Source organism: candidate division WOR-3 bacterium, from assembly GCA_039801085.1.
GTDB lineage: Bacteria > Hydrothermota > Tepidihabitantia > Tepidihabitantales > Tepidihabitantaceae > JAOABP01.
In genome coordinates, this window is record JBDRTY010000006.1 from 1 (window position 1) to 57,384 (window position 57,384).

A 57,384-nucleotide genomic window follows, 5' to 3' on the forward strand; every position below is an offset into this window, starting at 1 on the left:
ACTCCGCCTCGCTGTCGCTCGGCTCCGGTCGAAATGACCGAAAAAAGGTGCCTCGGCGTCGTCCGGTCGAAATGACCTTCCTCTTTTCCGTCATTCCGAGCGGAGTGAAACGGAGTCGAGGAATCCCCCCTTCTGTCATTCCGAGTTTGTCGAGGAATCGCTTTTGCGGGATTTCTCCATTCCGCTTCGCTTCAGTCGAAATGACTGTTCCTTTAGTCATTCCGAGCTTATCGAGGAATCGCTTTTCAGAGATTTCTCGGCTTCGCTCCTGCGGGGCTGCGCTCGAAATGACCCTGCGCCCCTTCTGTCATTCCGAGCGGAGTGAAACGGAGTCGAGGAATCTTTTCTCCAATGCAAAATCCGGGGAAATGAGAACCGGGGCGTCCTTCAGGACGCCCCGGCGTTTGTGTCCGGAGTTTTTCAGCGCACGAGCAGTTTGGCAGTGGTCTTCTTCCCTGCCTGCTGTGCCTGCACAAAGTAGATTCCCGGCGGCAGGCGGTGGAGGTCAAGGGTCAGACTGGAGGAGCTGGTAACCATTTTCTGCCGGATTCTGCCCGTCAGGTCGGAGATGGTGAATACGGCGGTTCCGGGAAGCGGAGTGTTCAGGCGGATATTGACCCTGCCCGCTGCCGGATTGGGGTAAAGTTCGAGCCGGAATGGAGCGGTGACCGGCAGGGGAGCTGGCGGTTCAGCAACACCCGGACCCGCTTCCGGGCTCTTGTAGCACCAGAATTCGACCGTCTTGTTGCCCTTGAGCGCAAAGAAGATGCCGTTACCCATGCCGGTGATGCCGCCACCGCTCTTGACCCGCTTTTTCCTGCCGGTGGTGCCGAGCTGAGGGATGGTGTCCAGTTCGGTCCAAGGTTCGGGCAGGCTGGGGTTGAAGCGCCAGAATTCGCAGGTATTGCCGCCCTTGAGACAGTACATCGCCCCGTTCCACCAGGCGCCGCCCGCACCATCCTTGACCTTTTTCTTCTTGCCGAGCATGCCCGCCTCGGGGAAGTTGCGGAAGCTGGTGGCAAGCCACTGTCCGGAGCCAACATCAAATCCGAACACCTCACCGTATTTTGCCTTGACCGCATAGATGGTGCCGGTGCCGTCATAGACAATGAATGAGCCTTCCTTGTAGCTGTTCTTGCCTGATGGTCCGAGCGGTGCTTCGGGCTGTGCCTCCCAGGAGTCGGCAATCACATTGTAGCGCCAGAATTCGTTTTTGTAGCCCTTGAGCAGGTAGACGAAATCGCCCTGCGGGGTGCGGACATAGGTCATCTTGGTGCCGCCCTTGAGCGGTTTGCCGGTCGGACCGGGCGGAACATCCTTTTTTGACTCCCAGGTGTCAAGCCAGGCATCATAGCGGAAAAAGCCGAAGGTGGAGTAGCCCTTGGTCGCATAGAGGTAGCGGATGCCGTCACTGCAGAGGGCACCACCCTTGTAAACCGCCTTGTTGGCGGTGCCGGGCGGGATGTTGTCCAGAACAGACCAGGAGTCCTGCTCAATGTCATAGGCGAGGAAGTCGTTGGTCTTGTTGCCGCGCAGGATATAGACGCGGTTGCCAAGCAGGGCAATGGCACCACCATCCTTGACCGGTTTGCCGGATGTTCCGGTCGGAAGCGGGGTGAGTTCCTGCCAGCCGGGATGAAGCAGGGTGCGGACCCAGACCGTCTTGCTGAAGCGGTCATTATAGGGTTCATTGTCGCCGGTGAGCCGGGTGGAGCAGGCAACGGTGTAGGTGCCGCGGCCGGCATTCCAGGTGCGGAAGGTGAGCAGTGCGGTGTCACCCGGGGCAATGGTGGTAATGACCGCGGAGTCGGTAAAGACCGGTGTCGTGCCCTGCAGCACGGAAAAGAACGCCTTGAAGTTCGCCTCAGTGAAGGTGCCGAAGTTGACAATCTGAACCTGCGGAGTTAGCGGTCCTGGGGGAACAGTGTCGGCGGGTGACAGGATGGCGGTTACGCCGACATCGTGACTCGGGGTGCGGACAGTGACCGTGGAGTTGATGCGGTCATTTTCCGGATTGAGGTCGCGCGGTGCGCTGACCCAGAGGGTGGTGGTGAAGGTGCCGGCAGGGGTGGCGAGCCAGGAGGAGAAGCTGATGGTGTCGGTCTGACCGGGGTTCAGGCGATGAGTGACTGAGTCGGTGTAGAGCGGGGAGCCGAAAAATGAGATTTCAAACCAGGCTTTGAGGTTGACCGCCTGAGGAGCAAGGTTGGCGATTACTCCCTGAGGGATGACAGTGGTCGTTTCCATCACTACGCCCGCCGGTGCCAGAATGGCAATGGCGGCGACATCGTTGTAAAAGGGCGGGCGGACAAATACCCGGCGGCTGGCGGTGTCGTTTTCCGGATTCAGGTCATCGGGCAGGCGGGTCTGAAACCGGACAGTGACGATCCCGGCGGTGTCCGCACGCCAGGAGCGGAAGTTCACTGTTGCCGAATCGCCGGCGTTGAGGTTCGTGACATAGAAGCTGTCACGGTAGGCGGTGCCGATCTCGCAGACGGTCCAGAAGGAGGCGGTGCCGACCGACGGGTTGTAAACCCGGCAGGCAGGGGTGATGCTGGAGGCGGAGTCAACGGTGTCGGCCGGCGTCAGGATCCGGAGGATGCCGACATCGGTTGCCCGGCGCTCGGCGGTGATGGTGAAGTTGTCAATGACAAACCACTGGATTGCGGTTGATTCACCGAGGCAGGCAAAGGCAATCCGGACCCCGCGGCGGTTGGTTGCCCAGCTGAGGTCATAGGTCACCAGACCGGGTTCAATCGTTCTGCCGGTAAGGTCGGCGATTTCAATTGTGAATGGACCGGAGTCGACGGCGCCGTAAATCCGGACATCGGAGATGCCGGTTCCGGGCTGAATGCCGAGGGAACAGCGGAGGGTGATGTTGTAGCAGCCGGTGAAGTCAAGATAGGGTGTGATCAGCCAGTCGTCAATCTCCTCTTCACTGCCGGTGCCGAGTGCGGCATACGGGGTCGGGTTTGCAGACCAGGGGTTGAAGCCCAGATCCGGGGCACGGTGCCAGTCGTTTCGGGAGGTGTCACCGCGGAATTCAATCGTCCAGCCGGCAGGCGGGTTGACCGTTGACCAGGTGCCGTTGAAGTTTTCGGTGATGATGGTCTGCTGGGCAGCGACCGGCAGGGAGATTGCGAACAATATCAGCAACGGGATAAATGGGGGTAATTGCACTACCTTTCTTTTCATTTAAAGCCTCCTTTGGTGCCCAGCAACCGGAGCGTCAAATATTAATGCCGGGAGCGCCGCTCCGGGCTGATGAGCAGTTAACTTTTCAGCGCCGCCATAATATGATAAGCCGGTTTTTTAATTTGTCAATAAAATGGAATAAAAGGAATAGGTCTGATTTGATTTTCTCACAATTATCGGGTATGATTAGCAGCTTGTGAAAGAAGGAAAATTTCCGCCGGTGAAAATTAAGCCGTATTATTGTAAGGTTGCAGGTTTCAACCGTGGTTAATGATTTCAACTCTAAGCAGGAGGAACAATAATGAAGATTTTCATTGACTCAGCCGATATTCGTGAGATTCAGGAGGTGGCGGGCTGGGGAATCCTTGACGGCGTGACCACCAATCCGACACTGGTCAGGAAGACCGGCCGACCGTTCCGGGAGTGTGTGGCTGAGATTCTCAGGGTGGTGGATGGTCCGGTATCGGTGGAGGCGATCGCTCCGGATGCGGAGGGTATGGTCCGGGAAGCGGAGGAGTGGGCAAGACTGGACCCGGCAAAGGTAACAATCAAGATTCCGATGGGGATCGAGGGGCTGAAGGCGGTGCGCGAGCTGGCACGCCGGCAGATCATGACCAATGTGACACTCGTTTTTTCCCCGAATCAGGCACTTTTAGCCTGCCGTGCCGGTGCGACCTTCATCTCGCCGTTCATCGGCAGACTGGATGACATTTCCCATGACGGAATGGAACTGGTGCGGGATATTGCCGCAATGATTGAATACTATGATTTTGCCACGCAGGTGATCGCCGCCAGTATCCGCCATCCGCTCCATGTGATTGAGGCGATGCGGGCAGGCGCTCATATCGCCACCATTCCCTATGATGTGTTGAAGAAGATGGTGCAGCATCCATTGACCGATGCCGGGATCAAAAAGTTCTATGAGGATTATCAGCAGATTCCGAAGGGTAAGGAGGGTTAATGCCGATTGTTGATTCCAGGACCGGTCAGGTAAGAAAAACCTATACCGCGGCCGAGCTGATTCAGGCGGCAAATCTGATGCGTGGTTACAATCTGATTGCGCTGTGTGCCGCCGGTTCCGGCCATGCGGGCGGGACGCTGTCAATCATGGATATCACCGCCGCCCTCTATCTTCAGGTTGCCCGGCATGACCCGCAGAATCCGTTCTGGGAGGACCGGGACCGGATTATCTGGTCAACCGGCCATAAGGCGCCCGCGCTTTACCTCGGGCTGGGGATGGCGGGTTATTTTCCGGTTGAGGATGTGGTGCGACTGCGCAAGCTTTATGCTCCGTATCAGGGACATCCCCACTGGCTGAAGCTGCCCGGGGTGGAAATTTCCTCCGGTTCGCTCGGGCAGGGGCTTTCGGTGGCGGTCGGGATTGCCCTTGCCGCCCGGCTCGACCGCAAGAGTTACCGGGTCTACTGTATCACCGGTGACGGCGAGCATCAGGAGGGGCAGATCTGGGAGGCGGTGATGGAGGCGGGTGCCTTTCACCTGGACAATCTCTGCTGTATCCTCGACAAGAACCGGCTGCAGATTGACGGCTGGGTCAAGGATGTGATGAATATTGACCCGATTGCGGACAAGTACCGTTCCTTCGGCTGGCATGTGATTGAGATTGACGGCCATAACATGCATCAGATTCTCTCCGCATTTGACAAGGCGGCTCAGCACCGGGGTCAGCCGACGGTGATCATCGCCCATACGACCAAGGGTAAGGGTGTCTCCTTCATGGAGAATGTCGCCGGCTGGCACGGCAAGGCACCGAATAAGGCAGAGATGGTCAAGGGACTCCAGGAGCTCGGACTGCACTACCGGATTGATTATGAGAAACTGCTGAAGAAGGCGGAGGAGTATCAGGCAGAGGCAAGCGCCCAGCTGATGGCAAAGGTGCCGAAGTTCTCCCGGGACTATTTCTGGAACCGGCAGGAGAAAATGAAGGTGGAGATGAAGGCAACCCGGTTCGGATTCGGTGAGGCGCTGGAGGAGCAGGGCGATGATCCGCGGGTCTGCTGTATCGGGGCGGACATCTCGAGCTCCATTACCATCTCCCGGTTCTATGAGAAGCATCCGGAGCGGATGGAGCGCTGGATTTCAGTCGGCATTGCGGAACAGTCGGGAACCAATGTTGCCGCCGGGCTGGCAAAGGAGGGGAAACTGCCGGTATTCGGCACCTATGGCGTCTTTGCCGCGGGCAGAAATCTGGATCAGCTGCGGACCACGGTCTGCTACGGCAACTTCAATGTCCTGATCGCCGGTGCCCATGGCGGGGTTTCGGTCGGGCCGGACGGCGCCACCCATCAGGCGCTCGAGGATCTGTTCCAGATCTGCGGACTGCCGAATATGCATGTCTGCGTGCCGGCGGATGCCCTGGAGACCAAGCGGGCGACAACCCATCTCCTGTTTGAAATCAAAGGTCCGAAGTACATCCGGTTTGCCCGGGAAGCGACACCGGTCGTTACAAACGAGCGGACACCGTTTGTGTGGGGGATGCCCAATGTCTACCGTTACCGGGGTGAAAAGGAGCTGTTCATTGATGCCTTTGAGGTGACAACCGCGGACCGTTATGAGAATGAGAAGGAGCAGCTGACGATTGTCGCCTGCGGACCGATGGTGCCGGAGGCGCTGCGTGCCGCCTGGATCCTGAAGGAGGATTTCGGGATTGAGACCCGGGTAATCAATCTCCATACACTCAAGTCACCGTCAACCCATCCGCATGAGACGATTCCCAACCAGAGGTATCTTGTCCAGGCAGCCCTGGAGACCGGAGTGATTCTGACCGCTGAGGAGCATCAGATTGGCGGGCTGGCAAACCGGGTTTCCTATGTCCTGCACACGGCACCGGAACTGTATGGCAAGCCGGTGGCATTCGGAGCCATCGGTGTCAAAGACCGGTTTGGCGAGTCAGGTCAGCCGTGGGAGCTGATGTGGGAATTTGAGGTTTCCGCCGAGCATATTGCCGCCAGGGCACGGGAACTGCTGGCGCTGGTGCAGCAACCAGTGGTTGCGGCGCGGGAGGCTAAAACCGGAGGGGCAAGAAAGCGGACTCCAACCCGGAAGTCCCGGGTGAAAAAGGAAAAGAGCGAATAGAGAGGAGGCGGTATGCGACTGGCAAACCGGATGGAACGGCTGGGCACTGAAACCGCCTTTGATGTGCTCTGCCGGGCAAAGGAGCTGGAGTGCAGCCGGACTGTGATCCATCTGGAGATTGGCGAGCCCGATTTTGCCACTCCCAGGCACATCGTGGAGGCAGCAAAGCAGGCGCTGGATGAGGGCTGGACCCATTACGGTCCTTCTGCCGGACTGCCTGAGCTCCGGGAGGCGATTGCGGACTATGCCGGCAGGATGCGGGGGGTGAAGTTCTTTCCCGAGCAGGTGGTGGTGACGCCGGGTGCCAAGCCGGTGATGGCGTTTGCAATCATGGCGCTGGTGGACACGGGTGATGAGGTGATTTATCCCAATCCCGGCTTTCCGATCTATGAATCAATGATTGAATACATGGGTGGCAGGCCGGTGCCGGTACGGTTGCGGGAGGAGCGTAATTTCCGGCTGGATGCCGAGGAGCTGGCGCAGATGGTCAACAGCCGGACCAAGCTGATTGTGATCAATTCGCCGGCAAACCCGACGGGCGGTGTGCTGACCCGTGAGGACCTGCGGCTGATTGCCGATACCGCACTGAAGCACAATGTCTGGATTCTGGCGGATGAGATTTATTCCGAGATCGTTTATGATCACCCGTTTGAGTCCATTGCCCAGTTCACCGATGTCCATCCCCGGTTGATCATCCTGGACGGTTTTTCCAAGACCTTTGCCATGACCGGCTGGCGCATCGGCTATGGAATCATGCCCAGGGATATGGCGGAGAAGATGGCGCGGATTGAGACCAATATCAACTCCTGTACCGCTACTTTTATTCAGCGTGCCTGTCTGGCAGCACTTCAGGGGCCGAAGGAACCGGTTGAGCAGATGGTGGCGGAGTTCAAGCGGCGCCGGGATTTTATCGTTGACGGACTCAACCGCCTGCCCGGATTCCGCTGTCTCAAGCCGCAGGGTGCCTTCTATGTATTTCCCAATATCGAGGGCACCGGCATGGACTGCAAGGTGCTGGCGGACCGGCTGCTGGAGGAGGAGGGCGTTGCCTGTCTTGCCGGGACCTGTTTCGGCAAATTTGGTGACGGCTTTCTCCGGTTCAGCTATGCCAACTCGATTGAAAATATCGGCGCCGCTCTGGAGCGGATCGCACAGTTTCTGAAGCGGAACCGTTAGTCAGTCGGCGCCAGCAGGGTTCGGCGGCAGGCCGAAAGAAAGTTCAAGCAGGTCTCGGTTTTATAATCCGGATAGGTCCAGGGCAGAGGCTGATAACTACCCTGATGAAAGATCAGCGTAACTTCCGCATATACCTTCGGGGTCAGGGCGATCCGGTGGGAATAGCCCTTGGTGGTGGCAAGCACCAGGTTGTGAAGGGTCAGAATACCCGGATCAAGATTGAGCCGGCGCTTACCATTTTCATCCCGGAACCGGTCCTCAATTTCCATTGTTTTGTCCTTAAGCTGGCTTAACTGGTAAGGCAGAACCGGTGGTTCAAAAAGAAGCCACTGGCGGACCAGGCCCGGACCCATTTCCGGTTCATAATAGCGGGAGAAGTTCCAGCTGATGACCGGGCTGCGGAGCAGGATCGGACCGAAGATATGATTCAGTTCCGGTTCGACGGTATTGATCAGTCCCGGCTGGCGGGCAAGGACCGCCAGAACCAGCCGGGCAGGTTTGGTCATCAGCCCGCGAGTTATTCAGATTCCGGTTCCCGGGCGGCGAGAAATCCGCCCAGCTCCTCAAGCCGGGGCAGCTCATCAAGCGATTCCAGACCGAAGTAGCGCAGAAACTCCCGGGTGGTGCGATAGAGAAACGGGTTGCCAGGACGATGTGCCCGGCCCGCAGTGACAATCAGTCCCCGCTCGAGCAGGGTCAGCAGGGGTGCGGAGCAGTCCACCCCGCGCAGCTGTTCAATCTCGGGCCGGGTGATCGGCTGTTTGTAGGCGATGATTGCCAGTACCTCCAGCGCGGCAGCGGACAGACGCTGGATCCGGGTGTGGGCATAAAGTCTGCGGATCCAGTCGGCATATTCCGGCAGGGTATAGAGCTGATAACCCTGGGCGACGCGGGAGATGCGGAAGGCTCTGCCGGTTTCGGCATAAGTCTGATTGAGCCGGTCAATCGCTTCCCGAACGGCGGTATCATCGGCACCGGTGATTTCTGTCAGCCGGGCAAGGGTAACCGGTGCATCAGCAGCAAAAAGCAGCGCCTCAATTACCGGTTCCAGCGGCTGAGCCACCGGTTCAGTCTTTTCTGCCGGTTCCGGATACTCCATGATTATGACTCCCGGGTAAGGCGGAAGCGGGCGAGCAGGGCGGTAATCGCCAGCCGGAGCTGGGAGCGACGCAGAAAACAGGTAAGCCGGGTGGCGTTGAGGGCAAACGCCTCAAGGTGAATCTGTGCCTGATGAAGAGTGTCAAGAGTGCCCGAGATGATTTCCGGATCGTTGCCGACCCCGGGTCCGACGAGCGAGACCGAAGCCAGGTCATCAGCGATATCCAGTTTCGCCGCCCGGACCTCATTCAGCAGTCCGGTCAGGATTTCCTCGGTCCGTTTCCGGTCCGGTTCCGGAATGATGAAGGAAAGGTCAAAGCGGTTGTTGTGGGCGATGCCGTGGCTGAAGAACAGAACCGGAATCCGGGCGGCAGCGAGCCGGGTGATGACCTGATGGAGACAGCGCTGTTTTTTCGTCACATCAATCAGAGTGATCCGGGCAAGTTTGTGCTGATGGGCAATTGCCCGGACAAACGCCTTTTCCATCTTTACCATTCTTTTTTCCACGACCATGGTACCTCGCTTATGGTTAAATGATGAGCTGATTTTTAAGGGCACGCGGTATTTTTCCGCCAGGGCGCAGGCGCGGGGGTGAATTACCTCCGAGCCGGCCTGAGCAAGTTCTGCCAGTTCGGTAAAGGTGATTTCCTTAAGATGCCGGACCGCAGGAAACTCAAACGGGTTTTCAGTGAAGATGCCGTCAACATCCTTGTAAAATTCACACATATCAGCCCGGAGCGCAGCCGCCAGCGCCACAGCGGTCACATCCGAACCGCCCCGGCCCAGGGTAGTAATTTCCCGCTCCTCGCTCATACCCTGAAAGCCGGCGACGATCGGAATTCTGCCTTCCCGGAGCGCATCGGTGATCCGGAACAGACGGATTTCCTGAATCCGGGCGTCGGTGTGAAACCGGTCGGTGATGATGCCCACCTGCGAGCCGGTAAAAGACTGGGCTTCAATCCCGTAGCCCATGATTGCCAGTGCCAGCAGCGCCATCGTCTGGCGTTCGCCGGCGGTCAGAAGCATGTCCAGCTCCCGCGGGTTGGGTTTGGGGTTGACCGCACAGGCAAGCTCCAGCAGCCGGTCAGTGGTTTCGCCCATGGCAGAGACAACCACGACAATCCGGTCGCCGCGCCGGCGCCGGGCAACGATCCGCCGGGCAACATTTCTGATCCGCTCAATGTCCGCAACTGAGGAGCCACCGTATTTCTGGACGATCAGTGCCATCTTCAGATGGTTTTCAGCCAGCGCCCGATCCGGCGGGCAGCGGTCCTGAGCCTTTTTTCATCAGCAATCAGGGCAAAGCGGACATACCCTTCGCCATGTCTGCCAAAACCGGCACCGGGTGCTGCCACCACCCGGCAGTTCTCAAGCAGGGCAAGGACAAAGGCAAAGGAGCGGGAGCCGTTTGCCTGGTGCTGCCAGCGCTCAGGCAGCCGTGCCCAGAGATAGAAGGTGGCGCGGGGTGGTGTCAGCTGCCAGCCGGCGGACTGAAGCGCCTGGACAAAGACCTTCATCCGCCGGGCATAGGTGTGCCGTACCGGTTCGGCGAGTTTGCGGCAATTCTGCAGCGCCCAGGCGGCAGCATCCTGAACCGCACCAAACGGTCCGGAGTCAACATTCTGCTTGATTTTCAGCACTGCCTTCAGGATATCCGGATTACCGACCGCCATCCCGATGCGCCAGCCGGGAATGGAGAAGGTCTTGGCAAGGGAGTGGAGTTCAACTGCACAGCTTCGGGCATCAGGAACCTGGAGGATGCTGGGCGGTGGTGTCTCAAACCAGAGTTCGGAGTAGACATTGTCATTGATGACATAGAAGCCGTGCCGGAGTGCGAGCCGGATCAGCTCGTGATAAAATTCCAGTGGTGCGACCGCGGCGGTGGGATTACTGGGAAAGTTCAGACACAGCAGTTTGAGCCGGGGTCCGAGCCGGTCAATGAGATTGAGATCAGGCAGGAAACCGTTTTTTTCCTCCAGCGGAATTGAGACCGGGGTGGCACCGGCAAGCAGGGTGTTGTTAAAGTAAACCGGATAGCCGGGATCGGCAACCCCCACCCGGTCACCATCACCACAGAGCGCCCAGATGAGATGAGCAGCACCCTCCTTGGAGCCGATAAGCATGAGCACCTCATTTTCCGGATTGAGCCGGACCCCGAAGCGCTGCTGATACCACTCGGCAACCCGGGTGCGGACAGACAGCTTGCCCGCATAGGTGGGATAGCGGTGGTTGGCGGGCTGATTCAGCGCTTGGCGCAGCCGGGCAAGCAGCGCCCGGGCGGGCGGCAGGTCCGGATTACCTTCGCCCAGGTCAATGAGTCCGCGCCCCAGCTGTGCCTTGAGCCGGTCCAGTTCGGAAAAAAGATAGGGCGGAATGCGGTTCAGGCGCAGGGCAAAAATTTTTTCCATTGGTCAGGGACAGATGTTGCCGGCGGAATTCCTGCCGGTGCTGGTTTGATATCCTTTAACTGCTCCATGTCTGTCCGGTTAGATTTTTACCGTTCCGGGACGAAAAGTCAATATGATGTCCGCACCGTTGCTTTACAGCTGAAGCAGTTTCAGCCCGGAATCGGGTTCAAGCTGGCGGACGAGCTTTTCTCTGCCGGGAATGACTGCGATTTCACAGGTGGCGGCGACCCTGCCCGCAAACAGATGACCGGAATAGGTGGTCAGCCGCCGGTTACTGATGACCGCATGGAGATGGAGCACCGGGTTCTTTTCACTCCAGGCGATATTGCCCACCAGCGTGCAGATTTCATACTCTCCCGGAAAATGACGGCGGTAGTATTTTCTGGTCTTGAGGTCATAGCAGCCCAGGTCCAGTTCACTACCGGCGCCCAGTCCGATGACAAGTCCGGACTTCAGTTTCAGCTTCCGGACAAACTGCTCCAGCGCGGGTATGATCTCCTCATTCCGCTCCAGTCGGAGCTGGTAATAACTGCCATTTTTCCGATATCTCATTTTTCCTCCTGTTTCTTCGTCACCTTCCGACTTTTTTTCTTCTTAATAAAACGGCACTGGGGATAGCCGGAGCAGGCGATGAATCTGCCGAACCGGCCCTGGCGTTCGACGAGCGGTTTGCCGCACTGGGGACAGTTCTCCTCCAGCTGGCGCGGTGGCGGCTTGGGTTCGCGCTTGATGTAGCTGCAGTCGGGATAGCCGGAGCAGGCGATGAATCTGCCGAACCGGCCCTGGCGTTCGACGAGCGGTTTGCCGCACTGGGGACAGTTCTCCTCCAGCACTTTGGGTTCGGTTTTCTGGACATATTCACACTGCGGATAATCGGTACAGGCGATGAACTTGCCATATCTGCCCCAGCGTTCCACGAGCGGTTTGCCACATTTGGGACACTTTTCCTCCAGTTCGCGGGCAAGGTCCTCCCGGATTTCCGGGGTGGCGGCAAGCGCCTGATCCAGATCCGCCTTGAATGGCTGGTAAAACCGGGCGACCACCTGGCGCCAGTTTTCAACCCCTTCCTCAATCAGGTCAAGCTGTTTTTCCATTTCCCGGGTGAAGCCGATTTCAAAGATGTTGGCAAAGCGCGGGATGAGGATGTCGTGGACAATCATTCCCAGTTCTGTCGGCACCAGTCTGCCCTGCTGGCGTTCAATATATTTGCGTTCGAGCAGGGTGGGGACAATGGTGGCATAGGTTGAAGGCCGGCCGATGCCGTTGATCTCGAGCCGTTTGATCAGGGTCGCTTCGGTGTAGCGGGGTGGCGGCTGAGTCCACTTCTGCTCCGGGATGAGTTCAGTCAGCTGAACCGGTTCACCCGGTTTCAGTTCCGGCAGGCTTTTCTCCTTTTCCGGTTCACCATACACCTGTTCGAAGCCGGGAAACAGACTTTTGATGCCTTCAGCCCGGAAGGTGAATCTGCCGCCACTGACCAGCAGTTCAGTCTGCTGATAGACCGCATCTGCCATCTGGGAGGCAAGAAACCGGCGGTAGATCAGACTGTAGAGCTTGAACTGGTCCGGAGTCAGAAATTCCCGGACCGATTCCGGGGTCAGTTCCGGTCTTGTCGGCCGGATCGCCTCATGAGCACCCTGAGTGCCCTTCCGGTCCGGATAGCGGCGCGGAGTTTCGGGCAGAAACCGGCTGCCATAATTTTCGGCAATGAGCCGGCGGGTGGTCTCGATCACCTCTTCTGCGGTCCGGAATGAGTCGGTGCGGGGATAGGTGATCAGACCTACCGTCTCCTTTTTCAAATCCACCCCTTCAAACAGCTGCTGGGCAATCTGCATCGTCCGGCGCGAGCTCATGCCCAGCGTCTGGCCCGCCTCCTTGAGCAGGGTGGCGGTGACAAAGGGCGGAAGCGGTTTTTTGTGCTTTTCCCGGACATTAACCTTTTCAATCCGGAAAGTTGCATTGAGACAGCCGGCGCGCACCGCCTCGACCTCGGCGGCGCTCGCAAGCCGCACATTGGCACCGTCAATCTTCACCAGCAGGGCTTCAAAGTTTGCCCCGCTGGTGGTGGTGAAAATTGCCCGGATGAGCCAGTATTCCTGAGGGGTAAATTTCCCGATCTCCCGTTCCCGCTCCACCAGGATCCGGAGTGCCACGGTCTGGACTCTGCCGGCAGACTTGCCCGCCCGGACCGTCTGCCACAGCAGTGGTGAAACGAGATAGCCGACGAGCCGGTCCATCACCCTGCGCGCCCGGTGGGAGTCCACTTTGCGCAGGTCGATTTCGCCCGGGGCGTTAAATGCGGCGGTGATGCCCTTCGGGGTGATCTCATAAAAGAGCACGCGCCGGATTGGGGCACCGTTTTTGATCTCCTGCGCCACCGAATAGGCGATCGCCTCTCCCTCCCGGTCCGGGTCGGTGCCGAGATACACCGTCTTTGCCTGACGGGCAGCAGACTTCAGTTCATTGATCACCGGTGCCTTGCCCCGGATCCGGATGTATTCCGGTTCGAATCCGTTTTCAATGTCCACCCCGAGCCGGGATTTGGGCAGATCGGCAATGTGTCCCTTTGATGAGAGCACGCGCAGTCTGCCCCTGAGCAGACGGGTGATGGTGTGCGCCTTGGTTGGCGATTCAACAATCAGCAGGTCCTTTTTTCTTGACATCCGGGGTTTGAGGATAGCCGAAAGTGGTTAAAAGTCAATCTCGTTGCGGCGGTTCGCAGATTATCACCACCGCTGCTGCATAATCCTTAAGATGGGTCAGACTCAGGTGGACGGTGCGTCCTGCCAGGATCTCCTTTGCCCGGCCGGTAACGCGGATTGAGGGCCGGCTGCGCTCATTGTCGCAGATTTCGATTTCCTGCCAGGAGATCGCACCCCGGAGTCCGGTGCCGAGCGCCTTGGAGAACGCCTCCTTGGCGGCAAACCTGCCGGCATAGGAGGGGTATTTGTCATCAAGCTTCTCACAGAAGGCGATCTCTGCCGGGGTAAAAATCCGGCTCTGAAACCGGCTGCCGAACCGCTCGAGCGCCTGCTGGATCCGCGCCACCTCAATCAGATCAATGCCGATACCGAAGATCACGGTCAGCGGTTCAGATTCTCCACAATCGGCACCAGCTCCAGGATGTCATTGATCTCATAATCGGCACCGGAGTTGATGGTGCCGAATGAGTCGCCATACCGGGCAAACACGGTGATCATCCCCAGCTCCTTGGCGCCGACGATATCCCGCTCGGCCCAGTCACCGACCATGATCGCCTCGCGGGGCTGAACCTCCAGAAGCTCAAGCGCCTTCTCAAACGGCTCCCGTGCCGGTTTGCGTTTACCGGTATCATCAAAGGTAACAACAACATCAAAGAACCGGTCAACATTGAGCGAGACAAGCCGCATCCAGACCTGAAGCCGGGGTGCATCTGAAATTACCGCCAGTTTCAGACCCATGCGGAAGAGGCGGAGCAGGGCAAGGTGGACATGGGGGTAGGGGACGAGCGCCCCTTCCCGTGCCCGGCGATAGGCGATGATACCGCTGGCGAGAATCCGGTAGTCAATATAGCCGAGCACCTGAACGAGAAAGTCGTTGAAAACCTCCTGATATTCAATCCCCTTGGCTTCGTAGATTTCGTAGATCTTCCTCTTTGCCGCCTCCGGGGTCAGGTCCAGTCCGGCGTCAATCATCGCCATCACCGCCGCATCAACCGCCGCCTCCTTCCATTTGTTGAAGTCCACAAGCGTATTGTCAACATCAAAGACCACCGCCTTCACCATAATCTCACCGCCGGAAACGGGGTTTGAGCCGGTCATAGGTGGTGCGCAGATGCTCGCTCACCACCTTGGTCTCACCGAGCAGGGGCATGAAATTGGTATCACCCTGCCACCGCGGCACAATGTGAAAATGGAGATGTCCAGGAACACCGGCACCGGCAACCGCTCCGAGGTTGGCGCCGATGTTGAACCCCTGCGGTTTGTACTCCCGTTTCAGCGCCCGGACACACCGTTTGATCAGGGCAAGCAATTCAACTGCCTCTTTTGGTTTGAGCAGTTCAATGCTGGCGGTATGGCGCAGTGGTGCGACCATCAGATGGCCGCTGTTATAGGGGAAACGGTTCATGACGACGAAGGCGGTTCTGCCCCGGAAAAGCACGAGGTTCTCCCGGTCATTTCTGCATTTTTTGAGCTGGCAGAACAGACACCCGCCCTGTTCACAGGCAGGATTTTTCATGATGTATTCGGCACGCCAGGGTGCCCAGAGCCGTTCCATCAATCAGCCGAAAAGCCGGAGCTGCTGACCCTTTTCGCCCGGTTCGGGCTCAAAGGTGACCCTGCGGGTGCCGGGCAGGACCTGAACGGTGCCGAAGACACCGTCAAACCCGGGCTCAACCGTAACCTCACCCCGGCGCATCCGGTCAATCCCCTCCGCAATCTTCTCCCCGAAGCGGGCAATCTCTGCAACCGGCACATCCATCAGGATCTCAAACTCCGGTCCGAGACCTTTAATCATCTCCTCATACTTCTTGGCGACGCCGGCGGTGTCCCTTCCCTGCTCCAGCGCCTCGGCGATGATCTCCTCCAGCGGCACCAGGTGCTTGAACGGAATCATATCTTTGGGCACCTCCTCCGGCTTGCGGTCTGCCAGCTGTTCAACCCGGTGCAGAACACCGATTGTCAGCTTCCGGCCGCAGACCGGACAGACATCGCCCGAGAGGGTGGACTCGCCCGGTGCGAGCCGGATACCGCAGTTACGGTGGCCATCGTAGTGATACTTGCCTTCCTCGGGAAAGAACTCAATTGTAAACAGCAGCCGGCTTTTGTCCCTGTTCTTCAGCACCTCCCGGATAGTGTCGTAATTGAGGTCGCAGTCAAACACATTCGCCTCCCTTCCCAGCCGGCTCGGAGAATGGGCGTCGGAGTTGGAGATCAGGGTCTTTTTATCCAGTTCCGAAAGCCGCCAGTTCATCGGCGGGTCGGATGACAGTCCGGTCTCGACCGCAAACACCTCATCCGCCATGTCACCGAAGCAGTCGGTGAAGGAGTCGAATCCGGAGTTGGCGCCATAAAGAGAGAACCACGGCGTCCAGATGTGGGCAGGAACAATAAACGCCCGGGGTTCCAGCTCCAGAATCCGCGCCACCATGTCCCGGCAGGAGATGCTGACACTGGGCCGGCCATCGGCATCAAGCTTGCCGTAACCGGCAAGCATTTCTGCGACCCGGGCTGCACTCTCCAGACTGGGAACGAAGATCAGATTGTGCACCCGGCGGAGTCTGCCGTTCCAGGAGTAGATATTATTCACCTCGGTGTTGATGATGAAATGAACATCATCGTAAAGATAAAGGCCGTTGCCTCCATCCTTCAGGTGCTGGCTGAGCGACGCAAAATATTCCGGATGGGTGAAATCACCGGTTGCGACCAGTCTGATCCCCTTCTGCTTTGCTGCCCGGGCGATTGCGGGAATGTCCATATCGGAACTGGTTGCCCGGGAGAAACGGGAATGGATATGGAGATCGGCAATGAAGCGCACGGCTTATTTTAATTTCTTTCCGGCGGATTGCAAATCCGGCGTTGGGTGCCGGCGCGGCTTTTCCGCTACCACCATCATTCGCACCGAGAAGGGGTTTACCGGCAGAAAGGTGCCGTGATGAAAGAAACGGGAACGGCTGAAACCCGTCCGCTCCAGCGCCTGCCGGACCTCGTCAATCGTATATGCCCGCTCCTGGTGAATTTCCTCATATTTTTCACCGGTGGTGCCGTCCGGCAGTTTCTCCCAGAAGACCAGCCTGAGGGTGGAGAGCATGGTCTGGCGGTCAAACCGGCACTGCCAGATCGAGACGATCTCCTCGTTCTCCCGGGTGAGCGTCCGGCTGCCCCACTGCTTTTCCAGTCCGTAAACGGTGTTCAGGTCAAAGACAAAAAGCCCGCCCGGCACCAGCGCCTGATAAACACAGGCAAAACAGCGCTCCAGCTCCTCCTCGGTCAGCAGGTAGTTGATGCTGTCATAAAGTGATATTGCCGCATCTACCGGCTCAGGCAGAGTAAAATTCCGGATGTCGGCGTTAATCACGGTGATCGGCAGATCGCCCTTCTTTGATTCCAGCACCGCCAGCATCTCGGCCGAGCGGTCAATGCCGATCACCTGATAGCCGCGGCGGGCAAAAAGGACGGTCGGAATCCCGGTGCCGCAGGCAAGATCAAGCAGTTTCTTCGGCTGGCGCCGGAACCGTCTGAAGATCCGCTCAACATAATCCACCCATTCCGGATAGTCAACATACTTCTCCATGAACCGGTCATAATAGCGGGCAAACCGGACAAAGGGCAGGGGCATCCTCAATCATAGATAACCGCATTATTCCAAAAGTCAAAGCCAGAGGACGGTCCGGTAAGGCACGGATAAAGTGCAAAGTGCAAAATGTGCAGAGATGGATTTCTCCATTCCGCTTTGCTTCAGTCGAAATGACTCCCCCCTTTGTCATTCCGAGCGAGCCGAAGGCGAGCCGAGGAATCCCTTGACCCTTCAGGTCATTCCGAGCGGAGTCGAGGAATCTCTTTCACAATGCAAAGTGCAAGGCGGAGAGATTTCTCGACTCCGCCTCGCTATCGCTCGGCGTCGCTCGAAATGACTTTCCTTTTTTGTCATTCCGAGCGAGGCGCAAGCCGAGTCGAGGAATCCCTTTACTAATGCAAAGTGTAAAATGTAAAATGCAGGGCAGGGATTTCTCCGCTACGGTCGAAATGACTTTGCCTCCCTGATCATTCCGAGCGTAGTCGAGGAATCGCTTTGACAGTGCAGAGTGCCGGGTGTAAACCGGTCCGGTTTATCATCGCAGCGGGTTGACTTCTGTACTCCGGTCCGGCATCATAGAATATGAGCCCCAGTCTGCGGGAGAGTCTTTATACCTTCGGCTATATGCTCTGCGGTGCGGTTGCGGGCTGGCTCAACTGGCGGCTGGTGCCCTTCGGAACCAGGATGCCGGTTCTGCCTTTTCTGGCGGTCGGCATCGCCGGCGGGCTGATTTATGCGGGAATGCGGCTGCGCGGGTTCGGCTTCGGGCTGATGATGGTGGTTCTGCTCTTCTTTGTCCAGCTGGCACTGACACCGCCCCTGCGTCTGGGTTCAATTGTCCGGGCGGCAATGTGGGCGTTTCCGGTCGGCAGCTCCTTTCTTCTCTCCGCTCTGCTGTTTAAACTCCTGAACCGGTTCAAACCCCTCAGGTTTCTGCTCATGGCGCTTTTTGTCGGGCTCGGCTATGTGCTGGTAGCGGTGCTGTTCCGGCTGAGACTGCACCAGCCCGCCGATTTCGGCGGACTGAAGTGGCAGTTTCTTGCCGGTGCCCTGCTCGGCGGCGTGCTCGGTGTGCTGCTCGAGATGCTGGAGTATGTGTTTCCGCCCGAGCGCTATCACCGCTCGCAGTTTATTCTGCCCGAATAATGGAACTGCCGGTGATCTTGGACTGGCACTTCAACCGGTATCCGCTCTGGAAGGCAGAGGACATCTACAAGCTGATCTATCAGGGGGTGTTCGGGCCCGGACATCTTGCGGTGGAACGGGAGGAACTGGAGCAGGGGTTGAAGGCTGAACTCTCCCGGGTGCGGGGCTGTTTCACCGATGAGCCGGTCGAGCCGGTTGACCCGGAGGGGCTGCTGGTCAGGGTGAACCTCGCGCCGGTCGCCGGTTTGCCCGCAAAACAGCAGGCGCTGATTGCGGCGCTGATGACCACAATCCGGGAGTTTGTGCCCAGACCGGATCAGCTGCTGCCGAGACTGAGACAGGCGCGGGAGTGGTGTGCGGCGCACCTGCCGGCAGAAATGCCACGGCTGGAGGAGCTCATTCAGAAAAAGCCCGAACCGCCGGTCCACTCCGAACTCTACCGCCGGGTTTACCGGCCTGCCTACCGGCTCATCCTTGCCCGGCTGAGCCCGGTCTTCGGACAGAGCGGGTCAAGCGGACAGCGCTGACACTTTGGTTTGCGGGGCAGACAGATCGTCTGCCCCAGCGCAACCAGCAGCGGATTGAAATCAATCAAGCACTCTTCGGGCACAACCGCCATCAGTTTTCTTTCGGTCTCCGCGGGTTTCTCCGTCTTCACCAGGCCGAGCCGGTTGGCAATCCGGTGGACATGCGTGTCAACCGCAATTGCGGGGATTCCGAACCCGCGGGCAAGGACGATGTTTGCCACCTTGGGACCGACGCCGGGCAGTGCGAGCAGTTCCGGGCGGGACCGGGGCACATTCCCCTGATGCCGGGTGCTGATTACCACTGCCAGTTTTCTGAGCAGCCGCGCCTTGGTCCGGTAGAAACCGACCGGATAGATGAGCCGGCGGATGGTGAAAATGTCAAGTCTACACAGCGCCTGGGGATCGGGTGCGCTTTTCAGGAGCCGGTTGACCGCCTCGACCGTCACCTCATCCCGGGTCCGGGTGGAGAGGATTGCACCGATGAGCACCCGCCACGGGTCCTGATCCGGCATCCGGTGCACCGGTGCCCGGTGGAGGCGAACCGACCTTTTCAGCCGCTGGCAGATGGTGCGGATCAGCTGGGTCTTTTTCAGATGCCGAAAACCTTAAGCAGGGCGGTAAAGCCCATGGTCATGATCAGAGCGAGGCTGGCAACGGTAAAGAGCGGATGCCAGCGCAGGCTGGGTGGAACATCACCCGGTCTGCCCCTGCCATAGGTAACGAGTGTTGCCAAAAGTGCCAGCACCGCGGCGGCGATGGCAAGCGGCAGATGGGCAAGCAGTCTGACCGCCTTACCCTGACCGGTAAGCAGGGCGTTAAACAAAAGACCCAGACCGAGATTGGCAAGGGTGAGCAGAAAGTAGATCAGGGTGCGCTGACGCAGCCGGCGCAGGGGAAAGTCCCACTCGCCGAGCCGGGAAAGGGTAAGCTGGCCAATGGTCACCCCATAGCCGAGGGTCAGAAGGGCAAGAACCGGATGGATGTAACCATACCAGGGCATAGACCTGCCTTTAATTAAATAAAGCGGCCAACGGGAATCGAACCCGTGTAACCGGCTTGGGAAGCCGGGGCTCTACCCCTGAGCTATGGCCGCAACTTCTGTAATTTAATATAATCGCCACTCTGCCGAATGTCAAGCAGATGCACACACCGCCGGCGGAATAAGGGATTTCTCGACTCCGCCCTTCGGGCTGTGGTCGAAATGACCCTTCTCTTGTCATTCCGAGCGAGCCGAAGGCGAGCCGAGGAATCGCTTGTCCCTTCAGGTCATTCCGAGCGGAGTCGAGGAATCGCTTTCACAATGCAAAGTGCAAAGTGTAAGGCGGAGAGATTTCTCGACTCCGCCTCGCTATCGCTCGGCGTCGCTCGAAATGACGAAAAGAGGTGTCATTCCGAGCGAGGCGTCAGTCGAGTCGAGGAATCGCTTGTCCCTTCAGGTCATTCCGAGCGGAGTGGAGGAATCCAGTTCACAATGCAAAATACAAAGTGCAAAATGAAAACAGGGGAGCAGACCGCTTGACAGAAGGCGGGGGACGGGTTATTATTTTCAGGTGGCAGAGCCACCAAGAACAGCAGGCAAAGGCTGCAAAAATGAGGTAAGCATGAACTGTAAGAACACCAGCCTGCTTTTGGTCACCGCCCTGCTTTTCGCCCCCCCTGCTGGTAGCGCAGGGCACCAGCACCGTGCATTACTATCTGTATGAGTATCAGGATGAGGAAGGTAATCCGGAGGCGTCGATAATCGAAATTCACAGTGAAACGGTTGAATATCCACCCGAGCCGGAGTATGTTGATTATCGAAACATGGGTGGAGAGCGCATTGCCCGCTCCTGGATTGCGCTGAAGTGGGACTATCCAAGAATCAAATCGCAATGCGGTTCGCAGACAATATCGCCGTTTAATGAGTATATAAAGGTGACGGCAACCTGGGAAAAGTGGCTTGGCGAAACGATGAAGTCAAAGCGGGGTCCCCGTTCCGCTGCGGATGGTAATGGCGGTGAGGTGCACAAGTACTGGAACGGCGGGCACAATCCGTTTATCACCCAGCCGCCAACCTACTTTGAGCATCGTCAGTATGGCTCGCATCAGTGGCGCCGGGATGATGAAAACCCGATCAGAATCCAGACGCAGCGGATAAGAAAGGAGCCACCACCCCATGAGTAGCGGGATTTTCAACCGCGGCAGAGGCGCGCTCTGCGCCTCTGCCGTGCTGATCGCACTTTTTGCCGCCAGCGCGCTGGCTGGCGATACAATCTGGACCCGAAGGTATGACAGCGGACTGACCGACTGGTGCTCTGAGGTGGCGCTCAATTCAACCGGCAATGTTATAATCCTGGGAGAGGGAAGAACCAGTCAGGAGTCGGATACCGTGTGGATCAAACTGATATGTTACGACTCCGCTGGCGAGGAGCTCTGGGCGGTTGATTATGACAGCGATGCGATATATGACATGGGGTTCACGATCAGGATCGGTCCGGAGGATGAGATTGTGGTGGCAGGCATATATTCCTACGGACCGGTAGGTGGTGGTGAGGTGGTCAAGTTTGATGAAAGTGGTAATCTGCTCTGGGTCCGGCGACCGCAGGTCAGCGGCTATGATTATACCTATCTCTCCGGTGTTGCCATTGATGACTCCGGATATGTATATGTCAGTGGTTACTGCGGCTATAGCCGCTATCCGCCCCTGCCTGATGCCCTGATCATTAAATATAATCCGGAGGGCGAGGAGGTGTGGCGGCGGGTTTATAATCTGGATGGCGATTTTATGGAATATCCGAGTCATCTGCTCTTCGATGGCGATGGCAATTTAATCGCTGTTGGCACGGTCGGTGATGACTGGGAAACGCTGGATTATCTGATTATGAAGTTTACCCCTGACGGCGATACAGTCTGGACGCGCCGGGTTGATGTCCAGCCGGATGACGAGCCTGCTGGTGCGGTGATAACCGGGAGCAGTCTCTTTTTTGGCGGCTGGGACTGGATAGATGACCGGGCAAGACCGGCACTGGCAAACTTCAATCTTGAGACCCTGAGACCGGTATGGACAGCCATCTACTATCTGACTGATGATGCATTTTTCTATGATGTTGAAGCGGATTCGGCGGGCAATGTTATCGGTATCGGCCACTTTGATCGGGGAGTGGAGCCTACGCCGGCGCTGGTGATGAACTGCTCAGCCGCCTCGGGAGCCTTGCGCTGGACCGAATCATATGAATTTTTTAATGAATTTCATACAATTGCCATGGCAGGAGTCTTTCCGGAGGCGGAGGTTCTGTACCTTACCGGAGTGGTTCTGGACACAATTGGTGATAACCCGGACATTTTTCTTGCCAAGCTCCGGTATTCTGCGGGTATCGGAATCAGTGAACGGATGAGCCGGCACAGGATATCCCTGCTCGTTAGTCCATCGCTTGGCGGTTCGGTTAGGGTAAGGCTGTCTGTTCCAGCAAGCGGCAGTTACGACATTTCGGTTCTGGGAGCGGACGGCAGGAGTTTTGTTCAGCAAAGTCGGGTCTGGTTTGATTCCGGAAATCAGAATTTTACTCTGCCCTCGCTGCCTGCGGGTGTTTATTTTCTTGATCTTGCGGGTGCCGGGGTGCAGCGCCGGCACCGGCTGGTGGTGGTGAAGTAAGGGATTTCTCCACTCCGCTTCGCCTTTGGCTCCGCTCCGGTCGAAATGACCGAAGAATGCGCGCCTGTGGTGTCGCTCCGGTCGGGATGACAGGAAACGGTTCGCCTCAGGCGCCGGGTGAAATGACTTTGCTCTCTTGTCATTCCGAGCATGCCGAGGAATCGCTTGTCCCTTCAGGTCATTCCGAGCGGAGTCGAGGAATCGCTTTCACAATGCAAAGTGCAAAGTGTAAGGCGGAGAGATTTCTCGACTCCGCCTCGCTATCGCTCGGCGTCGCTCGAAATGACTTTCCTTTTTTGTCATTCCGAGCGAGCCAAAGGCGAGTCGAGGAATCCCTCTTTCCCAATGCAGAGTGCAAAGTGCAAGGCGGAGAGATTTCTCGACTCCGCCTCGCTATCGCTCGGCGTCGCTCGAAATGACGAAAAGAGGTGTCATTCCGAGCGAGCCAAAGGCGAGTCGAGGAATCCCTCTTTCCCAATGCAGAGTACAAAGTGCAAAATGAAAACAGGGGAGCAGACCGCTTGACAGAAGGCGGGGGACGGGTTATTATTTTCAGGTGGCAGAGCCACCAAGAACAGCAGGCAAAGGCGGTAAAAAGGAGGTAAGCATGAACTGTAAGAACACCAGCCTGCTTTTGGTCACCGCCCTGCTTTTCGCCCCCCCCTGCTGGTAGCGCAGGGCACCAGCACCGTGCGTTACTATATCAGCATTAACCCCCAACCGGAGCCGGTGAATCTGACCGCACCTTACTGGAAGGCGACGGTTCTGGCAGTCAGTGCACCGGATACCACCGCAATCGAACCGCCTCCGGAGTTTACCGAGGTTACAGTGACGCAGTTGCATTCCATGGGATATCCTACTCCTGAGGAGTCCTATAATGAGGCAGCAGCACAGGGTTATGGGGTTGAGTATGAAACTGACGGTCTGGACAAGAAATCCTGGATAAATGTGGCAAAACTGGGAGACTGGTATCAGGTTCAGTATGGTTCTGCAACCGGACGCAATCCCTGGCCCGGACAGCTGGGGCTGGGCTGTCGTTCGTATTATAACGGAATCTTGCTGGAAGACGGGCCTGCGCCAGGACAATTTTATGAAACCAATGGCTGGTATACTTCCCACTATCACAACTACCTTGCACCTGCCGGAGATGGTGTGGAGGTGGGCAGGCATCACTGGGGCAATCGGAACCAGCCCCAGTATACTGAAGTAAGAAGGCGCTGGCCCTGATGTCAGAAGGTATCCAAATCCGGGTGCACCGTTTGTGGTGCACCCGGGCAATAAAGGAGATGGAATGAAAATGACCTCGCGAAGGAAATTTTCTGCTATTACGATAACAATAGCCCTCAGCTTAATTTCGACTTTTGCCTCTGCTTATTCTCCCCGGGTTCAGTTCGGGGTGCGGTTAAGTCACTACGATATTCTGGAGGGTGGATATTTACCCGGGAATTTTAATCTTGATATCCGCTGGGAACCATACTTCGGAGTTTCCGGTGAGCTGCTGATAAATCCACTGAAAAACCTGTCACTGCGCCTGGAGCTGGCACAGCTGAGGTTCTATACCCGGCATCAGCTTGGCGGCGGACAGAGCCTGCATCTGTTTAATAACCTTGATGCTGATGTTATTTATGTGCTGCCGGTGGGTAAAAAGGTTTCGCCTCTGATTTATGGCGGTGTTAATCTGGAGAAGTATTATAACAAACCGCTTGAGGACTGGCGGGCGTTTGGTGCCGATTATGATATCCGGTTCGGTCCGGGTGTGCTCTGGCGGGCAAAGAAGAATATTGATGTTTTTGGCGAGGTTGAGCTGCTGAAGTGGGCACAGATGCACCGGCATGCAATTTATACTGACGCTCCAGAGGCGTTTGGCTACTTCCTGTTCGGATTTCCCAAGGTCAGCGTGGGTGTCCGCTACACACTTTAAAAGTGATCTCGGTTTTGCCCGGTATATAAATAATACCATTTGATGAACGGTTTGTGATCCAGTTAAATTGTTGGTGAGATAAAGGGATTTCTCCACTCCGCCCTTCGGGCTCCGGTCGAAATGACCGAAAAAGAAAGTACACACCTGCGGCTGTCGTTGAAATGATTTTGCCCCCTTTGTATTCCGTGCCTTTCGTTTTTTGTCATTCCGAGCGAGGCGAAGGCGAGTCGAGGAATCCCTTGACCCTTCAGGTCATTCCGAGCGGAGTCGAGGAATCTCTTTCACAATGCAAAGTGCAAGGCGGAGAGATTTCTCGACTCCGCCTCGCTATCGCTCGGCGTCGCTCGAAATGACGAAAAGAGGTGTCATTCCGAGCGGAGTGAAACGGAGTCGAGGAATCCAGTTCACAATGCAAAGTGCAAAATGGAAACAGGGGAGCAGAACGCTTGACAGAAGGCGGGGGACGGGTTATTATTTTCAGGTGGCAGAGCCACCAAGAACAGCAGGCAAAGGCTGCAAAAAGGAGGTAAGCATGAACTGTAAGAACACCAGCCTGCTTTTGGTTACCGCCCTGCTTTTCGCCCCCCCCCCTGCTGGTAGCGCAGGGCACCAGCACCGTGCATTACTATCTGTATGAGTTCGGCACTGCGGAAGGCGACACCGGCGCCTGTATTGTGGAGATTTATTCCGATTCCGCCCAGTCACCCGGACCGGAGTTTACCAAGGTTACGCTGGATCAGCTGCACAGCCTCGGCTATCTGACCTATCAGGAGCAGGTGGCATTGACTCCGCACTACAACATTGACCTTGTCTCCTATGTCAATGGCTTCATTGCCGCATCCTGGGCAGAGACGATTCCGCCCCCACCCAACCGGCCTCAAACCAAGAAATACACCTGGTGCGGATCAAAGACTCTGCGTCCTTACAGCGGACCATGGTATCTATACTGCCGGTATGAGAAAGACGGACATTTAGTTCCTGAGCATCCTTATGAAGGTGGCAGCAGGGATAGTATAGGTTATATTGCAGGCTGGACACTCGGATGTGCACGAACGATACGAGGGCAACCCAATGTCAAGTTTCATGAGGTCTGGGGTGAGCACAGTTTCACCTATCCTCCTGAAGCGATTATCAGAACCCATGCCCAATTACTGGATGGTCGTGGTGATTAGGAGAAACGCAACCCTTTTGCTCGTTTCACTTCTGCCTTTGCTTTCCGCTCAGGACATCGTCTGGCTGAAACGCTATGATACCGGAAGTCCTGAGCACCCCGCCAATGGGGTTCTTGATCTCTCAGGTAATCTGATAATCTGCGGGGTAACCGGTGACTACGGTAATCATGATGTTACTCTGATCAAATACAATCCTGGCGGTGAAACGCTGTGGGTGCGAACTTATGACAGCGGAGGTGATGATCTCGGTGCCAGCTGTGCTGTCGGCAGCGATGGCGGGGTGGTGGTAGGCATCAGCCGCCACCCCGCCCCCTGTCTGCTGCTGAAATACGATCAGGAAGGAAGATTCCTCTGGAATAAACAGTTCCAGGTTGGCAGTTACTGTTATGTGGGAGGAGTAGTAATTGATGACTCATTGAATATTTATCTTTCAGGGACTACGGCCATCTCCAGTATTTTGTACAGCAATCTTCTGCTGGCTAAATTTACTCCCTTGGGCGAATCAGTCTGGATGAGGATTTACGACTGCGGAAAGCAGGAAAACGGCGGTCAGATTTTGCTTTTACCTGATGGCGATATTTGCGGTTGTGGTAATTTTGACGATGACCGGGAATGGCTATTTGATCTGCTGATTTGCAAGTTTCAAGGCGATGGCGATACCTGCTGGATCCGGATACTAAATGTCAAGCCACAGGATGAGGCCTATGGCATAACCGCTGATTCAGAGTGTAACCTTTACATTACCGGTGATGTATATGAGGACTGGGGTCAGGGGATCGTGCAGCCGGACTCGTTTGTTACCGCCCGCTATCAGCCTGACGGCACGCTGGACTGGGTCAGAGTTGACGGATTAAGCCATTACAGCTGGGGGGAGGCAATCGGTTTTGATCCTTCGGGACAGCTGCTGGTTGCCGGTGGTTGTTATGACAGCATTCTTAATGAATCCAGCGGTGCGATTCTGTGTTACAGTCTGGACGGCACACTGTTATGGCACTGGACCTACCGGCAGGAAAACCAAAACTGCTGGTTTACCGATATAGTTATTGCTGAGCCCGGGGTGTGTTATGTGATTGGTGAAGTTGCCAATGCCGATTATGATTCCAGCGACTTTCTGGTGCTGAAACTGCGCTATCCGGTCGGCGTGGCGGAAGGGCGACCGGCAGAAGTGCCGGCAGGTGACATTTCCCCTGCCACTATGGTCTGTGCGGGTGCAACTTTACGGTTTTCTGTTGCCGGTGCGGGTGATTACCGGCTGGTGGTGCGGGATGTGAGCGGGCAGGAGCGGCTGGTTTATGCGGGTTATCTTGCGCGAGGGGAGAACCGCCTCAGCCTGCCCTCGCTGCCTGCGGGTGTTTATTTTCTTGATCTTGCGGGTGCCGGGGTGCAGCGCCGGCACCGGCTGGTGGTGGTGAGATAAGGGATTTCTCCACTCCGCCCTTCGGGCTCCGGTCGAAATGACCGAAGAAAGGTGCGCCTGCGGTGTCGCTCCGGTCGGGATGACAGGAAACGGTTCGCCTCCGGCGCCGGGTGAAATGACTTCACCCCCTTTGTATTCCGTGCCTTTCGTTTTTTGTCATTCCGAGCGAGCCGAAGGCGAGTCGAGGAATTCCTCTTTCCCAATGCAGAGTGCAAAGTGCAAGGCGGAGAGATTTCTCGACTCCGCCTCGCTATCGCTTGGCGTCGCTCGAAATGACAGAAGGAAAGGTCATTCCGAGCGGAGTCGAGGAATCTCTTTCACAATGCAAAGTGCAAGGCGGAGGGATTTCTCGACTCCGCCTCGCTATCGCTTGGCGTCGCTCGAAATGACAGAAGGAAAGGTCATTCCGAGCGGAGTGAAACGGAGTCGAGGAATCTCTTTTCATAATGCAAAGTGCAAAATGCAAAATGAAAAGGGGAAGGGGTGCGAAGTTGAGGGTCATTGCCGGTTTTGCTCTATTCAGTTAGAGTCAGAAACATGGCGTAATTTCACATTTTCAACCCGACTTTCCCGGGTGCTGTTCCGGTAAGTTGCGGTTCTGCAGAGTGTTGCCAGGCTGATGCCGGTTTGTGCCCGAAGAGGGGGGCAGTTCCCCCCACCGTCAGGCGTAAAGCGGTCGGCAGGGTCGGTTTATCGCAATTGACAGTTTATCATGCCGGGTTATACTGTATGGATATGGAAGGGCTGTCTGGAGTTCTGAAGGAGCTTGCCCGCCGGTCGCAGCTGCTGGTCAAGAGGCTGAACAGTTATCAGGTTCTGCTGCAGGAGCCGGTGGCAAACGCCCATGAGCGGGCACGGGCGCTGGCGGAGATCGAGAAGCTTGGCAACGGTTTTCCGGATGGCGAGGTCCGGCAGAAACTGCTGGCGTGGCTGGATTCGGAGCGGGCGCAGGTTGAGGAGGCAAAGTCGGAGTTCCGGTTTGAGTTTGGAAAAAGGCTGATTGCGGGGCTGGAAGGGAGCGGTCTTGTGGTCCGCGGTCAGCTGCCGGTGCTGCGGATCGGTTTTTTCACCATCCGGGCAGACTTTGAGCGGGGCAGGGCGACCATCTTCTGGGGTCCGGAGATTGAGGAGATCAAAAGCGGTATCCCGCTGGAGCCGGTCGGGCTGGCAAGGCTGGTGCGGAGCTATCAGGAGAGCCTGAAGGCGAAGGGGGTCCGGGAGCCGGAGGAGTTTCTTGCCCGCCTGCTGGCGGCATATCGGCGCCGGTGCACTGCCGAAGGGCTGGCGGAAGGGGAGCGGGTCCTGCTTTCGGACCTGCTTGCCGAGCTGGTGCTCTTGAGTCAGCCGGAAAGTTTCCGGGTTGATCCGGTCCGGGAAAATTTTGTTGAGTATCCGCGCATCCGGTTCAGTTATGACCTGTATCTATTGAAGCGCTCCGGGGTGCGGGCGGTTGCCGGGCAGGAGCTGCGGCTGACCGTTGCCAATTTTGATGCGACCGCAAAAAAGAGCCGGGCGCTGTGGGTGCCGGACAGTGAGGAAGGGGACGGAACCTATTATTCCTATATCGCATTTGTGCCGGTGCGGAGCACGGGTGCGTGAGCCGGACCGGCAGATGAGGAGGTGGCAATGGAGCGGGAGCTGGCAAGGGCAGTAATCAACAAGCTGGGTTCAACCGGCACACCGCCGGAGTTCGGGATTGAGGCGTTTACCGTCGGGCTGGACCGTTATCTGAAGGTGATTGAGGAGGAGTATCTGGATGGCATCCTCAAGTTCAACCTTTCCAGTTTCAAGCTGATCACCGGCAATTACGGCGGGGGCAAGACCCACTTTCTCTATTCGGTGCGCAATCTGGCGTTCAAGCACAACTACTGTGTGGCGTATGTGAGTCTGAACCCGACCGAGTGTCCGTTTGACAAGCTGGAGCTGGTCTACAAGGCGGTGGCGCTCAATCTGAGTGCACCCCAGCCGACCGATGCGATTCTGCCCCTCGGGGAGAAGGGGATTGACTCGGTGATCCGGCGCTGGGCACGGGAGTGGCGCAAGAAGGAGGAGCGGACCGAACGGCTCGAAAGCTATCTGCTGGATCTGCCGATGACCGACTCGACGAGCTTCTTCAATGCGGTGCGCGGGGCGTTTCAGTCGCTTTTGGCTGAGGACCTGGAGTCTTTTCAGGAGGCGGTGCAGTGGCTCAAGGGCGAGGAGGCAGGACGGGAGACGAGGGCGCGCTTCCGGATTTCAGAGCGGATTGACAAGTCAACCGCCTTCCGGATGCTGCGGTCGCTGGCGCAGTGGGTGCATGCGATCGGCTACCGGGGTCTGATCCTGCTCTTTGATGAGGCGGAGCGGGGGATGTCCATCGCCTCAGCCCGGGACAAGCGCCGGGCACTGGACAATCTGCGCCAGCTGGTGGATGAGTGCGGTAACTCCCGGCTGCCGGGTGCGATGTTCTTCTATGCGGTCCCGGATGACAATCTGCTGCTTGAGGGTTCAGGTCCGGTTTATGAGGCATTGAAGCAGCGGCTCCGGAGCGTGTTTTCCGAGACCAATCCGGTCGGGGTGCGGATCAACCTTGAGGAGCTGGGGATGGAGCCGGTGGCATTTCTCGAACAGCTGGGGGTGAAGCTGCGGATGCTGTTTGAGCAGGCGTATGATGTCCGGCTCAGCGGCGCGGAGAAGGTGCTGAAGGTGCTGGCGCAGACCGCGGTCGAGCGGTTTGTGCTTGATGTCAGCTACCGCCGGCTGTTTGTCGTTGCCGCGGTCGAACTGCTGCACCGGCTGAAGGCGGAGCCGAATCTGAGTTTCACAGCCCGGGATGCGGAGAAGCTGCTGCGGGTGACCACCCAGAAGCTGGTGAAGCAGGAGCAGGAGGCGGTGGAGCGTGAGGAGTTCTAAACTGGTCTCCCATCCGGTGTTCGGCGAGGGGGAGGTGCTGGACAGCCGCTGGCAGGGGAGTGAGCTGCTGGTGCGGTTTCAGACCGGGCTGCGGCTCTGGCTGCCCCGGCACCGGGTGCGGTTTCTGGTTGAGGTGGACGAGTCGCTGCTCGATGCGGCGGTTGCCCGGAGTGCGGGTGTGGACCGGGTGAGCGCCTGCCGGATGATTGAGGCATTCCGGCTCGGGATTGTGCCCCATCAGGATGTGGAGCGGTTCACCTTCGGCCGGGACCAGGAGCTGAAGGTGATTGAGCGGATGCTTGCCGGGCTGGAGCAGGGCCGGGGGGATGTGGTGATGTTTGAGGGTGAATACGGGAGTGGCAAGACCCATATCCTTGAGCTTATTCACCACCGGGCGCTCCAGGCCGGGATGGTGGTCAGTCTGGTGCAGTTTGATCCGGTTGAGGTTTCGCCCCACCGGCCGAAGCGGGTCTACCGGGAGCTGGTGCGTAATCTGCGGTTCATCAGCGGGGATCGGGAGGGCGGATTCCGGGAACTGCTCCAGCTGGCAACCCGGCTGGATCTCGCTGACCATGTCTTCTTCGGTCCGCTCCTGCGTAAGCTGAAGCGGCTCGAGCCGGGCGCCCGGGAGAGTGAGGTGTTCTGGCAGTGGGTCGAGGGTGAGAGCACCAAGGAGTATGCGACCGAGATGCGCTCACCCTACCGGGTGCGGGGTGCGCAGGGGATTCCGGCCCTTTATGACTTCTCCACCGCTGCCGACTTCTACTGTAATATCATTTCTGCGATCTCCTGGATGAGCCGGCAGCTCGGCTTCCGGGGGCTGGTGCTGCTCCTTGATGAGGCGGAGACGGTGACCCGGCTCTGGGATATCGTCTATCTCTCCAAGAGCATCAACTTCATGGAGGGGCTGGTGCGGGTGGCGCTCAATGACCCCCAGCTGCGGGAGGTTTCGGACCGGCTGATTCACAATCAGGTCCGGCCGGTGCCCTATATCTACCGGGAGCCGGCGCTGCTGCTTATTTTTGCGACGACCCCGACCCCGGGTGAATACGGCTATCTCCGGCTCGCCAATTCGGTCCGGCGCAAGCTGGAGCTGACACCGCTGGCCGAGCAGGCGCTGGTGGATGCGTTTGCGACGATGATCCGGATTTACGAGCGGGCATATCCGGGCTTCAAACTGCCGGTCGAGGAGCAGAAACGGCTCCTTGCCTGGCTGGGCAGGAAGAGCAGTGGCGGGGTCCGGACCTTTATCAAGGGGTGTGTTGAGGGGCTGGACATCGCCCGGCTCCGGCAGCGGGGCATAATTTCCGCACCGGCGGAGATGTCAAGCCGGGCAGGATAAGGCGGATTTGGCAGCATCAGAGCTTGAAGGACAGGCAACCGGCAGAGAGATCCGGCAGGCACTGCGCCGGACCTGGCATCCGTTCTTCAGCCGGTTCGGCAGTCTGACCCCGGTCCAGCTCGAGGCGATCCCGGTAATCCTTCAGGGGAACAATCTGGTGCTGATCTCGCCGGCTGCTTCGGGCAAGACCGAGGCGGTGGTGGCGCCGGTGGTGGAACGGCTGCTGGCGCAGGGGTGCCGGGACTTTTCCGTGCTTTACATCTCGCCGACCCGGGCGCTGGTCAATGACCTCTACCGCCGGCTGGTGGAGCCGCTCGAGTATCTGGGGCTGAAGCTGGAGCGCAAGACCGGTGATCACCCGGCAATTGATGAGGACCGGCTGCCGTTCATGCTTCTGACCACACCGGAGTCGTTTGACTCCCTGCTCTGCCGGCACCCCAGAATCTTCACCAGCCTCAAGGCGGTGATCATTGACGAGATTCACCTCCTGGACAACAGCCCGCGCGGGGATCAGCTGCGGATTCTGCTCGAACGGCTGCGGCTGATCAACCCCGCAGTCAGCTGTTATGCCCTGTCGGCGACGATTGATGATGAGCGGATCGGGGAGCGGTATTTTCCGGACGGGGTGGTGGTCAAGGTGGCAAATCAGCGGGAGATTGAGGCGGAACTGCTGAAGGCGGGCCGGGACTGGGCAGGGGCGGTGCTGGAGCGGCTCGTGGCGCTCGGTGCCCACAAGGTGCTGGTGTTCTTTAATGCCCGGTCGCTTGCCGAAGCCGGGGTCCGGCTTTTTGACCGCACCCCGTTTACCGGCAGGGTCTGGGTCCATCATGCCAGTCTGACCCGGCAGGTGCGCGAGGAGGTGGAGGCAAGGATGAACCGGGAGCGGAGCGGGATTCTGCTCTGCACCTCGACGCTGGAACTCGGGATTGACATCGGTGATGTGGATGCGGTTGTGCTTTACCGGCCGCCGTTCAATGTCTCCTCACTCCTCCAGCGGATCGGCAGAGGCAACCGGCGCCGGGGCAACGGGCTGGTCATGCTTGGCGTCTATCTTGACTCCTGGGAAAGGCTGCTGTTTGAGACCTTCATTGACCTTGCCCGCCAGGGCCGGCTTTACGAGAAGCGGTATACTCCGAGCCTGGCGGTCATTCCCCAGCAGATTGTCTCCTATCTGTTTCAGCGCCGGCGGATCGGCACGACCCGGGATGCGCTCCGGCGGATCTTTGCGCCGGTCTACGGCACAAGCCGCGTCTGGGAGCAGGTGCTTGATTATCTCCTGGAGCAGGGGGTCGTCCAGACCGACCGCCGCGGCCTGCTCTATGCCGGTGAGGCGATCAGCCGGCGGATTGAGACCGGCCGGATTCACTCCAATATTCAGGAGAAGAGTTTCGGTCAGTATGAGGTCATTGACACCACCACCGGCCAGCAGGTGGGCACGGTGTTCTTTGTGCTGGAGCGGTTCATGCTGGCGGGCAGGTCCTGGGAGATAGTTGAACGCCGGGAAAAGGAGAAGCGGATCTTTGTCAAATCGCTGAATACCGTCTCCGACAGCACCAAGGTGTTTGAAGGCACCGGCACCGGCGGTTATTATTACCGGCTGGCCGAGGTATTAAAGAGCCGGATCTTTCCCGGGCTGGCACCCGAGGAGTTTCCCTATTACACCGATGGCAGCCGGGCGTTCATCTTTCATCTCCTGGGCACAACCTATGGCGGGCTGCTGGCCGGCGGACTGCAGGCAGAAGGGGTTGATGCCGAGGATCTGGCGGGCAAGGTGCTGGTGGTCCGGCTGAAGGAGGATGAGGACCTGCACCGGATGCCGCTGCCGGGCCGGGAGGCGCTCAAGGCGGTGGTGCGGGCACACCGGATTGAGTTTGAGGACAGTCTGGGCTCGGGTGCCTTCTTTGACCTTCTGCCCGAGGAGCTGCAGGTTGAGGACCACCTGCTGGCGCTGGATATTGACGGGCTCTGGGCATATCTTGACACCTGGAAGCTGGTGCGGATGGAGGTGCAGGCGGTGCGCGCCCAGATTGCCGAACATCTGCCGGAGATGGTGGGTGATGAATAGGGTGCTGGTCATCGCCTATTATATCCCGCCGCTCGGACTTTCCGGGGTGATGCGGGTGACCAAGCTGTGCAAGTATCTGCCTGAATCCGGCTGGGAGCCGGTGATCCTGACCGTCAAGCCGGTGGCATACTACGGCTATGATCCGGAACTGCTGGGCGATCTCAGACAGTCGGTCATAATCCGGACCGAAAGTCTGGACCTCAACCGGCTGCTTGAGATTGTGCGCCCGCGGTCAGGCGGACGGTCCAGAACGGTGCCGGTCCACTCCGGCAGCCGCTGGGCAAGGCGGTTGAATTTTGTGCTGCTGCCTGATGCCAAGATCGGCTGGCTGCCGTTTGCCCTGCGGGCGGGCAGGCGGGCGCTTGCCGAGTATCAGCCCCGGGTGATCTTTGCGACCGCACCGCCCTGGACCACCCTGCTTGCGGGTGTCCGGCTTGCCCGGGAATCGGGTCTGCCGCTTGTTGCCGATTTCCGCGACCCCTGGCCTGCCGGTTTTACGGAACCGCCATTTTATCAGCGGCCGGTTCTGCGCCGTATGCTCAGGCGGATTGTGGAGACCGCAGCGGTGGTGCTGGTGGTCAATCCCGGCACCGGTGAACGGCTAAGACAGGCGCTGGGTGATGATGCCGGACTTGAGGCAAAGCTGGCGGTGCTGGAGAACGGGTTTGATCCCCAGGAGCTGGCGGTTGAGCCGGAGCGGCTTGAGGGTTTCAGTCTCTTATATGCGGGCAATCTCTATGAGAACCGGCAGGAGATAGCCGCTCTGGTTTCAGCACTGCAGGCGGTGCCGGAGGTCAGGCTTTATCTTGCCGGCGATGCGGATCCGGCAAGCCGGGGTCTGCTGGCGTCAAGCGGACAGGCGGTTCTGCTCGGACGGGTCAGTCACCGGCGGGCGGTGGCGCTGATGAAGGGGGCGGATGCACTGCTCTATCTGGGCAAGCCCAAGCAGCCGGTGGGATTGAAGCTGTATGAGTATCTGGGGGTGAAAAGGCCGGTAATTGTCTGGGGCAGTCCGGATGATGAGGCGGCACGGCTGGTGGCGGAGTTTGGTGCCGGCAAGATCTGTCAGACCGGTGCGGAGCTGGCAGCAGCGGTCGCCGCGATCCGGGAAAATCCGGCGCAGTTTACCAGCCGGGACCGGCAGCGGCTGGACCGGCGCTTTCAGGCACGGCGGCTTGCCGGAATCTTCCAGCGGCTGAGTGCCGGTTAATCAGTTTTATCTGCTGACAATTTTTTCAGGCGGAAAAGCAGAACCCGGAGCAGGGCTGAAAGTTCGAGCAGGGGCAGCAGGATGACCGCTTTGAGGATAAATGACGGTTTCCGGTCGTACTTGCTCAGAAAACGGAAAAGTGAGTGGTGGTTTTCGTAAATCATTTTAGTCTTGAGCGGGCTGGTGGAGGCGCCCAGCCGGTGCGTAACCTTTGCCTCGGGCAGATAGGCGAGCCTGCTGCCCTGCTGGTAAATCCGGTAGCAGAGGTCAACATCGTTGTAATAGATCGGAAACCGCTCATCAAACCCGCCCAGCGCCCCGAGAATTGATCGGCGCAGGAGCAGGCAGGATGCCATCGGCTGTTCCACATACTGAAATTTCTCATAGTCAAAGTCCCGGCGCCGCCAGCGGTTGATCCGGGCGCAGTTGGGAAAAATGCGGGGCAGACCGGTCAGCTCCCAGAGGACGGAGGAGAAGGTGGGAAAGGAGCGGATTGACAGCTGGGTTGTGCCGTCCGGATTGAGCAGACGGGGCGCAACCCCGGCAGCCTCAGGATGACGGTCAAGGTATTCGACCATCCGGTCAATCGCATCCGGGAAAAGCACCGTGTCCGGATTGAGCAGAAGAATGTATTCACCCCGGGCAAGTGCCATGCCCTGGTTATTGGCACGGGCATAGCCGTAATTGGCAGGGTTATAGATGATGCGCAGCTGGGGATGGGCACCGCTGGTGACCGCCTGCTCCAGGAGCTGACGGGTGCGGTCCGAAGAGGCGTTGTCAATGATAATGACCTCATGAGGTACAACCGGTCTGACTGATTTCAAACAGGCTTCAATGTCCGCAGCGCTGTTATAGGTGACGATGATAATTGAAAGTTTCATCGCCGGAAACCGGGTCAGACCCGCTGGCGATAGTATTCGAGAAGATCGGCAAGCGTCTGTTCGAACGGTATTTCGGGCTGCCAGCCGGTGATGAGCCGGAATTTTTCCGCATTGCCGGAGAGATAGGGGATGTCATAGGGTCTGATTTCAGTTGCACCGGAGCGGACCTCAACCGGCACCCGCGACATCTTCAGCAGCAAATCCACGCCCTCCCGGAGCCGGATGGCATTGCCGGAGGTGATGTTATAGGTCTCACCGCTGATGCAGTTTTCCATTGCCAGCACATATGCCCGAACCACATCCCGGACATCGGTGTAGTCCCGGCGTACACTCAGGTCGCCCATTTTCAGCACCGGTTCCGCCTTGTCCTTCTCCACCAGGGCAATGTGCTGTGCCACCTTGGAGAAGATAAACCGTGGCGCCTGGCCCGGACCGGTATGGCTGAAGGGCCGAACGATAACGATGTCCATGCCCCATGCCTGGTAGTAAAGCCGGCAGAGCTGTTCGGCGAGATGCTTACTCCGGGCATAGACGGTGAGCGGTGCGACCGGATCGGTTTCGGAATGGGGGTTTTCGCCCCGGCCATAGACATCGGCGGAGGAGACAAAGAGGAGCCGGCAGGGAAGCATCAGCTGGTGGACCGCCATCAGCAGTTTCAGGGTGCCGAGGGTGTTGATTTCATAGACCGGAACCGGATTCTTTTCCGCCTCTGCCACTGACGATACCCCGGCAAGATGAAATATCCATTCGGGCCGGGTCTGCTCCAGAACCGATTTCAGCCGGTCAAAGTCACAGATGTCAGCGCAGAACAGCTCGACGTTCAGTCCGGCTGGCGGCGGATTGAGGTGAATGCCGGCAACCTCCCAGCCCAGCTTCTGCAGATAGTGGCAGAGATGTCCGCCGACAAACCCTTCAATTCCGGTGATTAGTGCGCGGCGGGGCATAATTGCAGGTGAATTCAGACCCGTTCGCGCCAGTAGTTCAGCAGGTCAGAAAGCGTCTGTTCAAAAGGTATCTGCGGTTCCCAGCCGGTAGCGGTGCGGAGTCTGGTGGCGTCACCGATCAGCAGTTGAACATCACTTGGCCGCATCCGGCCCGGGTCCTGCCGGACCTCAAACTTTACCCGGGCATGACTTCTGAGGATGTCAACCACCTCGGCGATCCGGTAGCCCCGGCCGGTGGCAACATTGTAGACCTCACCGGGGACGCCCTTTTCCAGAATCAGATAGTAGGCGCGCACCGTATCCCGGACATCGGTGAAGTCCCGGACCGCATCAAGATTGCCAACATGCAGCACCGGTTCCCGCCTGCCCTTCTCCATTTCGGCGATCTGCCTGGCAAAGTTGGAGGTGACAAACACATGGCCGCGCCGGGGTCCGGTATGGTTGAAGCCGCGGGTGCGGATGATAAAGAGCTTGTAACTCTGATGATACTGGTAGCCCATCAGGTCCTGCGCCACCTTGCTGACCGCATACGGGCTCAGGGGCCGGAGCGGATTGGTTTCCTTGATCGGCACCTCATCCGGCAGGACCAGTCCGTACTCCTCACTCGAGCATGCGATCTGAATTCGGCAGTCGCAGCCAGCCGCCCGGACCGCCTCAAACAGGTTGATCTGAGCAATGACATTGGTGACAAAGGTTTCGGCAGGTGCCGCCCAGGACATCGGGACAAAACTCTGGGCAGCGAGATGATAGATCCGGTCCGGCTTCACACTGGCGATCAGCCGGTTGACCGAATAGGAGTCGCGCAGGTCGCAGTCATGGAGCTGAATTCGGTCCCGGAGATGTTCAATGTTTTCGGTCCGGGAGCGCCAGCGGGTCGTGCCGTGGACCTCGCCATTGCCGAGGTTGAGCAGATACTCGGCAAGATGACTGCCGGCAAATCCGGTGATACCAGTAATCAGATACTTCAAGCTGCCTCCTTATTATTATGCCTTCTGCACCCTGCCGGTGCGCAGACAGCGGGTGCAGATCCAGATCCGCCGGGTGGCAGTGCCTTCCTTGACCCGGACCCGCTGGAGATTGGGCTCCCAGCGCCGCTTGGTCACATTGTGGGCGTGACTGATGTTGGAGCCGACCATTCCGACCTTACCGCAAATCTCACAATGCTTAGCCATAATGTCCTCCTGTTAATAAAATTGCAAACCGTATACAAACTGATGCTTAAAGATAACGGAGAAAGTTCGGACTGTCAAACAAAGGCAGTGAAATATCTGCCATTTTAGAATTTAAAGATGCTACTTGACAGAAAGACTGACTGCTGTTATAAAAATTATATGAAATTAAAGAATAAATTACTATTTAGTTTATTATTAGTAAGTTCTACAGGACTATTAAAAAAGGCTAATGCTGGTGATTTAAGTCTTGCTAGCTATGCTTTTCCTTCAAAAGAAGGAAGAAAAGCAGATACTGTATGGATTGTGAATAAAAGGAGTGGTGAAAGAGACCGTACCCTTGTGGATTCTATTGATTACCATTGGGGTGGCGGTTTATTGTATTATAATCCTGGAGACAGTGTTGCAGTTTATGTCAAAAGTAATGGTGATACTGTTGCGCAAACATTTTACAAAGGACCTGCCATAGTGTGTTGGTTACCAAATCTTTATGTAAACGGACATGGTTTAAATGTGAGAAATGCTTTTACTGAAAATGGGGATTCAATTTATGGAAAATGTTGGATTCCTACTTTTCTCGATACAATTTACGGGAAATTTCAAAGCAATTATCCTGGAGGACCGACAGCAAGATTTAGAGTTTCTTTTGATGGAACAAAACTTTCTGGTTTTGAATTTGGCAGACAATTTAACATAGAAGTAAGATTAAGAGATTCATCTGCAACATCAACCGGCTTAATTGAAGGGAAGTTTATTGATGCTGACACCGGGCAATCCCCTATTTACTTAACTTACAATCCTGGTTTTAGAGATGTTCTAGTTGAAAGAATTCAAGCAATTCCTGACACGGTAAATATTGGTGATAGTGTGCCATTAAATGTTGTTATAAGAAATAGAAGCGATTTAAGAAAAGAAACACCTCAAGTTATTATGACAAGAAAGAGAAATGGGCAGACACTTGATTCTATTTGCCTTTCAAGAACTCTTGAACCACCGCACTTCACTCCTGATAGTGCTTTCGTTGAATTTCCTTCTTGGATTGTAAGAAACCAGGACAGCGGCTTGAATGTAATAACTTATTATATTCCTTTGGCCGATTCCAATCCAGAAAACAATCAGATAACAGATAGTGTTTTTGTTATAGGTGACACGACGGGAATATCAGATGATCACCCTTTATTAATAAACAATTACAGAAGAAATTTAGAACAAAGCATAATATCACATGAAAGATTGATAGAGATTATTAGAAATAGGGAGTTAGATAATGTTGATGTTTATGATGCAACTGGAAGGGAAATCGGAACAGGGGATTTAAAGCGAGGAGTTTATTTTTTTGTTCCCAAAACGACTGTAACCGAGGCAGGGGAAGAAAATAAAGTAGAGAAAGTTCTGGTTATAATATTGCAACAATGAATTGCCTGTATAGCGTAAACAATTTGACGGCGGAGCGAGACATAATTTACCGGTGTGTGTTTTGCCAGGCTGTTAAACCTGGATCAGCAGGTCTTCTTTTGAGATGTCGTTCCAGCGGCTGACTCGGGACAGAATGTCATTTAAAGTGCCTTTGGCAATTGTTTTGTGCAGAGGGACCGTGATCCGGTGTTCCCCTGCAGGAGTCATCCGGCTCAGCTGGACATGACTGCCGCGCTGGCGCAGTATCTGATAGCCGAGCCGGCGCAGGAGGGCGACAATCGCTTCGCCGCTAATCTGGGGCAATTTCGGTGCCACCGGCAACCTTGATCTTGGTGTGAATTGCCAGCGTCAGCGGTTTACCCTTCTTCAGCTCCTCTTCAAAGTGGCAGGCGGCAGCGTCCCGGAGTTCCTCAACGAGATTGTCAAGGGAGTCACTGCAGGTGAAGATGTCGGCGTTGATGCCGCGGGCACACCAGCATTTGCCATCAGTATAAACCTCAAACTTTATGATCACGATTAATTATTGTTCGTTGTCTGGTGGAGTCAATAACAGTAACCCGGTCATTCGGGTTTTACCAGCGGCTGGACAATCTGCCCGTAAGGGGCGGGAACCTGCATGAAGTAGACACCGGCAGGGAGCAGGTGAAGGTTCCGGGCGGGAACTTTTCTGCCGGTCCGGTCGTAGAGGTGAAAGTCTGCGGGAAGTAAATTCACAGTTCGGGCGTTAAGTATCGTGGGAATTCGAAGGCCAGGGGTTGAGTGATTTTCCACCGGCTGGCTGGTGAAAATTTCTGCCGGCACCCGCAGGTGGATTACCGCATTGCGGGTGGCACTGCCTTCGCCCAGCTCCCAGGAGCCCGCCTGCCGGTCGGCAAAGCAGAGGATGTGCAGGGTGTCGTTCACCACTTCGGCAAGAGCAGGGAAGCGCTTGCTGGTTTCGTCCGGCTGAGTGAGCCGGACCGGTGGGGTCCAGGTTCTGCCGTTATCAAACGAGGCACAGCCCCAGATGTCAGCCCGGGCGATGCCGGTAACCGGGTCAATGTTATCCGGATCAAACTGCTCCCAGACCACATAGAGCCGGTTCAGGTCGGAATTGAGCCGCCGGCGGTCAATCCCGATTGAGGGGCGGTCCAGTGCCAGGGTGTGGAGTCCGAGCCGGGCGGTGTCGGGAAAGCGGTATTCGCAGATCAGACTCCAGGCCGGTCGCTGATAAGGGCAGTAGTGCCAGAGCTGAACCCGTCCCCGGTTCGTGCCGTCATAAAGGTCGCAGACAAGATGGGGCTGAATTGAGTCATAAACCAGACTGCCGGCAAAGAGGGAGCGGTTGAGCGGTGCGGGCACAGAGTCAGAGAGGCTGTGCAGGGGATACCAGGTGCCACCGTTGTCCGGGGTTTCGCGGAAGAAAAGTTTCCGGCTGGTGTGTTCCGCCCAGACGAACCCGAGCCGGCTGGAGATTTTGGAGGCGGCGATATTGTGGCGGGGAAAGGGTCCGATCGGACCGAGGTTGCGGTATGACCAGGGGCTGAGGTAGTAAAGGCTGTCGTTGCGGATTGCAGCAAATTTCGGATAGCCGAACCGGGCAGCAGCAACCAGGCTGAACCGGGCATCAGTGGCAATTTCAGTTTCATAGAATCTGCCCGCACCGGCGGTTGAATCGCTGAAACAGGAGACGACCCTTCTGCCCTGCTCGAGACGGTCGGCGGAGATCAGCGGTCTGCCATTGGTGATATTGATGTCCAGCGAGCCGAGATTACGCGGATAGGGGTTGAGCAGGACCGGTTGACGGAAACACCAGTTTTCACCCCGGGGTTTGAAGTTATAGCGGATCGCACCATAGCCGTCCTTGTAGATGATGTGCACACCGCGCAGGGGGTCGTAATAAATGTAACGAAGTGCGGGACCGGGAAACTGTCGGTCCCGGGTGGTCCAGCCGACGGTGTCAGTTATAACTGACGGGTAGCCTGCAGTGAGGGCAAAAGTAAGCAGGATGAGAAGACGGGCTGCCACACTAAGGTAGAATGAGCAGTTTCAGCATTTTGCCGGATTGGGACAGGAAATATACTCCAGCCCGGTCCGGCCGGCTTAATTTTTTACCGGTGATGTCATAAAACCGAGCACAGGAGCGCGGAGAAAATTGCCGGGTTCTGAATATCGTCGGCAGGTTCTGGAGCTGCTGATTCAGGCGCGGGGCAGATTCGGTAATTCCCGGAATCTGGGTAACCGGGACCCGCAAAACGACCACCGGATTGACAGTCTGGGAGCCGTGTCCCTGTTCATAGATGCCGGCGAGCTGGTCGATGACACAGATAATGAACAGGGAATCAGTGACAGCGGGAGCAAGGCACGGGCTGAGCCGGGAGCAGTTATCCGGTCCGGTAAGCCGGAACGGCCGGCTCCAGTGCAGGCCGTTGTCCGGCGACTGGGCGATCAAAAGGTCGGCACGGGCGATCTGGGTCTGGGGTTCATAGTTCAGGGAGTCATAGTTGAGCCACAGGACATACAAGGTGCCATCCTCCTTCTGACCGATGGTTGGACGCAGGACAAATGGATCACCGGGTTCGGCACCGGCGAGCACCGAGCCGGGAGCGAAGCGGAAGACCAGCGACCATGCCGGACTGCGGTTTTCCTGCCAGTGCCAGATTTCTGCGGGATACTGGTGAGTTCCGTCCCAGATCTGAGTGACCACATTCAGCCGGTCATTGCGGTCAAAGATGGCATAGGCGCCCTGCCTGCCCGGTTTGGGACTGGTAATAGTGGTCGGAACAGGAAAGATATTCTGGGGTCCGGTCCAGTTAATGCCCGCATCTTCCGAGATGTTGATCCAGAGTGCGGATGAGTCCTCATTGGTCCAGACCGCAGCCAGCCGGCTGGAGTTTTCTGAGCCGGCGAGGGTGTAGGTCGGATTTTCGGGCAGAAAGGGTCCGCAGACCGGAATCGGGTCGGTCCAGGTAATACCGTAATCCGTGGACCGGGAGTAGAGCAGAGTATCACCGGTCGGAACTGCACACAGCAGATGGAGGTGGTTATTGACCGTGAAGGCAATCGGTGGGCGCTGACATTCAATCAGGCTGGAGTCTGGCGGGCGCATACTGAATATCCCTGAGCCCGGGATGCTTTCCACCGCAACTATGGGCCAGCGGGGTTCACGGTTGATGTAACTGGAGATAAAGGGGGAGCGGTAATAGGGCGAACTGCTCCTGGTACAGACTGCGAGGTTTCCGCCGGCGTTGCGCTGGGAGCCGAACACGCTTGCCTCGCCGGACCAGGTCCGGGTGGTAAAACTGTAAAAGTTTGCCCACATCCCGGTTTTCACCCAGGTGGTGTAGATCCCGAATCCCGGCAGGTAATAGATCCGCTGCCATGCCGGACCCCAGTTCTGCAGGTCAACGCCGGTTGTGCCGATGGTGTCGGTCTGGATGAGGGCAGAAAGCGGCGTGAACAGCAGGCCGCAGAGCAGGGTCGCCAGCGGTATTAATCTCATAAGCACCTCCAGTTTCAACTATAACAGAGTAATGATAGCTGTCAACTGACAGGATGGAGGAGTGTCAGAGGTTGACAATCGGCTGCGGGCGGGGTATAAACTGGGAATGTCTTTATTCCCGGAGTTTCAGCCTCGATGATTCCGATTGTCGTATTAGGGCTGGTTCTGCTGCTGATTGCGGTCCGGCAACTCGGTCCGGTAAAATTTCAGATCTGGCAGGTGATGACCGGCGGAGCGCTGGCAGTACTGCTGAGCGGCAGTATCAGGCCGCTGGAAGCCCTGAGGGCGGTGAACTGGGAGGTGATGCTCTTTCTGTTCAGCATGTTTCTGATCGGAGCGGCACTGGAGGAGAGCGGATATCTCGCCCGGCTCGCCTATCTGCTTTTCTGCCGGGCAAGGACGCGGGATCAGCTGCTGCTGATGATCCTTTTCGGATTCGGGCTTCTGTCGGCGCTGCTGATGAATGATACCTTGGCGATTGTCGGCACGCCGGTCGTGCTGTTAATGGCGGAAAGACACCGGATCAATGTCCGTGCCCTGTTGATCGCTCTTGCCTTTGCGGTGACGATCGGTAGTGCCGCAAGTCCGCTCGGCAATCCCCAGAATTTTCTCATTGCCACTGAGGCGGCAATTTCCAGCCCCTTTGTCGTATTTCTCCGGATGCTTTTGATACCGACGCTGCTCAATCTGCTGGTTGCCTTCGGAATGCTCAAGCTGTTTTACCGGGAGTATTTCAACAACACGGTGCTCAATCACTGTGCGGAGGAGATCAGCGACAGCCACCTCGCCCGGCTTGCCCGGCTGGCACTGATTCTGCTGGCAGGGCTGATTCTGATAAAAATCGCTGCCGGTCTGTTTCCTGCCGGTCCGGAATTGAAGCTGGTATACATAACAGTAATTGCTGCCCTGCCGATTCTGATCTTCAGCCCGCGCCGCCTGGAGCTGATTCGGAAGGTGGACTGGCACACCCTGATCTTCTTTGCAGCGATGTTTATCCTGATGGCCAGTGTGTGGCGGGCAGGGTTTTTTCAATCGCTGATCAGTCAGCTGCAGCTGAATCTGCGTTCGCTGCCGGTAATTATGGTCATGAGTGTGCTGCTGAGTCAGTTCATTTCCAATGTGCCGCTGGTGGCACTCTATCTGCCGATCCTGCTTGAGAACGGGGTGTCAGAGCGGGCGCTGATGGCGCTGGCAGCCGGGAGTACAATTGTCGGCAATATGCTGATTATGGGCGCGGCAAGCAATGTGATCATCATTCAGAATGCCGAGCGCCGCTCCAGGGAGACGATCACATTGACTGACTTTGCCCGGATCGGTATTCCCCTGACCCTGCTCAACGGGCTGGTGTATCTGGGATTTCTGTATCTGTTCTGAGCGGGCGGCACTTGACACAGTCCGGTGCTGCAATATAATCCATTGTGCTGGATAGCGAAACGCTGCAACGGCGGTTAGGAATACAGATCCTTTTTGATTTTACTGATATCATCACAGCAATTGATTTCGCTGCCGGCAACGGCTTCGGTGTGCTGGAGCTCAACCTCGGTAACATCCGGTTCGGCAATCAGCTCCGACAGGCAGGGAAGCGTGATCAGGTACGCCGGCACGCCCGGGCAGCAGGGGTGAAGCTGGCGATTCATGCCCTGGAGGGTCCATCGTTCTTTATTCCCAGTGAACGGGTGCGGCGTTGTGCAGTTGTGGAGCTGAAGCGGACGCTGGACTGGGCAGCCGATATCGGCGCCCGGAATGTCATCATGCATCTCGGCTTTGACATGCACTACGGTTATGGCGGAGGCAACCGGTTTACTCATGAGGAGTTCCCGGAATATTATGAGCAGGCACTGCTTGCGGCGCTGGGAGAGTTGAAATCCTATGCCCGGGACCGGGCGCGGCTGTGTGTGGAGAATGTCGGCGGGTTCCGGTTTGCACCTGCAAAGAAGATTTTACCCAGACTCCTGGGCGGAAGCCTGGGGTTGTGTTTTGATATCGGTCATATCGCAATTCTGCCGAAAGAGCAGCAGGAGATGGAGCTTGCCTTTTTTCAGCGGTTTTGTTCCAGGATCTTTCACGCCCATCTCCACCATAACAACGGCATCAGGGATCAGCATCTGCCGCTGGGCGCGGGAACTGCTGATGTCAAGCCCTATCTGGAACTGCTGGTGAGCAGCCCGGCATGGCTGGTGTTTGAGACCCGGCCCCGGGAGGTGGCGCTTGCCAGCCGGGATTACTTCATTACCCGGCTGCTGCCGGAGCTGGGGAAAAAGGGGTGATGGCCAGGGTGCTGGTGACCGGTGCCAACGGGTTTATCGGTTCCCATTTATGTGAATATCTGGTGCATCAGGGTTATCAGGTGCGGGCGCTGGTCCGTAAAACCAGCAACCGGGAGTGGCTGGAAGGTCTGCCGGTGGAGCTTTTTTTCGGGGATCTGACTTCACCGGATACGCTCAAGGATGCGGTGGCGGGCGTGCAGGCGGTTCTGCATACAGCGGCGGTGGTCCGGGCAAGGCGGCAGGAGGATTTTGTCCGGGTAAATTATGAAGGGACGAAGGCGCTCGCCTGGCTGGCAGCCGAAGCAGGGATTGAGCGTTTTGTACTCTTTTCCTCGGTAGCGGCCGCAGGACCGGGGTCACCGGATCGTCCGCTGGATGAAACCCGGGCCCCGATGCCGGTGAGTAACTATGGGCGGGCAAAGCTGGCAGCAGAAAATGCGGTTCTGGAGTTGAGGGGGCAAATGAAGGTCGTTATTCTCCGTTTTCCGGCGGTCTACGGTCCAAGAGACCGGGACGGGCTCATGCTCTGGCGGACATTTGCCCGGGGCTGGGCACCGGTCCTGGGCGGAACCTTTTCGCTCATCTATGTTGCGGATGCGGTCCGGGCGGCGGTGCTGGCAATGGAACGGGATGTTCCGTCCGGTGCAATTTATTTTGTTTCGGACGGTAATTGCTATAATTACGATATGATTGCCCGGGAGTGGGAACGGATTACGGGCAAGAGATTACGGCGGCTCAGAGTGCCGCCGATGCTGGGAATGCTGGCAGCCCGGATTTATTCCTGGTTGAAGCGGGAAGGGACGATCTTCAATCCGGATAAAGTCCGGGAGCTTTGTCAGCAATGCTGGGTCTGTGAAAACAGCCGGGCAGAAACCGAGCTCGGTTTCAAGTCCGAATACGATTTGTGTAGGGGTGGCGAAATAACGCTGAGGTGGTATAAGGAGAGGGGATGGATATAGAGGAAGAGAATAAAAACCGGGGTGCAAACCGGGGCAGGCGCATCCCGAATCCTGAAGGTGTCGCCCGCGAACTCGAGGCACGCTGTCAGGAGCTGGGGGTCAGGGTGATCTATGATGACCTGCGCGGTGAAGGTGGAATCTGCCGGGTTCGGGACCGGCTGATGGTGATCATCAACCGCCGGGTTTCGGTTCAGACCAGGATCCGGATGCTGGAAACGGCACTGCAGCGGGCGGAGCGGTCAGTATTTGTTTCTTCAACGGAGAAAAGTCAGCCCGGTCAGACGGCAGTAGCGGATCCTGCCGGGGTGCGCAAAAAGGGTAATTAGCAAAAAACTGCCCGGTCAGTTGCCTGTCTCCAGCTGACGCAGGAGCCATTCGGCTTCGGGCTTGTCATCAAGATAGAAATCGGCAGGATAGGTGGGTTTTGCTGTCTTCAACAGCAGGCGCAGTTGCTCACGGGCAGCATCCCTTCTGCCCTGTTTGAGGTAGACACGGGCGAGGTCAAGCCGGATCACGGTGTAGTTGGGATCGAGCCGCAGTCCCTTTATCAGATATCTTTCCGCCTGCTTCAGGTCCCCACCGGCAAAGGGTGGCAGTTCGTAATAAAGCACACCAAGGGCTTCATAAACTGTGGGATAATTTGAGTCCAGTTCCAGTACCCGGTGGAATGCCTTTTTCAACGCTGGCACCATAAATAATGAGTTCAGTACCCCACGGGTTTCTCCGATCCTGCCTTGGGCAACTGCCCACCACATATGGCCATCCGGATTGTTAGGATTGACCTGCTGCAGGGTTTCGGCAATCGCCCGGGCGCGCTCAAAAAACCTGATTTTTTGTTCCCGGTCCGGTTCCAATTCGCCCAGCTGAGTGTGAATCCGGGACCAGAGGTAAAGGGTCGGTTCATGGCGCGGGTCAAGCTGGCGGGCGTGAGCGAGGAGTTGATAGGCGGAGTCAAGATAATGCGGATTGAGATGCCGGTTGAACAGAAAATAGCTAGCACGGTTGCAGATCGTGTCAATCCGGCTTACGGTGCTTAGAAGGGAAAAAATCAGTAAACAGGCCATTTATTCTTCCTGATACATGGAGTCGATCAGGGAAGTATATACCCGGCTGATTTCCGGACGCCGGGTTTTGAGCGTGGGAGTCAGAAGGCCGTTTTCCACCGTAAACGGCTCAGCAATGAGCCGGAACTTGCGGATCTGCTCATAAGGGGCAAAGGGGCGGAGACAGCGGTCAATTTCGGAACGGAACAGGCTGATGATCTGCGGGTGCGTGAGCAGGTCCTCATAGCGCTGAAAAGGTATGCGGTTTTCCCGGGCGTAATCTTCCAGGGTGAGCCGGGCGGGAACCAGCAGTGCAACCAGATAGGGCCGGCGATCGCCGATGACCACCGCCTGTTCAATGAATTTTGATGCCAGCAGCGCCTGTTCGATCGGCACCGGTGCAATGTTCTTCCCATAGGAGTTGACGATCAGCTCTTTGATCCTGCCGGTAATGATCAGGTTCCCCTCAGAGTCAAATCTTCCCTGGTCGCCAGTATGAAACCAGCCTTCAGGATCGATCACGCGGGCGGTCTCCTCCGGCTTTTGGTAATAGCCGAGCATGACATTGGGTCCGCGCACCAGAATTTCGTCATTTTCTCCGATTTTGACCTCAACGCCGGGGAACGGTTTGCCTACCGTGCCCACCTTTTCGGCGCCGGGAACTGCCGCGCAGACGACGGGTGAGGTTTCGGTCAGACCGTAACCTTCAACAAGGTTGAACCCGAGATTCCGGATTGTGCGTGCCAGTTTCCGTTCGAGCGGTGCGCCGCCGGAAACAATAAGCCGGATTCTGCCGCCGCCCAGTTTCCGCAGTTTGCGCACCACCAGGAGATCAAGGAGCATCTTTTTCAGCATCAGTCCGAGCGGAACCCGGCGTTTCCGGGATTTGAGCTGATGGTACCGGTTCAGGCTCTTAATCGTGGCGATCATCAAAATCCGCTGGAGAGCCGGACCGGTCAGGACCTTTTCCTGAACGGCATTATAAACCTTTTCGAGCACGCGGGGGACGACAATCAGCAGTGTCGGCCGGACTGCAGCCACATCCTCGCGGATCGTCTGGAGCGATTCCGCATAGGCGATGGCGGCGCCGGCAAAAAGCATGGTGTAATACCCGCAGGTCCGTTCGAACATATGACAGAGCGGGAGAAAGGAGACGAGCGTATCCTTCTCCGTGACATTGAAGCGCTCAATTGCCGCCTGGACATTGGACATGATGTTGCGGTGGGTGAGCATGGCGCCCTTGGGCTCACCGGTAGTCCCTGATGTATAGCAGATGGTCAGCAGGTCATCAGGTTTTGCAGGATGGGGTTCAAGCAGTCCCGGTTTGGTTTTCAGGGTATCTGCCCCCTGCTGCTGGAGACGGGTAAAGCTGATGATTCTTGCATCCGCACCGGCGGAGGGCTCGAAAAATGTGATGACCAGCTTCAAGCCCGGGATTGAGTTCAGTCGGGGGAGGAGCGGGTTGAGCAGGTCCGGTGACTCCACAAACAGGTGTGATACCTCGGCATCTCTGAGGATGTATTCTACCGTATCCAGGGCAAGGGTGTGATAGACGGGAACTACGACCGCGCCCAGCTTGATGGTGGCGAGATCGGCAATTACCCAATCCGGACGGTTGTAGGAATAGATCCCAACCCGCATTCCCGGTTTGACACCGCAGGCAGCCAGTCCGGCGGCAGTTTCGTCAACCAGCCGGTTCAGCTGCTCAAAGGTGATCGGCTGAAACCGGCCCCTGACCTTGTGCAGCAGGGCAGGTTTGGGTCCGCAGCGCCGGACTGCGGCGCTGAATGCTTCATAGACCGTGTCCTTCATAAATGAAATATGAACAGCTTCCGGAGAAAGTCAAGATGCGGGCGTGATTGACAGCGGAGCCAAAACCACCTATATTGATGTTGTGCATCTGCTCCGGATCATAACCAGCAACCTCGGATTGAAAATACTGGCACTTTTTTTTGCGGTATTCCTCTGGCTCGTGGCGGTGCTGGACCGGAGTTATGAGGTCCGGGTAAGGGTGCCGATTGTCCTTGGTGACCAGCGGCAGGAGGCGCGGGTAATTACCGATGTTGATGCCCGGACCGCGGTGGTCACGATCAGCGGCAAGGGCAAGGAGCTGCTGCGGCTCCGTCCCCAGCGGCTGGAGTTCCGGCCGGTAGTGCCGGAAGGCAGATTCGGCTCCCGGCAGATCAAACTGAATGTCAGCGATCTCAATCTTCCCGGCAATCTGAGCGTCCGGGCGGTGGAACCGGAGGTGATCGAGGTCCGGCTCGGTCCCGCAGCTTCCAAAGAGGTCAAGGTGACCGTGCCGACCAAGGGGCAGCCCGGTGGTGGAATGATGGTTTCCGAACTCCGGGTCAATACTTTGGTCCGGGTAACGGGTACGGCAGGAGATATTGAGCAGATTGCCGAGATCTCTACCGAGACGCTGGATCTGAGTTCAGTTCGCAGTAACGAGGTGCGGAGGCTGGCGGTTCAGGTGCCACGAGCGGGGGTTACATGCACACCCGAAACGGTCGAGGTCGAGATTCGGCTGGAGAAAGAGGGGGCAAGGATTTTGCTCGGACTGCCGGTCCGGGTGCTGGCACCGCCCACCTGTGAAGTCCGGGTTGAGCCGGCTGAGGCACAGGTGGCAATTGCCGGTCCGGCAGACCGGATCGATTCCATTGAGCCATCGGATATTACGGTCCAGATCAAAATTTCCAGTTTGAGTCCAGGGCAATATCGGCTGGGGGCGGATGTGGTGTTGCCCGAAAAGTTCCGGCTGGTGAAGATTGAGCCGCTGCTTTTTGATGTGACCGTCCGCTGAAATGCTGATTCTGGGGATTGAAACATCCTGCGATGAAACCGCGGCAGCGGTGTTAGAGGATGGTCTTTTTGTCCGGTCCAGTACTGTCTCTTCCCAGCTTGTGCATGCACTTTACGGCGGCGTAGTCCCGGAGCTGGCAGCACGGGCACATATCCGTATGATTGTGCCTGTGGTGGAACAGGCAGTGCGGGAAGCCGGAATCGATTATCCGCAGGTGGAGCTGATTGCTGTGACCCATGCCCCCGGACTGCTGGGTGCTCTGCTTGTCGGTCTGCCCTTTGCCAAGGGTTTGAGTTTCAGCCTGAACATCCCGTTTGTCGGGGTAAATCACATTGAGGGGCATATCTTTGCCCTGCGGCTTGAATATCCCCAGCTTCAGCCGCCATACCTGGGAGTGGTGCTTTCCGGCGGTCATACCGAACTGCTGCTCGTTAATGACTGGTGTGAATATCAGGAGCTGGGGGCAACAGTTGATGATGCCTGTGGTGAGGCTTTTGACAAGGTGGCAAAGCTGCTCGGTCTGACCTATCCCGGCGGGGTTGAGATTGAACGGCTGGCGCTTGAGGGCAGACCGGTAATAGACTTTCCGGTTGCTGATGCCGGCGGGCTGGACTTCAGTTTTTCCGGACTCAAGACCGCGGTTCTCTATTATCTGCGCGAGCATCCGGATGCCCACCGGCCGGATGTGGCAGCTTCGTTTCAGGTGGCAGCGGTCCGCCAGATTGCAAAAAGGGTGGAACAGGCGGTCCGGCAGACGGGAATGAGAAGGGTTGGTGTCTCTGGTGGTGTGGCGGCAAACCGGTATCTGCGCCAGCAGTTGCAGCTGCTAGCCGATCGACTAGGGTTTGAACTTTTAATTCCCCGACCCAAGTTCTGCACTGATAATGCAGCGATGATTGCCGCTGCCGGCTATGAGCGGTTCCGGCGGTTTGGTCCTTCTCAATTTGACCTGCCAGCCTTTGCCCGGCTGTCGTTTGCCGGTTCAAATCAGAAATAAGTTTTTTCTGCGACCGGGTGGGATGTCCTTTCTGCCGGGGATTGACTGCGGATGGCAGGCAGATAGAATTGGCACAGGATGAAGGTATATAATACCCTCACACGACAGAAAGAGGAATTTGTCCCGGTGGAGAAGGGCAGGGTCAGAATCTATACCTGCGGACCAACCGTCTACTGGTTTGCCCATATCGGTAATTTCCGGGCATATGTGTTTGCCGACACCCTGCGCCGGGTGTTTGAATATCTGGGCTATGAGGTCCGCCATGTGATGAACATTACTGATGTCGGGCATCTGACTACTGATGATGACCTGGGTGAGGATAAGCTTGAGGCGGGCGCCCGGCGGGAGGGGAGAACGCCAGAGGAGATCGCCCGGTTTTATGAGCAGGCGTTCTTTGCTGATGCACAGAAACTCAATATTATCAGACCGCATATTGTCTGCCGGGCAACTGAGCATATTCCGGATATGATTGAACTGATCCGGCGGATTGAGGCGAATGGATTTACCTACCGGACCAGTGTCGGGTTGATCTTTGATACCAGCAGGTATCCGGATTACTGGCGTCTGGGCAGGCTGAATCTGGAGGAGCAGCGTGCCGGTGCCAGAGTGGCGGTGGACCCGGAACGGCGTAACCCGTCCGACTTTGCGCTCTGGATTACCAATCAGCCCAGACACCTGATGCAGTGGGATTCGCCTTGGGGCCGGGGATTCCCGGGCTGGCATATTGAATGCTCGGCAATGTCAATCAAGTATCTGGGGGAGGAGTTTGACATTCACACCGGCGGAATTGACCATATCCCGATTCACCACACGAACGAGCGGGCGCAGAATTTTGCTGCCACCGGCCGGGAGGTGGTGCGCTACTGGATGCATAACGCCTTTCTCCAGCTCGGTGAGGCACGGATGGGCAAGTCGGAAGGCAATATCATGACCGTCACTGAGCTGGAAAGGCAGGGTTATGAGCCCCTGGCGTTCCGGTATCTGTGCCTGACCGCCCATTACCGGATGCCGCTTAATTTTACGATTGAAGCACTGCAGGGAGCGCAGAACGGGCTCCGAGGGCTGCGGGAGCTGGGATTGAATGCCCGGACCTGGCAGGAGGTTACAGGTGAATCGGAATGGCTGGAACGGGCACAGCTGGAATTCCAGACTGCGCTTGAGGATGATCTGAACCTGCCGCAGGCAATGGCGGTGGTGTGGAGTCTGGTGCGGGAGGGCAACCGGCGCCAGGACCGCCGTGCCTGGAAGCTGCTCCTCGATTTTGACCGGGTTCTAGGTCTCCGGCTCGGAGAAACGCTCGAGGGGGAACAGGACATACCAGCCGATGTCCGGGCGCTGGCTGAGGAGCGGGAGCAGGCACGCCGGGCAAAGGACTGGGCAAGGGCGGACCGGTTGCGGGCGGAGATTTTAAGCCGGGGTTTTGTGATTGAGGATACAAAAGAGGGCTGGCGTTTGAAACGTGCTTGACTTGTGACCGGTTTTATGTTAAATTTAAAGCTGTCTGGGCCCTTAGCTCAAGTGGTAGAGCACTGTGCTGATAACGCAGGGGTCAGTGGTTCGAGTCCACTAGGGCCCATTTTAATTTTATGAATCGCCGGATTGTGATTCTGATTGTGGCGTTGATGGTGCTGGTAACTATTCTCGGTACCGCGTTAACAGTCGGGGTATTTCTTTCCGGAGTCAGGAAGGAGGAAATACCGGCAGCAGGGGGTGCGCTTGGTTATCTTACCATTGAAGGGACAATAACCGATTCCCGGGAGACGGTACGTCAGCTCCAGTCGCTGGCAAAGAATAAGCAGGTAAAGGGGATTCTGATTCGGGTGGAGAGTCCGGGCGGCGGTGTAACTGCCGCACACGAAATTTACTCCGAGATCAAACGTATCCGGGAGCAGGGTAAGCCGGTGGTGGTGTCAATGGGCACGGTTGCTGCCTCGGGCGGGTATTATGTCTCGACACCGGCCGATGTGATCGTTGCCAACCCCGGTACTCTGACCGGTTCGATCGGGGTAATCATGCAGCTGCCCGTGGTCCGCGGGTTGCTGGACAAGCTCGGAATGCGGGTGGAGACAATCAAGTCCCGGGAGGCAAAGGATGTCGGCTCACCATTCCGGGAGATGACCGATGCTGACCGGCGTCTGCTTCAGACAGTGGTTAATGATGTGTACAGTCAGTTTCTGGAGGTAGTAAGCCGGGAGCGGAAGATTCCGCTTGACAGTCTGGAAAAGATCGCCGATGGCAGAGTTCTGACCGGCAGACAGGCGCGGCAGTTTGGTCTGGTGGATACGCTGGGTACATTTGAGGATGCAAAGCGGATTCTGGCTGAGCGCTGCGGGATCAGGGGCGAGCCGAAGTGGGTTAAACCCCGTCCGAAGCTGCGCCAGCTCTGGCGGGAGTTTTTTGACGAGGCCGGTGAACGGTTTTTCGGGATGCGGAACTATCCCCAGCTTTTATACCGCTGGTTCTGATTTTCCCTGACAGTTCATCAAAAATCGATTAATTTCCGGAGCGCTCGGCTCACGGCGAACTGGCAGGAGGAGTTAGCTGCGGCTTGGTGGCGGTTCTGATCAGCCGTCGGGCACGGGTGAGCAATCGGTGGATGGTGCGCAGTTTCTCCTCTGCAGTTTTTGGTTCAGCCTCGGACTTTGTCTGCTCAAGCAGGGTCCGCGCCTGGGTTAACAGTGATTCCGCGCTATTCAGTGAGCTCGCGGCTTCAGGAGAGAGCGGAACCGCCTTTGCTTGTGCCAGCCGGGCGGTAACCTGATTAACGCTGGCTTCAGTCCGTTCAGTCTGCAGTTTGATTTCTTTTGCTGTGATCCGGCGCTGGGTGCTCTTGCTGCCGGCAATGATGAATATGATACCGGCGATCACCAGGATACCGACAGCCGTCCAGATGATAATCCTCAGTTTCATCTTCTGCTCCTTTGGGCGGGGGTTTGATCTCAGTTCCCAAACCCCCGCCCGGGATTGTTATTTCTACTCCCCTCGTTTCGCCAGCCGTTTGAGCTTGCGCAGTTCGGAAATATAGTCCTGAATCTCATTGCGCTTGTCGGTCAGCTGTTTTGGGTCGGTGAGAGTCTGGAACTCGGCGATCGCAGCCTGTGCCTTAGCCATTACCTCCTGCGCCTTTTCAGCTGATGGTCCGCTCAGTCCGGCGAAGTCCTTCCCGAGGTCGTTGAGGATGTCATTCCAGCGGGCGACTTCCTTGGGAATGTCAGCGACCTCCACAACACGCTTGCCCACCCTTGATTCCTGAGAACGGGTGCGGATCACCCAGATGCCGACGATGATGACGATGATGCCGAGGACGACATACAGGATGATTCGGCTTTTCGGGATTTTTGCCATTGCTCCTCCTTTTATTTGGTTGTCCTGTTTTTGCTGCCCGCTGCTGACGGGATACCCGCCCGTCCGCAGCAATGTTTATATTTTTTCCCGGACCCGCAGGGACACGGGTCATTACGCCCGACCTTGGGCGTTTCCCGGCGGATGGGTGCCGGTCCCGGACCCAATGCCGGCGGTTGCGAGCCTGCTTCCGCAGTCGCCTGAGGTTTATAGGCACGCACCGGTGTCCGGGTCCTCGGGTTCAGCCGGTCCTCACCACTTTTCGGGTCGAGCCGGAAAAGCACGCGCAGCGCCTGCTGATAAAATTCCTGCATCGTCTCACTGAACAGACGGAAGGACTCCTGCTTGTATTCCACGAGCGGGTCCTTCTGACCATAAGCCTGCAGGCCAATTCCTTCCCGCAGGATATCGAGCTGGTGCAGATGGTCGCGCCAGGCTTCATCCAGTGTGCCGAGAAATATCCGGCGGCACCACTGGGGAAACCGTTCCGGACCGAGCTCACCGGCCAGCTGCTGATACCGGTGGCGGGCGATCTCTTCCAGCATCGACTTCAACTGCTGACGGTTGTGCACCGTTTTGACCATTTCCTCCGGATTGATATCGGCAAGAAAGGTCTTGAGCATCTCGCCGCGCAGTCCGTCCCAGTTCCACTCATCAATATTGCCGGTGGCAAACTGTTCAATCAGCCGGTCAAGATACAAATCCAGAATATCATTAAATACACCGGCGAGGTCGGGCTCTTTGAGAATGGTGTCGCGCAGACTGTAAATTACCTCCCGCTGGCGGTTCATCACATCGTCATATTCCAGCAGGTGACGCCGGATTTCCGCATTACGGATCTCCACCCGCTTCTGGGCGTTGGCAATCACCCGGGTAACCAGCTTGTTGGCAACCGGTTCATCCTCATCCGGTGCCCAGCGGTCAAGAACCGCTGCCATCCGGTCCGAGCCGAACAGGCGGAGCAGATCATCCTCAAATGAGAGGAAAAAGCGCGATGAGCCGGGATCGCCCTGCCGGCCCGATCTGCCCCGGAGCTGGTCATCGATCCGGCGTGCCTCATGCCGTTCGGTGCCGATGACATACAGTCCGCAGGGGACTTCCTCATAGCAGCGTCCGGGTTTTTCCTCCCAGTAGGCGCATTTGCCGTCACCGGAAATCAGATAGCACCGCTCGCCCTTGACCACCCCGGGTCCCAGCTTGATGTCGGTGCCCCGGCCCGCCATGTTCGTGGCAATGGTTACTGCCCCGGGCTGGCCGGCATAGGCGATGATCTGGCTTTCGGCTTCGTGATTCTTGGCGTTGAGGATTGAATAGCGGATGCCGGTCGGGCGCAGCATCCGGTCCAGCTCTTCGGACGCCTGGACCGAGGTGGTACCGACCAGTATCGGCCGGCCGAGCCTGTGCCATTTGACGATTTCTTTGACCACCGCCTGATACTTTGCCTTCTTGGTGCGGAAGACAACATCCGGATAGTCAATCCGGCGCACCGGTGCGTTGGTCGGGATTTCAATCACCTCAAGTTTATAAACCTGATAAAGCTCACTGGCGATGCTTAAGGCGGTTCCGGACATACCGGCGATCTTCTTATACATCCGGAAGTAGTTCTGCAGGGTGATGGTGCCGAAGGTCTGGGTCTCCTCCCGGACCTGAACCTGCTCCTTTGCCTCGAGCGCCTCATGCAGACCGTCCGAGAACCGCCGGCCCGGCATCAGCCGGCCGGTGAACTCATCAACGATTACCACCTGACCGTCCGGGGTCACCACATAGTCCACATCCTTCTCAAACAGGGCATAGGCCTTGAGCAGGGCATGGATGTTTGCCAGCCGGTCGCTCTTTTCCGCAAACTGGCGGTAGGTTTCCTCCTTGCGCTGTGCCCGTTCCTCCGGAGTGAGTCCGGGCTCAACATCCCAGCGGGCAAGCTCGGTGCTCAAATCCGGCAGTACAAAGAAGTTCGGATCATGGGGGGACAGGGCGGCACGCCCCTTGTCGGTCAGCTCAACCGAATGATCCCGTTCATCAATAACGAAAAACAGTTCGGCATCAATTTCGGGGAGCCGCTTGTCCCGGCGCAGGATTCCATCCACCTGTTCAATCGTCCTTTTTACCCCCTCCTCCTGCTGGACCCGCATCAGCCGTTTGTTCTTCGGTGATCCACGGAGCGCCTGCAGGAACTTTATTCCTGCCTCACTGGTTTTTCCCTGGCGCCAGAGCCGTTCCCCTTCTTCGACCAGCCGGTCCACCAGCCGGTCCTGCTCCCGGAAGAGCCGGCTGATCAGGGGCACCAGTTCCTGGAGCTGCTTCTGCTTGGAAAAGCCGACCGGTCCGGAGATGATGAGCGGGGTGCGGGCTTCGTCAACTAGGATGATGTCCACCTCGTCAATGATCGCATAATGGTGGCCCCGCTGGACCTTGTCTTCCCAGGCGAGGACCATGTTATCGCGCAGATAGTCAAATCCGAACTCGTTGTTGGTGCCATAGGTGATGTCGCAGGCGTACTGGGGCCGGCGTTCTTCCGGGCTCATTCCCGCCTGGATATAACCGACGGTCAGGCCCAGTGACTCATAAATCGGTCCCATCCACTCCCGGTCGCGCCGTGCCAGGTAATCATTAACCGTGACCAGATGGCACCCCTTTTTCTCCAGCGCATTGAGATAGAGCGGCATCGTTGCCACGAGTGTCTTGCCCTCCCCGGTTTTCATCTCCGCCACCTTGCCTTCATGGAGAACAATTGCACCGATCAGCTGGACATCAAACGGCACCATGTCCCAGGTGATCTCCTGATTGGTTACGGTCCAGCGCTTGCCGACGAGCCGCCGGCAGGCTTCCTTGACCAGGGCAAAGGCTTCAGGCAGGATCGAGTCCAGGGATTCGCCGTCCCGGACCCGGGCGATGAACTCCTCGGTCTTTTTGGGCAGGTCGGAGTCAGCAAGGGTTTTATAGGTTTCATAGATGGCGTTGATCTCTGCCACCTTCTCCCTCAGCCTTCTTACCTCCCGTTCGCTCTTGCTCGGAACGAGCCGTTTCAACAAACCCAGCATTTTAATAAACTATTTTAATAATTTGAGCAGCACTTGTCCAGATTTGACATCAGCTCAGTTTCTTCACCGCCCGTTCCATTTCCTCGCGCACCTCCCGGAACCCCTCCCGACCGATTGCGCTCCTGAGGGCAGGAATGGCATCCGGGTCGCCGATTTCCGCCAGTGCCCGGGCTGCGGCTTTGCGTACCTCCTGACTGGAATCGGAGAGGGCAACACACAGGTCATGGACCGCCTCCGGTGCCTTGATCCGGCCCAGGAGCCGGGCAACTTCCAGCCGGATTTCCGGGCGGAGATCACGCAGCCGGGGCAGAAGACATTCCAGCGCCGCCTTTCCGGCGCTGCTGAGCGCTCCCCAGTCCTGCCGGGCGCAGAAAAACTGGAGCCGGGTCCGGGGATCGGTCGGGACATTGCGCTGAGCAACGAGCGCCTCGGCTGCCGCCTTGCGCACCGCTGCATCAGGGTCGCTGAGCGCCTG

Annotated in this window: 53 protein-coding genes and 2 tRNA genes (1 of these 55 only partly in view); 26 read left to right on the forward strand and 29 right to left on the reverse strand. The window is 57.2% G+C overall.

All coding sequences use genetic code 11. The features are described 5' to 3' along the window. Positions 1–420 precede the first annotated feature (420 nt). Positions 421–3,195 (reverse strand): T9SS type A sorting domain-containing protein, encoded by a 2,775-nt coding sequence (locus ABIK48_08405; protein ID MEO0022174.1) that lies wholly within the window; start codon positions 3,193–3,195, stop codon positions 421–423. A 301-nt stretch (positions 3,196–3,496) separates the two neighbouring features. On the opposite strand from ABIK48_08405, the gene fsa reads away from it, so the two are divergent. The 3 genes from fsa to ABIK48_08420 are packed head-to-tail and all read left to right on the forward strand — an operon-like array spanning position 3,497 to position 7,464. After that, on the forward strand, positions 3,497–4,156 hold the full coding sequence (gene fsa, locus ABIK48_08410; GenBank protein MEO0022175.1) for a fructose-6-phosphate aldolase: 660 nt from the start codon (positions 3,497–3,499) through the stop codon (positions 4,154–4,156). Further along, a complete protein-coding gene (locus ABIK48_08415) occupies positions 4,156–6,288 on the forward strand; it encodes a transketolase (protein ID MEO0022176.1) in 2,133 nt (710 codons plus the stop codon). Before fsa ends, ABIK48_08415 begins: the two co-directional genes overlap by 1 nt. A gap of 12 nt (positions 6,289–6,300) precedes the next feature. After that, positions 6,301–7,464 (forward strand): pyridoxal phosphate-dependent aminotransferase, encoded by a 1,164-nt coding sequence (locus tag ABIK48_08420; GenBank protein ID MEO0022177.1) that lies wholly within the window; start codon positions 6,301–6,303, stop codon positions 7,462–7,464. Here the strand turns inward: ABIK48_08420 and ABIK48_08425 are convergent. From ABIK48_08425 to ABIK48_08475, 11 genes are all read right to left on the reverse strand, one after another. Further along, positions 7,461–7,970, reverse strand: a complete 510-nt coding sequence (locus ABIK48_08425) for a DUF4416 family protein (protein ID MEO0022178.1) — start codon at positions 7,968–7,970, stop codon at positions 7,461–7,463. The genes ABIK48_08420 and ABIK48_08425 overlap by 4 nt on opposite strands. 11 nt (positions 7,971–7,981) lie before the next feature. Then, complete coding sequence (gene scpB, locus ABIK48_08430) at positions 7,982–8,563, reverse strand: SMC-Scp complex subunit ScpB (protein MEO0022179.1); 582 nt, start codon at positions 8,561–8,563, stop codon at positions 7,982–7,984. 2 nt (positions 8,564–8,565) lie between these two features. Further along, positions 8,566–9,789, reverse strand: a complete 1,224-nt coding sequence (locus ABIK48_08435) for an aspartate kinase (GenBank protein MEO0022180.1) — start codon at positions 9,787–9,789, stop codon at positions 8,566–8,568. Positions 9,790–9,791: 2 nt separating this feature from the next. Next, the gene (locus ABIK48_08440) at positions 9,792–10,970 is read right to left on the reverse strand and encodes an aminotransferase class I/II-fold pyridoxal phosphate-dependent enzyme (protein ID MEO0022181.1); all 1,179 of its coding nucleotides are present in this window, start codon (positions 10,968–10,970) and stop codon (positions 9,792–9,794) included. A 132-nt stretch (positions 10,971–11,102) separates the two neighbouring features. Beyond that, complete coding sequence (locus ABIK48_08445) at positions 11,103–11,522, reverse strand: PPC domain-containing DNA-binding protein (protein ID MEO0022182.1); 420 nt, start codon at positions 11,520–11,522, stop codon at positions 11,103–11,105. Beyond that, complete coding sequence (gene topA / locus ABIK48_08450; GenBank protein MEO0022183.1) at positions 11,519–13,633, reverse strand: type I DNA topoisomerase; 2,115 nt, start codon at positions 13,631–13,633, stop codon at positions 11,519–11,521. Before topA ends, ABIK48_08445 begins: the two co-directional genes overlap by 4 nt. Before the next feature lie 34 nt (positions 13,634–13,667). Further along, complete coding sequence (acpS, locus tag ABIK48_08455; GenBank protein MEO0022184.1) at positions 13,668–14,051, reverse strand: holo-ACP synthase; 384 nt, start codon at positions 14,049–14,051, stop codon at positions 13,668–13,670. A 2-nt stretch (positions 14,052–14,053) separates the two neighbouring features. Continuing rightward, on the reverse strand, positions 14,054–14,734 hold the full coding sequence (locus ABIK48_08460) for an HAD-IA family hydrolase (protein MEO0022185.1): 681 nt from the start codon (positions 14,732–14,734) through the stop codon (positions 14,054–14,056). Between the two features lie 4 nt (positions 14,735–14,738). Continuing rightward, positions 14,739–15,227, reverse strand: coding sequence for an HIT domain-containing protein (locus tag ABIK48_08465; protein ID MEO0022186.1), 489 nt, complete (start codon positions 15,225–15,227; stop codon positions 14,739–14,741). A gap of 3 nt (positions 15,228–15,230) precedes the next feature. Continuing rightward, a complete protein-coding gene (locus ABIK48_08470) occupies positions 15,231–16,487 on the reverse strand; it encodes an endonuclease Q family protein (protein ID MEO0022187.1) in 1,257 nt (418 codons plus the stop codon). Between the two features lie 3 nt (positions 16,488–16,490). Continuing rightward, positions 16,491–17,288 carry a class I SAM-dependent methyltransferase gene (locus ABIK48_08475; protein MEO0022188.1) on the reverse strand — a complete coding sequence of 266 codons (798 nt, stop codon included), beginning with the start codon at positions 17,286–17,288 and terminating at the stop codon, positions 16,491–16,493. Between the two features lie 540 nt (positions 17,289–17,828). Between ABIK48_08475 and ABIK48_08480 the strand changes: the two genes are divergently transcribed. After that, positions 17,829–18,392 (forward strand): hypothetical protein, encoded by a 564-nt coding sequence (locus ABIK48_08480; protein MEO0022189.1) that lies wholly within the window; start codon positions 17,829–17,831, stop codon positions 18,390–18,392. Further along, positions 18,392–18,919 (forward strand): hypothetical protein, encoded by a 528-nt coding sequence (locus ABIK48_08485; protein MEO0022190.1) that lies wholly within the window; start codon positions 18,392–18,394, stop codon positions 18,917–18,919. The genes ABIK48_08480 and ABIK48_08485 overlap by 1 nt, the downstream gene beginning before the upstream one ends. Here ABIK48_08485 and nth read toward each other — a convergent pair. From nth to ABIK48_08500, 3 genes are all read right to left on the reverse strand, one after another. Continuing rightward, the gene (nth, locus tag ABIK48_08490; GenBank protein ID MEO0022191.1) at positions 18,853–19,431 is read right to left on the reverse strand and encodes an endonuclease III; all 579 of its coding nucleotides are present in this window, start codon (positions 19,429–19,431) and stop codon (positions 18,853–18,855) included. The two genes, ABIK48_08485 and nth, sit on opposite strands and share 67 nt — an antisense overlap. Positions 19,432–19,508: 77 nt before the next feature. Beyond that, positions 19,509–19,919 carry a hypothetical protein gene (locus tag ABIK48_08495; GenBank protein MEO0022192.1) on the reverse strand — a complete coding sequence of 137 codons (411 nt, stop codon included), beginning with the start codon at positions 19,917–19,919 and terminating at the stop codon, positions 19,509–19,511. Positions 19,920–19,941: 22 nt separating this feature from the next. Beyond that, positions 19,942–20,012: transfer RNA gene (locus ABIK48_08500), tRNA-Gly, on the reverse strand. Between the two features lie 590 nt (positions 20,013–20,602). Between ABIK48_08500 and ABIK48_08505 the strand changes: the two genes are divergently transcribed. From ABIK48_08505 to ABIK48_08555, 11 genes are all read left to right on the forward strand, one after another. Beyond that, positions 20,603–21,082: a hypothetical protein gene (locus ABIK48_08505; GenBank protein ID MEO0022193.1), complete on the forward strand. Its 480-nt coding sequence runs from the start codon at positions 20,603–20,605 to the stop codon at positions 21,080–21,082. Continuing rightward, positions 21,075–22,550, forward strand: a complete 1,476-nt coding sequence (locus ABIK48_08510; protein ID MEO0022194.1) for a hypothetical protein — start codon at positions 21,075–21,077, stop codon at positions 22,548–22,550. The genes ABIK48_08505 and ABIK48_08510 overlap by 8 nt, the downstream gene beginning before the upstream one ends. A gap of 690 nt (positions 22,551–23,240) precedes the next feature. Beyond that, positions 23,241–23,777 carry a hypothetical protein gene (locus ABIK48_08515; GenBank protein MEO0022195.1) on the forward strand — a complete coding sequence of 179 codons (537 nt, stop codon included), beginning with the start codon at positions 23,241–23,243 and terminating at the stop codon, positions 23,775–23,777. A gap of 169 nt (positions 23,778–23,946) precedes the next feature. Continuing rightward, positions 23,947–24,471, forward strand: coding sequence for a hypothetical protein (locus tag ABIK48_08520; protein MEO0022196.1), 525 nt, complete (start codon positions 23,947–23,949; stop codon positions 24,469–24,471). A 617-nt stretch (positions 24,472–25,088) separates the two neighbouring features. After that, positions 25,089–25,643 carry a hypothetical protein gene (locus ABIK48_08525; GenBank protein MEO0022197.1) on the forward strand — a complete coding sequence of 185 codons (555 nt, stop codon included), beginning with the start codon at positions 25,089–25,091 and terminating at the stop codon, positions 25,641–25,643. Then, positions 25,612–27,060, forward strand: coding sequence for a hypothetical protein (locus tag ABIK48_08530; GenBank protein MEO0022198.1), 1,449 nt, complete (start codon positions 25,612–25,614; stop codon positions 27,058–27,060). Before ABIK48_08525 ends, ABIK48_08530 begins: the two co-directional genes overlap by 32 nt. A gap of 735 nt (positions 27,061–27,795) precedes the next feature. Continuing rightward, on the forward strand, positions 27,796–28,659 hold the full coding sequence (locus tag ABIK48_08535; protein ID MEO0022199.1) for a hypothetical protein: 864 nt from the start codon (positions 27,796–27,798) through the stop codon (positions 28,657–28,659). A 27-nt stretch (positions 28,660–28,686) separates the two neighbouring features. Continuing rightward, positions 28,687–29,952 carry a BREX system ATP-binding domain-containing protein gene (locus ABIK48_08540; protein ID MEO0022200.1) on the forward strand — a complete coding sequence of 422 codons (1,266 nt, stop codon included), beginning with the start codon at positions 28,687–28,689 and terminating at the stop codon, positions 29,950–29,952. Next, entirely contained in the window at positions 29,939–31,294 is a 1,356-nt protein-coding gene (locus ABIK48_08545; GenBank protein MEO0022201.1) for a BREX system ATP-binding domain-containing protein, read from the forward strand. The genes ABIK48_08540 and ABIK48_08545 overlap by 14 nt, the downstream gene beginning before the upstream one ends. A 7-nt stretch (positions 31,295–31,301) precedes the next feature. Then, positions 31,302–33,359, forward strand: coding sequence for a DEAD/DEAH box helicase (locus tag ABIK48_08550; GenBank protein MEO0022202.1), 2,058 nt, complete (start codon positions 31,302–31,304; stop codon positions 33,357–33,359). After that, a complete protein-coding gene (locus tag ABIK48_08555) occupies positions 33,352–34,569 on the forward strand; it encodes a glycosyltransferase (GenBank protein MEO0022203.1) in 1,218 nt (405 codons plus the stop codon). The genes ABIK48_08550 and ABIK48_08555 overlap by 8 nt, the downstream gene beginning before the upstream one ends. Here the strand turns inward: ABIK48_08555 and ABIK48_08560 are convergent. The 4 genes from ABIK48_08560 to rpmB are packed head-to-tail and all read right to left on the reverse strand — an operon-like array spanning position 34,566 to position 37,566. Further along, on the reverse strand, positions 34,566–35,450 hold the full coding sequence (locus ABIK48_08560; GenBank protein MEO0022204.1) for a glycosyltransferase family 2 protein: 885 nt from the start codon (positions 35,448–35,450) through the stop codon (positions 34,566–34,568). The genes ABIK48_08555 and ABIK48_08560 overlap by 4 nt on opposite strands. Before the next feature lie 14 nt (positions 35,451–35,464). Beyond that, positions 35,465–36,394, reverse strand: coding sequence for a GDP-mannose 4,6-dehydratase (locus ABIK48_08565; GenBank protein ID MEO0022205.1), 930 nt, complete (start codon positions 36,392–36,394; stop codon positions 35,465–35,467). A gap of 14 nt (positions 36,395–36,408) precedes the next feature. Continuing rightward, positions 36,409–37,362, reverse strand: coding sequence for a GDP-mannose 4,6-dehydratase (locus ABIK48_08570; GenBank protein ID MEO0022206.1), 954 nt, complete (start codon positions 37,360–37,362; stop codon positions 36,409–36,411). 15 nt (positions 37,363–37,377) lie between these two features. Beyond that, positions 37,378–37,566, reverse strand: coding sequence for a 50S ribosomal protein L28 (rpmB, locus tag ABIK48_08575; protein MEO0022207.1), 189 nt, complete (start codon positions 37,564–37,566; stop codon positions 37,378–37,380). Positions 37,567–37,725: 159 nt separating this feature from the next. Between rpmB and ABIK48_08580 the strand changes: the two genes are divergently transcribed. Further along, positions 37,726–38,979 (forward strand): hypothetical protein, encoded by a 1,254-nt coding sequence (locus ABIK48_08580; protein MEO0022208.1) that lies wholly within the window; start codon positions 37,726–37,728, stop codon positions 38,977–38,979. Between the two features lie 72 nt (positions 38,980–39,051). Here ABIK48_08580 and ABIK48_08585 read toward each other — a convergent pair whose 3' ends face one another. From ABIK48_08585 to ABIK48_08600, 4 genes are read right to left on the reverse strand one after another with little or no spacing between them, the layout of a single operon-like run. Continuing rightward, positions 39,052–39,294, reverse strand: coding sequence for a type II toxin-antitoxin system HicA family toxin (locus ABIK48_08585; protein MEO0022209.1), 243 nt, complete (start codon positions 39,292–39,294; stop codon positions 39,052–39,054). Then, on the reverse strand, positions 39,269–39,493 hold the full coding sequence (locus tag ABIK48_08590) for a type II toxin-antitoxin system HicB family antitoxin (GenBank protein MEO0022210.1): 225 nt from the start codon (positions 39,491–39,493) through the stop codon (positions 39,269–39,271). The genes ABIK48_08585 and ABIK48_08590 overlap by 26 nt, the downstream gene beginning before the upstream one ends. A gap of 47 nt (positions 39,494–39,540) precedes the next feature. Beyond that, on the reverse strand, positions 39,541–40,986 hold the full coding sequence (locus ABIK48_08595) for a hypothetical protein (GenBank protein ID MEO0022211.1): 1,446 nt from the start codon (positions 40,984–40,986) through the stop codon (positions 39,541–39,543). A gap of 1 nt (position 40,987) precedes the next feature. Further along, on the reverse strand, positions 40,988–42,460 hold the full coding sequence (locus tag ABIK48_08600; GenBank protein MEO0022212.1) for a sialidase family protein: 1,473 nt from the start codon (positions 42,458–42,460) through the stop codon (positions 40,988–40,990). Between the two features lie 135 nt (positions 42,461–42,595). Between ABIK48_08600 and ABIK48_08605 the strand changes: the two genes are divergently transcribed. The 4 genes from ABIK48_08605 to ABIK48_08620 are packed head-to-tail and all read left to right on the forward strand — an operon-like array spanning position 42,596 to position 46,012. Continuing rightward, complete coding sequence (locus ABIK48_08605) at positions 42,596–43,834, forward strand: SLC13 family permease (GenBank protein MEO0022213.1); 1,239 nt, start codon at positions 42,596–42,598, stop codon at positions 43,832–43,834. Positions 43,835–43,878: 44 nt separating this feature from the next. After that, positions 43,879–44,727 carry a sugar phosphate isomerase/epimerase gene (locus ABIK48_08610; protein ID MEO0022214.1) on the forward strand — a complete coding sequence of 283 codons (849 nt, stop codon included), beginning with the start codon at positions 43,879–43,881 and terminating at the stop codon, positions 44,725–44,727. After that, on the forward strand, positions 44,727–45,686 hold the full coding sequence (locus ABIK48_08615) for an NAD-dependent epimerase/dehydratase family protein (GenBank protein ID MEO0022215.1): 960 nt from the start codon (positions 44,727–44,729) through the stop codon (positions 45,684–45,686). The genes ABIK48_08610 and ABIK48_08615 overlap by 1 nt, the downstream gene beginning before the upstream one ends. Then, positions 45,677–46,012 carry a hypothetical protein gene (locus tag ABIK48_08620; GenBank protein MEO0022216.1) on the forward strand — a complete coding sequence of 112 codons (336 nt, stop codon included), beginning with the start codon at positions 45,677–45,679 and terminating at the stop codon, positions 46,010–46,012. Before ABIK48_08615 ends, ABIK48_08620 begins: the two co-directional genes overlap by 10 nt. A 15-nt stretch (positions 46,013–46,027) precedes the next feature. On the opposite strand, the gene ABIK48_08625 is transcribed toward ABIK48_08620, so the two are convergent. Both ABIK48_08625 and ABIK48_08630 read right to left on the reverse strand, forming a co-directional pair. Then, complete coding sequence (locus tag ABIK48_08625; protein ID MEO0022217.1) at positions 46,028–46,750, reverse strand: tetratricopeptide repeat protein; 723 nt, start codon at positions 46,748–46,750, stop codon at positions 46,028–46,030. Beyond that, positions 46,751–48,541, reverse strand: a complete 1,791-nt coding sequence (locus ABIK48_08630) for a long-chain fatty acid--CoA ligase (protein ID MEO0022218.1) — start codon at positions 48,539–48,541, stop codon at positions 46,751–46,753. A 43-nt stretch (positions 48,542–48,584) separates the two neighbouring features. Between ABIK48_08630 and ABIK48_08635 the strand changes: the two genes are divergently transcribed. From ABIK48_08635 to sppA, 5 genes are all read left to right on the forward strand, one after another. Next, entirely contained in the window at positions 48,585–49,532 is a 948-nt protein-coding gene (locus ABIK48_08635) for a CdaR family protein (protein MEO0022219.1), read from the forward strand. 1 nt (position 49,533) lies between these two features. Next, positions 49,534–50,529, forward strand: a complete 996-nt coding sequence (gene tsaD / locus ABIK48_08640; GenBank protein MEO0022220.1) for a tRNA (adenosine(37)-N6)-threonylcarbamoyltransferase complex transferase subunit TsaD — start codon at positions 49,534–49,536, stop codon at positions 50,527–50,529. Positions 50,530–50,607: 78 nt separating this feature from the next. Continuing rightward, positions 50,608–51,996, forward strand: coding sequence for a cysteine--tRNA ligase (gene cysS / locus ABIK48_08645; protein MEO0022221.1), 1,389 nt, complete (start codon positions 50,608–50,610; stop codon positions 51,994–51,996). Positions 51,997–52,032: 36 nt separating this feature from the next. Further along, a tRNA-Ile gene (locus ABIK48_08650) sits at positions 52,033–52,105 on the forward strand. Between the two features lie 10 nt (positions 52,106–52,115). Beyond that, complete coding sequence (sppA, locus tag ABIK48_08655; protein MEO0022222.1) at positions 52,116–52,994, forward strand: signal peptide peptidase SppA; 879 nt, start codon at positions 52,116–52,118, stop codon at positions 52,992–52,994. Between the two features lie 49 nt (positions 52,995–53,043). Here sppA and ABIK48_08660 read toward each other — a convergent pair whose 3' ends face one another. The 4 genes from ABIK48_08660 to ABIK48_08675 all read right to left on the reverse strand — a co-directional run. Further along, complete coding sequence (locus ABIK48_08660; protein ID MEO0022223.1) at positions 53,044–53,439, reverse strand: hypothetical protein; 396 nt, start codon at positions 53,437–53,439, stop codon at positions 53,044–53,046. A gap of 63 nt (positions 53,440–53,502) precedes the next feature. Then, positions 53,503–53,874 (reverse strand): hypothetical protein, encoded by a 372-nt coding sequence (locus ABIK48_08665; protein ID MEO0022224.1) that lies wholly within the window; start codon positions 53,872–53,874, stop codon positions 53,503–53,505. Positions 53,875–53,885: 11 nt separating this feature from the next. Further along, positions 53,886–56,909 carry a preprotein translocase subunit SecA gene (gene secA / locus ABIK48_08670; protein ID MEO0022225.1) on the reverse strand — a complete coding sequence of 1,008 codons (3,024 nt, stop codon included), beginning with the start codon at positions 56,907–56,909 and terminating at the stop codon, positions 53,886–53,888. Positions 56,910–56,958: 49 nt separating this feature from the next. After that, positions 56,959–57,384, reverse strand: the 3' portion of a protein-coding gene (locus tag ABIK48_08675; GenBank protein ID MEO0022226.1) for a HEAT repeat domain-containing protein. It continues 1,317 nt past the right edge of the window; 426 of the gene's 1,743 nt are visible here — the last part of the coding sequence; its start codon lies off the right edge, out of view; it ends in the stop codon at positions 56,959–56,961.

Bases quoted from the DNA above. Each gene is read 5' to 3' on its own strand.
- ABIK48_08530 (MEO0022198.1), top strand. From the start codon at position 25,612: ATGCCCAATTACTGGATGGTCGTGGTGATTAGGAGAAACGCAACCCTT.
- secA (MEO0022225.1), bottom strand. From the start codon at position 56,909: ATGCTGGGTTTGTTGAAACGGCTCGTTCCGAGCAAGAGCGAACGGGAG.
- ABIK48_08445 (MEO0022182.1), bottom strand. From the start codon at position 11,522: ATGAGATATCGGAAAAATGGCAGTTATTACCAGCTCCGACTGGAGCGG.
- ABIK48_08660 (MEO0022223.1), bottom strand. From the start codon at position 53,439: ATGAAACTGAGGATTATCATCTGGACGGCTGTCGGTATCCTGGTGATC.
- nth (MEO0022191.1), bottom strand. From the start codon at position 19,431: ATGCCGGATCAGGACCCGTGGCGGGTGCTCATCGGTGCAATCCTCTCC.
- ABIK48_08555 (MEO0022203.1), top strand. From the start codon at position 33,352: ATGAATAGGGTGCTGGTCATCGCCTATTATATCCCGCCGCTCGGACTT.
- ABIK48_08560 (MEO0022204.1), bottom strand. From the start codon at position 35,450: ATGAAACTTTCAATTATCATCGTCACCTATAACAGCGCTGCGGACATT.
- cysS (MEO0022221.1), top strand. From the start codon at position 50,608: ATGAAGGTATATAATACCCTCACACGACAGAAAGAGGAATTTGTCCCG.
- ABIK48_08425 (MEO0022178.1), bottom strand. From the start codon at position 7,970: ATGACCAAACCTGCCCGGCTGGTTCTGGCGGTCCTTGCCCGCCAGCCG.
- ABIK48_08535 (MEO0022199.1), top strand. From the start codon at position 27,796: ATGGAAGGGCTGTCTGGAGTTCTGAAGGAGCTTGCCCGCCGGTCGCAG.
- tsaD (MEO0022220.1), top strand. From the start codon at position 49,534: ATGCTGATTCTGGGGATTGAAACATCCTGCGATGAAACCGCGGCAGCG.
- rpmB (MEO0022207.1), bottom strand. From the start codon at position 37,566: ATGGCTAAGCATTGTGAGATTTGCGGTAAGGTCGGAATGGTCGGCTCC.
- ABIK48_08495 (MEO0022192.1), bottom strand. From the start codon at position 19,919: ATGCCCTGGTATGGTTACATCCATCCGGTTCTTGCCCTTCTGACCCTC.
- ABIK48_08485 (MEO0022190.1), top strand. From the start codon at position 18,392: ATGGAACTGCCGGTGATCTTGGACTGGCACTTCAACCGGTATCCGCTC.
- scpB (MEO0022179.1), bottom strand. From the start codon at position 8,563: ATGGAGTATCCGGAACCGGCAGAAAAGACTGAACCGGTGGCTCAGCCG.
- fsa (MEO0022175.1), top strand. From the start codon at position 3,497: ATGAAGATTTTCATTGACTCAGCCGATATTCGTGAGATTCAGGAGGTG.
- ABIK48_08415 (MEO0022176.1), top strand. From the start codon at position 4,156: ATGCCGATTGTTGATTCCAGGACCGGTCAGGTAAGAAAAACCTATACC.
- ABIK48_08475 (MEO0022188.1), bottom strand. From the start codon at position 17,288: ATGCCCCTGCCCTTTGTCCGGTTTGCCCGCTATTATGACCGGTTCATG.
- ABIK48_08605 (MEO0022213.1), top strand. From the start codon at position 42,596: ATGATTCCGATTGTCGTATTAGGGCTGGTTCTGCTGCTGATTGCGGTC.
- ABIK48_08615 (MEO0022215.1), top strand. From the start codon at position 44,727: ATGGCCAGGGTGCTGGTGACCGGTGCCAACGGGTTTATCGGTTCCCAT.
- sppA (MEO0022222.1), top strand. From the start codon at position 52,116: ATGAATCGCCGGATTGTGATTCTGATTGTGGCGTTGATGGTGCTGGTA.
- ABIK48_08510 (MEO0022194.1), top strand. From the start codon at position 21,075: ATGAGTAGCGGGATTTTCAACCGCGGCAGAGGCGCGCTCTGCGCCTCT.
- ABIK48_08440 (MEO0022181.1), bottom strand. From the start codon at position 10,970: ATGGAAAAAATTTTTGCCCTGCGCCTGAACCGCATTCCGCCCTATCTT.
- ABIK48_08460 (MEO0022185.1), bottom strand. From the start codon at position 14,734: ATGGTGAAGGCGGTGGTCTTTGATGTTGACAATACGCTTGTGGACTTC.
- ABIK48_08480 (MEO0022189.1), top strand. From the start codon at position 17,829: ATGAGCCCCAGTCTGCGGGAGAGTCTTTATACCTTCGGCTATATGCTC.
- ABIK48_08665 (MEO0022224.1), bottom strand. From the start codon at position 53,874: ATGGCAAAAATCCCGAAAAGCCGAATCATCCTGTATGTCGTCCTCGGC.
- ABIK48_08540 (MEO0022200.1), top strand. From the start codon at position 28,687: ATGGAGCGGGAGCTGGCAAGGGCAGTAATCAACAAGCTGGGTTCAACC.
- ABIK48_08625 (MEO0022217.1), bottom strand. From the start codon at position 46,750: ATGGCCTGTTTACTGATTTTTTCCCTTCTAAGCACCGTAAGCCGGATT.
- ABIK48_08580 (MEO0022208.1), top strand. From the start codon at position 37,726: ATGAAATTAAAGAATAAATTACTATTTAGTTTATTATTAGTAAGTTCT.
- ABIK48_08405 (MEO0022174.1), bottom strand. From the start codon at position 3,195: ATGAAAAGAAAGGTAGTGCAATTACCCCCATTTATCCCGTTGCTGATA.
- topA (MEO0022183.1), bottom strand. From the start codon at position 13,633: ATGTCAAGAAAAAAGGACCTGCTGATTGTTGAATCGCCAACCAAGGCG.
- ABIK48_08600 (MEO0022212.1), bottom strand. From the start codon at position 42,460: ATGAGATTAATACCGCTGGCGACCCTGCTCTGCGGCCTGCTGTTCACG.
- ABIK48_08630 (MEO0022218.1), bottom strand. From the start codon at position 48,541: ATGAAGGACACGGTCTATGAAGCATTCAGCGCCGCAGTCCGGCGCTGC.
- ABIK48_08420 (MEO0022177.1), top strand. From the start codon at position 6,301: ATGCGACTGGCAAACCGGATGGAACGGCTGGGCACTGAAACCGCCTTT.
- ABIK48_08435 (MEO0022180.1), bottom strand. From the start codon at position 9,789: ATGGCACTGATCGTCCAGAAATACGGTGGCTCCTCAGTTGCGGACATT.
- ABIK48_08620 (MEO0022216.1), top strand. From the start codon at position 45,677: ATGGATATAGAGGAAGAGAATAAAAACCGGGGTGCAAACCGGGGCAGG.
- ABIK48_08565 (MEO0022205.1), bottom strand. From the start codon at position 36,394: ATGCCCCGCCGCGCACTAATCACCGGAATTGAAGGGTTTGTCGGCGGA.
- ABIK48_08465 (MEO0022186.1), bottom strand. From the start codon at position 15,227: ATGGAACGGCTCTGGGCACCCTGGCGTGCCGAATACATCATGAAAAAT.